Annotated in this window: 51 protein-coding genes (2 of these 51 running past the window's edge); 18 read left to right on the top strand and 33 right to left on the bottom strand. The window is 53.4% G+C overall.

The features are described 5' to 3' along the window. On the top strand, positions 1-950 hold the 3' portion of the coding sequence (locus LX87_RS24540; RefSeq protein WP_111630939.1) for a DEAD/DEAH box helicase. Its footprint begins 916 nt before the window's first position; the window shows 950 of its 1866 coding nt (coding positions 917-1866); its start codon lies off the left edge, out of view; the stop codon is at positions 948-950. A 70-nt stretch (positions 951-1020) separates the two neighbouring features. On the opposite strand, the gene LX87_RS24535 is transcribed toward LX87_RS24540, so the two are convergent. From LX87_RS24535 to apaG, 3 genes are all read right to left on the bottom strand, one after another. Then, the gene (locus tag LX87_RS24535; protein ID WP_111630938.1) at positions 1021-2397 is read right to left on the bottom strand and encodes a monooxygenase; all 1377 of its coding nucleotides are present in this window, start codon (positions 2395-2397) and stop codon (positions 1021-1023) included. A 100-nt stretch (positions 2398-2497) separates the two neighbouring features. After that, complete coding sequence (locus LX87_RS24530) at positions 2498-3271, bottom strand: O-methyltransferase (RefSeq protein ID WP_111630937.1); 774 nt, start codon at positions 3269-3271, stop codon at positions 2498-2500. Positions 3272-3308: 37 nt separating this feature from the next. After that, complete coding sequence (apaG, locus tag LX87_RS24525) at positions 3309-3695, bottom strand: Co2+/Mg2+ efflux facilitator ApaG/CorD (protein WP_111630936.1); 387 nt, start codon at positions 3693-3695, stop codon at positions 3309-3311. Positions 3696-3865: 170 nt separating this feature from the next. Between apaG and ung the strand changes: the two genes are divergently transcribed. Continuing rightward, positions 3866-4531, top strand: a complete 666-nt coding sequence (ung, locus tag LX87_RS24520; protein ID WP_111630935.1) for a uracil-DNA glycosylase — start codon at positions 3866-3868, stop codon at positions 4529-4531. An 87-nt stretch (positions 4532-4618) separates the two neighbouring features. Here ung and lepB read toward each other — a convergent pair whose 3' ends face one another. The 6 genes from lepB to LX87_RS24490 all read right to left on the bottom strand — a co-directional run bounded on the left by lepB (position 4619) and on the right by LX87_RS24490 (position 10371). Beyond that, positions 4619-5755, bottom strand: a complete 1137-nt coding sequence (gene lepB / locus LX87_RS24515) for a signal peptidase I (RefSeq protein WP_111630934.1) — start codon at positions 5753-5755, stop codon at positions 4619-4621. Positions 5756-5857: 102 nt separating this feature from the next. After that, the gene (gene dapB / locus LX87_RS24510) at positions 5858-6586 is read right to left on the bottom strand and encodes a 4-hydroxy-tetrahydrodipicolinate reductase (protein WP_111630933.1); all 729 of its coding nucleotides are present in this window, start codon (positions 6584-6586) and stop codon (positions 5858-5860) included. A gap of 74 nt (positions 6587-6660) precedes the next feature. Further along, complete coding sequence (locus LX87_RS24505; protein ID WP_146624546.1) at positions 6661-7353, bottom strand: DUF5683 domain-containing protein; 693 nt, start codon at positions 7351-7353, stop codon at positions 6661-6663. Between the two features lie 90 nt (positions 7354-7443). Beyond that, positions 7444-8361 carry a ParB/RepB/Spo0J family partition protein gene (locus LX87_RS24500; RefSeq protein WP_111630931.1) on the bottom strand — a complete coding sequence of 306 codons (918 nt, stop codon included), beginning with the start codon at positions 8359-8361 and terminating at the stop codon, positions 7444-7446. A gap of 27 nt (positions 8362-8388) precedes the next feature. Next, on the bottom strand, positions 8389-9177 hold the full coding sequence (locus LX87_RS24495) for a ParA family protein (RefSeq protein ID WP_111630930.1): 789 nt from the start codon (positions 9175-9177) through the stop codon (positions 8389-8391). 171 nt (positions 9178-9348) lie between these two features. Further along, a complete protein-coding gene (locus tag LX87_RS24490; RefSeq protein ID WP_111630929.1) occupies positions 9349-10371 on the bottom strand; it encodes an SPASM domain-containing protein in 1023 nt (340 codons plus the stop codon). Positions 10372-10626: 255 nt separating this feature from the next. Between LX87_RS24490 and LX87_RS24485 the strand changes: the two genes are divergently transcribed. From LX87_RS24485 to LX87_RS24475, 3 genes are all read left to right on the top strand, one after another. Then, positions 10627-10980: a hypothetical protein gene (locus LX87_RS24485; protein ID WP_111630928.1), complete on the top strand. Its 354-nt coding sequence runs from the start codon at positions 10627-10629 to the stop codon at positions 10978-10980. 169 nt (positions 10981-11149) lie between these two features. Next, entirely contained in the window at positions 11150-11689 is a 540-nt protein-coding gene (locus LX87_RS24480) for a ferritin (protein WP_111630927.1), read from the top strand. 186 nt (positions 11690-11875) lie between these two features. Then, positions 11876-12994, top strand: coding sequence for an NAD(P)/FAD-dependent oxidoreductase (locus LX87_RS24475; RefSeq protein ID WP_111630926.1), 1119 nt, complete (start codon positions 11876-11878; stop codon positions 12992-12994). 14 nt (positions 12995-13008) lie between these two features. Here LX87_RS24475 and LX87_RS24470 read toward each other — a convergent pair whose 3' ends face one another. The 9 genes from LX87_RS24470 to LX87_RS24430 all read right to left on the bottom strand — a co-directional run bounded on the left by LX87_RS24470 (position 13009) and on the right by LX87_RS24430 (position 26880). Further along, positions 13009-14490 carry a DUF7133 domain-containing protein gene (locus LX87_RS24470; protein ID WP_229310809.1) on the bottom strand — a complete coding sequence of 494 codons (1482 nt, stop codon included), beginning with the start codon at positions 14488-14490 and terminating at the stop codon, positions 13009-13011. A 2-nt stretch (positions 14491-14492) separates the two neighbouring features. Continuing rightward, complete coding sequence (locus LX87_RS24465; protein ID WP_211325372.1) at positions 14493-15623, bottom strand: plastocyanin/azurin family copper-binding protein; 1131 nt, start codon at positions 15621-15623, stop codon at positions 14493-14495. Continuing rightward, positions 15613-16914, bottom strand: a complete 1302-nt coding sequence (locus LX87_RS24460; protein WP_111630924.1) for an enolase C-terminal domain-like protein — start codon at positions 16912-16914, stop codon at positions 15613-15615. Before LX87_RS24460 ends, LX87_RS24465 begins: the two co-directional genes overlap by 11 nt. Before the next feature lie 53 nt (positions 16915-16967). After that, positions 16968-18041, bottom strand: a complete 1074-nt coding sequence (locus LX87_RS24455) for a dihydrodipicolinate synthase family protein (RefSeq protein WP_111630923.1) — start codon at positions 18039-18041, stop codon at positions 16968-16970. 5 nt (positions 18042-18046) lie between these two features. Next, positions 18047-19063: an NAD-dependent epimerase/dehydratase family protein gene (locus tag LX87_RS24450; protein ID WP_111630922.1), complete on the bottom strand. Its 1017-nt coding sequence runs from the start codon at positions 19061-19063 to the stop codon at positions 18047-18049. A 13-nt stretch (positions 19064-19076) separates the two neighbouring features. Continuing rightward, positions 19077-20327 carry an Nramp family divalent metal transporter gene (locus LX87_RS24445; RefSeq protein WP_111630921.1) on the bottom strand — a complete coding sequence of 417 codons (1251 nt, stop codon included), beginning with the start codon at positions 20325-20327 and terminating at the stop codon, positions 19077-19079. Positions 20328-20413: 86 nt separating this feature from the next. Continuing rightward, entirely contained in the window at positions 20414-21886 is a 1473-nt protein-coding gene (locus tag LX87_RS24440) for a RagB/SusD family nutrient uptake outer membrane protein (RefSeq protein WP_111630920.1), read from the bottom strand. Between the two features lie 19 nt (positions 21887-21905). Next, entirely contained in the window at positions 21906-25013 is a 3108-nt protein-coding gene (locus tag LX87_RS24435; protein WP_229310808.1) for a SusC/RagA family TonB-linked outer membrane protein, read from the bottom strand. 115 nt (positions 25014-25128) lie between these two features. Then, entirely contained in the window at positions 25129-26880 is a 1752-nt protein-coding gene (locus LX87_RS24430; protein ID WP_111631051.1) for a DUF4091 domain-containing protein, read from the bottom strand. A 403-nt stretch (positions 26881-27283) separates the two neighbouring features. Between LX87_RS24430 and LX87_RS24425 the strand changes: the two genes are divergently transcribed. Next, positions 27284-28348, top strand: coding sequence for a LacI family DNA-binding transcriptional regulator (locus LX87_RS24425; protein WP_111630919.1), 1065 nt, complete (start codon positions 27284-27286; stop codon positions 28346-28348). An 81-nt stretch (positions 28349-28429) separates the two neighbouring features. Here LX87_RS24425 and nagB read toward each other — a convergent pair whose 3' ends face one another. The 7 genes from nagB to LX87_RS24390 all read right to left on the bottom strand — a co-directional run bounded on the left by nagB (position 28430) and on the right by LX87_RS24390 (position 38330). Then, a complete protein-coding gene (nagB, locus tag LX87_RS24420; protein WP_111630918.1) occupies positions 28430-30364 on the bottom strand; it encodes a glucosamine-6-phosphate deaminase in 1935 nt (644 codons plus the stop codon). Between the two features lie 112 nt (positions 30365-30476). Beyond that, positions 30477-31328, bottom strand: coding sequence for a sugar phosphate nucleotidyltransferase (locus LX87_RS24415; RefSeq protein WP_111630917.1), 852 nt, complete (start codon positions 31326-31328; stop codon positions 30477-30479). After that, positions 31325-32428: a mevalonate kinase family protein gene (locus LX87_RS24410; protein ID WP_111630916.1), complete on the bottom strand. Its 1104-nt coding sequence runs from the start codon at positions 32426-32428 to the stop codon at positions 31325-31327. Before LX87_RS24410 ends, LX87_RS24415 begins: the two co-directional genes overlap by 4 nt. 459 nt (positions 32429-32887) lie before the next feature. Further along, a complete protein-coding gene (locus LX87_RS24405) occupies positions 32888-34012 on the bottom strand; it encodes an acyltransferase family protein (protein ID WP_111630915.1) in 1125 nt (374 codons plus the stop codon). 448 nt (positions 34013-34460) lie between these two features. Beyond that, a complete protein-coding gene (locus LX87_RS24400) occupies positions 34461-35576 on the bottom strand; it encodes an amidohydrolase family protein (protein ID WP_229310807.1) in 1116 nt (371 codons plus the stop codon). A 36-nt stretch (positions 35577-35612) separates the two neighbouring features. After that, positions 35613-36998 (bottom strand): heparin lyase I family protein, encoded by a 1386-nt coding sequence (locus LX87_RS24395; RefSeq protein ID WP_170139448.1) that lies wholly within the window; start codon positions 36996-36998, stop codon positions 35613-35615. Positions 36999-37259: 261 nt separating this feature from the next. Beyond that, on the bottom strand, positions 37260-38330 hold the full coding sequence (locus LX87_RS24390; protein ID WP_211325371.1) for an amidohydrolase family protein: 1071 nt from the start codon (positions 38328-38330) through the stop codon (positions 37260-37262). 326 nt (positions 38331-38656) lie between these two features. Here LX87_RS24390 and LX87_RS24385 point away from each other — a divergent pair, with 326 nt between their 5' ends. After that, positions 38657-39643 carry a LacI family DNA-binding transcriptional regulator gene (locus LX87_RS24385; protein ID WP_229310806.1) on the top strand — a complete coding sequence of 329 codons (987 nt, stop codon included), beginning with the start codon at positions 38657-38659 and terminating at the stop codon, positions 39641-39643. 22 nt (positions 39644-39665) lie between these two features. Here the strand turns inward: LX87_RS24385 and LX87_RS24380 are convergent, their stop codons facing one another. Next, on the bottom strand, positions 39666-40127 hold the full coding sequence (locus LX87_RS24380) for an Lrp/AsnC family transcriptional regulator (RefSeq protein WP_111630912.1): 462 nt from the start codon (positions 40125-40127) through the stop codon (positions 39666-39668). A gap of 170 nt (positions 40128-40297) precedes the next feature. Between LX87_RS24380 and ald the strand changes: the two genes are divergently transcribed. Further along, positions 40298-41437: an alanine dehydrogenase gene (gene ald, locus LX87_RS24375; RefSeq protein ID WP_111630911.1), complete on the top strand. Its 1140-nt coding sequence runs from the start codon at positions 40298-40300 to the stop codon at positions 41435-41437. A gap of 212 nt (positions 41438-41649) precedes the next feature. Here the strand turns inward: ald and LX87_RS24370 are convergent, their stop codons facing one another. From LX87_RS24370 to LX87_RS24360, 3 genes are read right to left on the bottom strand one after another with little or no spacing between them, the layout of a single operon-like run. Next, complete coding sequence (locus tag LX87_RS24370) at positions 41650-41943, bottom strand: hypothetical protein (protein ID WP_111630910.1); 294 nt, start codon at positions 41941-41943, stop codon at positions 41650-41652. A 4-nt stretch (positions 41944-41947) separates the two neighbouring features. Continuing rightward, complete coding sequence (locus tag LX87_RS24365; RefSeq protein WP_111630909.1) at positions 41948-43369, bottom strand: ATP-dependent DNA helicase; 1422 nt, start codon at positions 43367-43369, stop codon at positions 41948-41950. A gap of 40 nt (positions 43370-43409) precedes the next feature. After that, positions 43410-43799, bottom strand: a complete 390-nt coding sequence (locus tag LX87_RS24360; RefSeq protein WP_111630908.1) for a hypothetical protein — start codon at positions 43797-43799, stop codon at positions 43410-43412. Positions 43800-43995: 196 nt separating this feature from the next. On the opposite strand from LX87_RS24360, the gene LX87_RS24355 reads away from it, so the two are divergent. The 5 genes from LX87_RS24355 to LX87_RS24335 all read left to right on the top strand — a co-directional run bounded on the left by LX87_RS24355 (position 43996) and on the right by LX87_RS24335 (position 47476). Next, positions 43996-44433 carry a CBS domain-containing protein gene (locus LX87_RS24355; protein WP_111630907.1) on the top strand — a complete coding sequence of 146 codons (438 nt, stop codon included), beginning with the start codon at positions 43996-43998 and terminating at the stop codon, positions 44431-44433. A 121-nt stretch (positions 44434-44554) separates the two neighbouring features. Then, complete coding sequence (locus LX87_RS24350) at positions 44555-45043, top strand: NUDIX domain-containing protein (protein WP_111630906.1); 489 nt, start codon at positions 44555-44557, stop codon at positions 45041-45043. 119 nt (positions 45044-45162) lie between these two features. Next, complete coding sequence (locus LX87_RS24345; protein ID WP_170139447.1) at positions 45163-46035, top strand: DUF3822 family protein; 873 nt, start codon at positions 45163-45165, stop codon at positions 46033-46035. Between the two features lie 35 nt (positions 46036-46070). Beyond that, on the top strand, positions 46071-46526 hold the full coding sequence (coaD, locus tag LX87_RS24340; protein ID WP_111630904.1) for a pantetheine-phosphate adenylyltransferase: 456 nt from the start codon (positions 46071-46073) through the stop codon (positions 46524-46526). A 17-nt stretch (positions 46527-46543) separates the two neighbouring features. After that, a complete protein-coding gene (locus LX87_RS24335) occupies positions 46544-47476 on the top strand; it encodes a TraB/GumN family protein (RefSeq protein WP_111630903.1) in 933 nt (310 codons plus the stop codon). Between the two features lie 39 nt (positions 47477-47515). On the opposite strand, the gene LX87_RS24330 is transcribed toward LX87_RS24335, so the two are convergent. Then, positions 47516-48214, bottom strand: a complete 699-nt coding sequence (locus tag LX87_RS24330) for an NUDIX hydrolase (protein WP_111630902.1) — start codon at positions 48212-48214, stop codon at positions 47516-47518. Positions 48215-48359: 145 nt separating this feature from the next. Between LX87_RS24330 and LX87_RS24325 the strand changes: the two genes are divergently transcribed. The 3 genes from LX87_RS24325 to LX87_RS24315 all read left to right on the top strand — a co-directional run bounded on the left by LX87_RS24325 (position 48360) and on the right by LX87_RS24315 (position 51907). Beyond that, complete coding sequence (locus tag LX87_RS24325; RefSeq protein ID WP_111630901.1) at positions 48360-49643, top strand: hemolysin family protein; 1284 nt, start codon at positions 48360-48362, stop codon at positions 49641-49643. A 124-nt stretch (positions 49644-49767) separates the two neighbouring features. Next, complete coding sequence (pyrE, locus tag LX87_RS24320) at positions 49768-50421, top strand: orotate phosphoribosyltransferase (protein WP_229310805.1); 654 nt, start codon at positions 49768-49770, stop codon at positions 50419-50421. 10 nt (positions 50422-50431) lie between these two features. Beyond that, positions 50432-51907 carry a capsule assembly Wzi family protein gene (locus tag LX87_RS24315; RefSeq protein WP_111630900.1) on the top strand — a complete coding sequence of 492 codons (1476 nt, stop codon included), beginning with the start codon at positions 50432-50434 and terminating at the stop codon, positions 51905-51907. Positions 51908-51956: 49 nt separating this feature from the next. Here the strand turns inward: LX87_RS24315 and dprA are convergent, their stop codons facing one another. Beyond that, positions 51957-53063, bottom strand: a complete 1107-nt coding sequence (dprA, locus tag LX87_RS24310) for a DNA-processing protein DprA (protein WP_262511104.1) — start codon at positions 53061-53063, stop codon at positions 51957-51959. A 161-nt stretch (positions 53064-53224) separates the two neighbouring features. After that, positions 53225-53554, bottom strand: coding sequence for a MerR family transcriptional regulator (locus tag LX87_RS24305; protein ID WP_111630899.1), 330 nt, complete (start codon positions 53552-53554; stop codon positions 53225-53227). A 105-nt stretch (positions 53555-53659) separates the two neighbouring features. Here LX87_RS24305 and alaS point away from each other — a divergent pair, with 105 nt between their 5' ends. Continuing rightward, a complete protein-coding gene (gene alaS / locus LX87_RS24300; protein WP_111630898.1) occupies positions 53660-56314 on the top strand; it encodes an alanine--tRNA ligase in 2655 nt (884 codons plus the stop codon). A 78-nt stretch (positions 56315-56392) separates the two neighbouring features. Here the strand turns inward: alaS and LX87_RS24295 are convergent, their stop codons facing one another. Then, positions 56393-56662 carry a hypothetical protein gene (locus LX87_RS24295; RefSeq protein ID WP_111630897.1) on the bottom strand — a complete coding sequence of 90 codons (270 nt, stop codon included), beginning with the start codon at positions 56660-56662 and terminating at the stop codon, positions 56393-56395. 210 nt (positions 56663-56872) lie between these two features. Between LX87_RS24295 and LX87_RS24290 the strand changes: the two genes are divergently transcribed. Beyond that, positions 56873-57671, top strand: partial view of a tetratricopeptide repeat protein gene (locus LX87_RS24290; RefSeq protein ID WP_111630896.1) — the start only. 893 nt of this gene lie beyond the right edge of the window; 799 of the gene's 1692 nt are visible here — the first part of the coding sequence; it begins with the start codon at positions 56873-56875; its stop codon lies beyond the right edge, outside the window.

The raw sequence follows: 57671 nt of genomic DNA, 5'->3' as shown, positions 1-57671 counted from the left end.
CGGGAGTTACCAACATTCTGGTAGCCACCGACGTAGCCGCCCGCGGTATTGACGTTGACAATGTTGACGCCGTTATTAACTACGATATTCCGCTCGACGAAGAATATTACGTACACCGGATTGGCCGGACAGGACGCGCCGGAAAATCGGGTAAAGCGTTCTCACTGGTGGGCCGTGACGAAAAATACCGTTTCCGCGAAATCCAGAACTATACCAAAGTTCGGGTTGAGAAAGGTGTTATTCCTACGTTCGAAGACATCGTTGGTTTGCGTAAAGCCCGGTTTATTGACCAGGTGAAACAAAGCATTGAAACCAGCAACGATCTGAACCTGTACGATGACATGCTGACGGCACTGCAACACGCCGGTTTTACGACGGAACAAATTGTTGCTGCGCTGGTAAAACGGGGCATGGGCATCGAGAAAAACGAATTCTCTGACCAGAATCTGGGCCACGACGATGATCGTCGCGAACGCCGGGAAGGATCAGGCCGTTTCGGCGACCGTGATCGCGGTGGACGCGAAAGTTCCGGTCGATTTGGTGATCGCGGACGCGGTGAGGGCTCAGGCCGTTTCAGCGACCGGGGTACCCGGGGTGAAGCCCGTTTCGGAGACCGCGACCGGGGTGGTCGTTTTGGAAATCGTGACGAAAGCCGCGGTGAAGGCCGTCGGTTTGAGCGGGAAGACCGCGACCGGGCTCCCCGCGAACGTGAAGCGAACATGACCCGTCTGTATGTTAGCGTAGGCCGCCGTGATTTCATCCGTCCGGGCGACATCGTAGGCGCCATTGCCGGCGAAGCCAACATTCCGGGCAGCAGCATCGGTCACATCGACATTTTCGACAAACACACGTACGTTGACGTTCCGCGCGATGTAGCCAACCGGGTGGTGGATGTCATGGAAGGAAATACCATCAAGGGTAAACGGGTTCAAATCGAAATTGCCCGGTAATTCCCTTTATTGATACCAAAAAAGCCGTTCTGTTTCCAGAACGGCTTTTTTTATTTCAGATAAAACCGGATTACTCTTCCAGATAATACCCGAAAACAATGCCCATCTCATCTTCGCTGGTCAGGCCCCATTTCACGTCTTTATCGGTCGTGTTGTTATAGGTAATTTCGGACACAATTGCTTCTCCCTTTGCCAGTTCAATGGGTGTTTTATAGGTCGTAATTTCGGGATGCTCCCAGCTTGTCGAGGTGTAAACCACTTCGCCATCCCTGGCTCCTCCCTTAATTCTGACGACAAATTTTTCACCCAGTTTGTGTGAATGCGAAGTCAGAACCAGAATTTTTATAGGTCGCGACATCGTAAACGTCTTGGAAATGGTCACACGCGTCTTCGCCGGGATGTTCAGGTTGGTATTGGTGAAGTCCATAATTTTCATCACGGTTTTCACCTTCGACTCATCGACGGTATAGAGATTTACGTACGCTTCGCCCGTAATGGGTGTTGCCGTTTTATTGACATAGTGCGAATTCAAATCCAGGGTTGCGTTGGCCGGAACCAGCAAAGCCGTGCCCTCCGGAAACGTAAAATCGGTATAGGGGGCCTGTGAACCAACAAAATAGATATGATTTTGCATGGATAGTGCCGTTTCCAGATTGTATGAATTATCGGGATTGCGCAAATCACGAATTTGATTGATGGTCGGCAGCTTATCATTATCGCGGTACGTATAGGCCAGGAAATGGTGGCTGTTGGGGCGCATCTTGATTTCATACCGGTTCACATACACGGGCTTGGTGTTGCCAATCGACTTCCTGACAAACAACTCCCGTTCAAAATTCGGAACGACCGTAAACGGTTCGAGGTGAATCTGGAATCCGGCCCCAGCCGCCGGGGCTTTCAGGGCTTCAAAGTTTTCGGAGGGCGTACTCGGCGTTTTATCATCCAGCAAGGTCGAATCAACCACACTTCCCGTTTGCGGTGCTCCGGCTTCAATCCAGCGACGAACAAATTCGATCTGTCCAACGGTTAACAACTCCCCGCCCAGCGGCATCGGATTGCCATAATTAGCCCCACTATGGTGGCCGGCGGCAGCATTGAGTTTGTGGTACAGCAGGCTCTCCTGCGACGCAAACGGCTTTACACGCATCAAACCGTTGGCTTTGGCCGTACTGTTGGCAGGCGCAACACCCACCAGATTTTTATAGCCGACTCCCGCGGCCAGTACGAGCCGGTGCTGGCTAAACATGGCATCCGATTCGGAGGAATGACAGCCGGACGTGGCACAGGTAGGCGTTAGAATCCGTCGCTGCAACTGCTCAAAGCTGCTGGCGACCGGCGCAGGTTGCTCGTCGGGCGTATCATCGGATTTCTGGCAGGAAGCTACCAGCAAACCCAGCCCCAGCGCCCCCAGTAAACTCAGGCGGATAGGATGAAAAAAATCTTTCATGAAACAGTGATATGATCGCAGGAACCTTTGTCGGTATACCGGCTAGTATACCAATAACGTGCAGGATGGCCGATCATTTTTAGAATGCACGACAGTTCGTTTAAAACCTTAGGATAAAATCCTGCTTGGGCTGCTGTGGTCGAAAAAACACCAGGCCAATGTAAAAAAGATCAATGGAAACCGTTACAGACGGGTGTGCTTTAATCGTTTCCCAGGCCTGTTCCATTTCATCCGACCAGTGAATATCGTCAAAAATAAAACAGGATTCATGATGAGCCTTTAAAAGACAGGTTTTAAAATACTGTACGGTTGGTTCGTAACGGTGGTTGGCGTCAAAAAACGCAAAATCGATGGCGGGAACGGTTTTCAATCGTTCGGCCAGCGTTTCATCCAGATTACCCGTTACAATTTCGATATTCTGACGGTTTAGCTTCCGGAAGTTGGCTGCGGCCACGGCTGCGGTCTGGGGGCAGCCTTCAAACGTCAGGAGCTGGGCCGTCGGGGCGGCAGCGGCTTCATACAGCGTTGTGATGCCAAGTGAAGTTCCCAGATCAACAATCGTTTTTGAACCAAACCGTTGAATCAACCGGTACATCAAACGACCGAACCGGGCCGGTTTCTGCGAATTTTTGGCAATATCCCGAATGGCGCGCTGGCGGGCGCTATTGATGCGGGAACCGGCTCCAAAGTCTGTAATCTGAATGGTACGGCTCTCGTTCAGCAGTTCCTTTTGCAGCGCACGGATTGGCGCAAAGGCAGGCTCGCGCGGATTATCAGCACGGATGAGGTTGGTATACAGATCAAAAACAAACGGCGAATGCAGGGAATGCGCACCGCGGGCCTTGAGAAGAAAATTAAGATACGCTCGAATCAAACAATGAAAACCGCTCTGGCGGACTTTTACAGAAAAACTAATTCAATCGGAACGGAACAACCATTGTAAATTCGGGAATGTTGACCCGGAATTGCTTCCCGTCAACCACCCGCTCCATCAGGTATGTACCGCCCATTTTGCCCAGGCTCGAACGCAGGTTACAGCCCGAAACGTACTCGTGCGTCTCGCCGGGCTCCAGGATGGGCTGCTGCCCGACCACGCCCGCACCTTCCCCCTCCCGCGCCGAACCATGAGCGTCATAAATGACCCAATGGCGTCGCAGTAACTGGATCGTCGCATTGCTGTTGTTTTCGATCGTGATCCGGTACGTAAAAACAAAATGTGCCTGCGATGGGCTGGAATATTCCGGCTGGTATTCGGTCACAACACTGACCTTGACGCCGTCGGTAACTGCCGATATCATTCGAATAGCCTGTTGTTTGACAACCTTAAAACGAAAATAAAATTTAAGAGTTTATAATTCTAGCAGGGTCCAAAAATAATTTTAGGTTTGCGCAATTTTGTTGCAGGAACCCCCTGTTCAACGCAGTTATTACCATCGTTACCTTAAACCGGTATCCCAACCCCATTTGCATGAAGGTCGTTATTGAACCCTCCTGGCAGCAACGGCTGCACGATGAATTTGAAAAATCGTATTTCCAGAACCTGGTCGAGTTCGTTCGGGTCGAATACAGCACGCAGCGTTGCTACCCGCCGGGTAAACTGATTTTTAATGCGTTCGACAAATGCCCGTTCGACCAGACGAAAGTCGTTATTCTGGGGCAGGACCCCTACCACGGCGAAGGGCAGGCCAATGGTCTGGCGTTTTCGGTCAACGACGGCATAACCAAACCGCCTTCGCTGCTCAATATTTTCAAAGAAATCAAGGACGATCTGGGCTCGCCCATCCCAAAATCCGGTAACCTCGAACGCTGGGCGGTTCAGGGAGTTTTGCTGCTCAATGCAACCCTGACGGTTCGGGCCAGCCAGGCCGGTTCGCACCAGAACAAGGGTTGGGAGACGTTTACGGATGCCGCCATCCAGCACCTGTCCGACGAAAAAGAAAACCTGGTTTTTCTTCTGTGGGGCGCTTACGCACAAAAAAAAGGCGCCATCATCGACGCCAGTAAACATTTGGTTCTCAAAGCGAAACACCCTTCGCCAATGGCCGCTCAACATGGTGGCTGGTTTGGCAACAAACACTTTAGCCAGACAAATGCGTATCTGAAAAGCAAAGGGTTACCCGAAATTGAATGGTAATTAGCCCTCCCCACTTTAATCCGTGCTCCATCGTTGCTTCTTCCAGCGAACAAACCAGGGCACCGACTAAAGTGGGGTGATACCAGGTTAGTCAATAATCCGGAACAGGCGGTTCCAGCGAATTTTGCTCAGGATGCTTTCCGGGTTCGGGTCAATTGACATCCAGATGAAAACCGCTTTTCCGACAATGTGATCGGACGGCACAAAACCCCAATACCGGGAGTCGGCGGAATTGTGCCGGTTGTCGCCCATCATAAAGTAATAATTCTGTTTGAAGGTGTACGAGGTGATGGCCTTGCCGTCAATCTTGATTGATTTCTCGGCAATTTCTACCTTCTCGTTGTCTTCGTATTTTTGAATCACCGGCCCGTAAAGCGCAATGTTCTTTTCGTCCAGCTGGATGGTTACCCCTTCCTTCGGAACGGTAATGGGGCCGTAGTTGTCCACATTCCAGGGAAACAGGGGCGATTGCGGATAAACCGGCTGGTACGGATTCACGGAGCCTTTGGGCGTGTTGATCACCTCAAGGCCCTGCACAAAGTCCTGCTGCTTCAGCAAAGCTGCGGTTTCGGGTGTGGTATGAATCCGGTAACCCGACGCATCGTTGGCGGCAATCGTGTCGCTATACGTCTCCGTGCTTTGCTCGTAATCCGTGATGTCATACCGTTTGAAAACCTTCGCGCTGACAACGGAATTGGTTTTCAGGAAGTATTCCGCTTCTGCTTTCACGGGGTCCGCAAACTCCTTTCCGTTCACAAAAACCTGGCGGTCGCGAAGCTCCAGCACATCGCCCGGCACGCCAATACAGCGTTTGATGTAATTGGTTTTCAGGTCGGTTGGATAGTCTTCGGGAGGATAATTAAAGACTACCACATCGCCCTGCTTGACCGACGAAAAGCCCGGCAGACGGTATTGGGGCAACTGAATCCAGTCCAGATACGATGGAATTTCGGTTCCCCAGATTTTCTGGTGGGTCAGTGGCACCTGCAACGGGGTTTTCGGGGTCCGGGTTCCGTAATGCAGTTTGCTGACAAACAGAAAATCGCCCACCAGCAGGCTTTTCTCCATCGAGGGCGTCGGAATCGTAAACGCTTCCATAAACAGCCACCGGATCAGCGTAGCGGCCACTACCGCAAACACAATGGAATCCAGCCACTCGCGGAACGGCGATTTTTTCCTGGCGCTGTGCCGGGGGGTGGTTTCCTGATTTTTAACGACAGACATACTGTTGAAAATAATGAACAATGAATATTGAATAACGAACCGATTTTCAATCGATTATCTCCTGCTTCTTATGGATCGTCTGCTGTTCGGGATCTGATTAAGTTAGACAGCTACGGTTTCGCCCAGCAGGTCTTCCATGCCGAAAATGCCCTGCCTACCCGCCAGCCATTCGCCAGCAATGACGGCTCCCAGAGCAAACCCCTGCCGGCTGTGGGCCACGTGCTTGATTTCAATGGTATCGACCTCGGAATCGTAACGAACCACGTGCGTTCCCGGCACCGTTCCTTCCCGCAGGGATTCGATGGCGACGGCATCCGGTTGTTCGGCGGTTTCGCTGCTCCAGCGTTTTTTGGTGGGAAGTTCTTCCATAATTCCTTCGGCCAGGGTAATGGCCGTGCCGCTCGGCGCGTCTTTCTTCTCGGTATGGTGTACCTCGGTCATCGAAACCCGGTATGACGGATAGCTTTTCATGAACCGGGCGAGAATCTTATTCAGCCGAAAAAACAGGTTGACGCCGATGCTGTAGTTCGATGCGTAGAAAAAAGCGCCGTTGGTTTCGCGACACAGGGCTTCGATTTCAGTCCGGTGGCCCAGCCAGCCGGTTGTGCCGCAAACGACCGGCCAACCCCGTTTCAGGCAGTCCTGAATGTTGGCAACGGCCGATTCCGGCGAGCTAAATTCAATGGCCACATCCACATCCGACGCCCCAAGCGTATCGAGTTCGGCGCGGTTTTGCAGATCAATCCGGCCTGCAATTTCATGCCCCCGATCCAGTGCAATCTGCTCGATGGTTTTACCCATCTTGCCGTAACCGAGTAAGAGTATTTTCATTCAAATCCTGTTTATGGTCCGGCCTGTATCGGCGGGATTATACATCCCTAAACGCCAGACGAACCAATTCTACTTTATTTTCTGAACTGAAATGCAACCCGCACGCCCGGCACCGGCATCGTTCCTACGGCGGGCATCAGCAGACTGGGCTCCACCTTCAGGGTCAGATCTTCCGAAACATCAAACGTTTTGAGGTGAGCCGTCACGTTGGCTTCGATTACGTTAACGCCCCACAGCAACGCAATGCCGAGGTAATTGTAATCCCGGTACCGCGATACCGCCCGGGCCACCCGCTCCAGCTGAGAGACGCTGATTGGATCGGTGTATCCCGGCACCTTCGCTTCCTGCGGGTTACTAGTATAAGCGATTTTTCCGTATTTCCGGTAGAACCGAAAATCCTCGGCGTACATCTGAGAAAAATAAACCAGCGTTCCAAAACCGGCGTAAATGATGGGTACTTTCCACCAGTGACCGTTGTGAACCTGCCCCAAACCCGGTAAAACAGCCGAAAGGACGGTAGCCTTTTTCGGTATAATCTTACGAATTCTGGCGTTCTGTCTGGCGGTCAGCGGTACGGTATCCAGGGCCACCGATTTTCCCAGCGAATCCAGCAAAACGGGCGCCGACTGGAGATTCACGACCGAATCCCGTACGGGTTGAGCCGGATTCTGGGCGACGGTTTTCCCGCCCAGTGCCAGCAGCAGTACGCCCACCCATACGTATTTTCGCCAGTTCATTTGTTCAAAGAGCCGCTCTCCTGCTTTCATGGATTCTCCGTTGGAATAAACACCTGATTGTCATTCTATAAACGAACAATCGTTCCGGAATAAAACCGCATTTCGGAGAATTAACATTTTTTAGGCTTTATAATTCAGCACTTCCAGAATCCGGTTCATTTCATCCTGCGACGTAAACGGTATTTTGATCTCGCCCTTGTGCTTGTCATCGGCTTTGATGGACACCTTGGTACCAAACAGCGACGACAGTTTGAACTGAAGCCCCCGAATTTCCTGCTTATACGGTGTCGAACGGCGTTCGGGTTCGGCCTGCGGAGCCGCAGAAAGATTCCGGACGGCTTCCTCCACGCGCCGGACCGACCAGTCTTCTTCGATAATTTTGTTGAAGAGCCTGATCTGAATATCCGGATTATCAACGTTGATGATGGCCCGGGCGTGCCCCATTGAAATTTTGGTGTCGCGCAAAGCGGCCTGAATCACCGGGGGCAGTTTCAGCAACCGGATGTAGTTATTGACCGTCGTACGGTTTTTTCCCACCCGGGCGCCCAGTTCTTCCTGTTTCAGACTGCATTCGGTAATGAGCCGCTGGTAGCTCAGGGCAATTTCTATGGAGTTCAGGTTTTCACGCTGAATGTTCTCGATCAGCGCCATTTCCAGCATCTGCTGATCGTTGGCCTGCCGGACAAACGCCGGAACGTTTGTCAAACCGATCAGTTTGGATGCCTGCAACCGCCGTTCCCCGGCAATCAACTGGTATTGGTCGCGCCCCATCTGCCGAACTGTGATAGGCTGGATAATTCCCTGCACGCGAATCGACTCGGCCAGTTCCATCAAGGCTTCTTCATCGAACCGCGTCCGGGGCTGAAACGGATTGGTTTCGATGTGATTGACATTGATTTCAGTCATCGTCGAAATCGACTCATACGGCGACGGCTTGCTCGGTCGGTTTACCTGTTCGCTGTCGTGCAATAAGGCTCCTAATCCTCTGCCCAGACCTATCATTTTTTTCGGATTACTTTTTGCGTTCGTATTATCCATGACTGGCTTGATTCTTTATAAGGGTGCTTACACGGTCTGATCCTGCGGTAACCGGCCATTTTTAGCCAGAATTTCGCGGGCGAGATTAAGATAACTGATGGCACCTTTGCTATCGGCGTCCTGTGCCAGAACCGGCAATCCGAAACTTGGCGATTCGCTCAGCCGTATGTTGCGGGGGATGATGGTGTTGAAAACCATCTGTTGAAAGTGCGCCGTCACTTCGCCAACTACCTGGTTGGATAACCGAACGCGCAGATCGTACATCGTCAGCAGAATGCCTTCGATGGTCAGGGCGGTGTTCAGCCGCGACTGAATGATTTTGATGGTGTTCAGCAGCTTCCCGAGACCTTCCAGGGCGAAATATTCGCACTGCACCGGAATAATCACGGAATCGGCGGCTGTCAGGCTGTTGATGGTAATCAGACCCAGCGAGGGAGAGCAGTCAATGATCACAAAATCGTATTCCTCTTTCACATCATACAGGGCCTCTTTCATCTTCTCCTCCCGGTTTTTGAGATTGATCATCTCAATTTCGGCCCCCACCAGATCGATGTGGGACGGAAGCAGGTCGAGGTTCGGAAAATCCGTCTGGATAACGGCGTCACGCGTGCGGATGTCTTCGATCATGCACTCGTAGATGCTGTTCTCAATTTCTTTCGGATTATACCCTAAACCCGACGTGGAATTGGCCTGCGGGTCGGCATCGACAATCAGTGTTCGGAATTCGAGAGCCGCCAGACTGGCCGCCAGATTGATCGTTGTGGTGGTCTTCCCGACGCCCCCCTTTTGGTTGGCAATAGCTATAACTTTACCCATGGGTTTGTTCGTTGCAGCCCCAAATATCAGGAGATGGTTCTTCTAAAGCAAGGAATGTTTCACGCTTTTTTTACCCATGTTCCACAGGGGGAGTTAAGAGTTAAGAGTTAGGAATTAAGAGTTAAACGCGTTAGCCAACTCTTAACTCTTAACTTTTAACTCTTAACTGGTTCAGGCCCAGACCTGCGTTCCTTCGGTGCAGTTTTTACACATCTCGATTCCGGAGCGCGAGTGAATGAGGGTTTGCCGGAATTGCTGGTAGGGTTCGCTGTCCCACAATTGAGCGAACGTTTGCTGTTTCAGATCGCCCAGCCGGTAGTGGGCGTCTTTGTCGAAGCAGCAGGGCACCACCAGACCGTCCCAGGTAATGACGCAGGAGTGCCACATTTTCCAGCAGTGGCCGTCCAGGGCATTTTTGATGGCGTAGGTTCCGCTGGCGGTTTTTTCGTAACGGGAATATTTGTCAATGGTCGGCATCAGGTCAGAGCCGTGTTCGAAGTCGTAAATCTGGGCGGTTTTCAGCCCGACCTCATCCACGCCCAGTTCCTCCGCCAGTTGGTACACCTCGGCGATCTGGTGTTCGTTGGGCTTCACCACCAGAAACTGAAAGATAACGTGGGGCGTTCTGGATTTGAGTTCCTTCTTCCATTTGATGATGTTTCGGGTTCCCTCCAGCACCTTGTGCAGCTTTCCGCCGACCCGGTATTGTTGGTAAACCTCCTGCGTGGTGCCGTCGATAGAAATAATCAGCCGGTCCAGGCCCGACTCCACGGTTTTGCGGGCGTTGGCGTCGGTCAGGTAATGTGCGTTGGTGGAGGTGGCAGTATAAATGCCTTTCTTCGAGGCATAGCCCACCAGCGTCAGAAAATCCGGGTGCAGATACGGTTCGCCCTGAAAATAAAACGTCAGGTACATGAGCGTGTCCGCAATCTCGTCAATCGTCTTCCTGAAAAGATCGGCGGGCAACATACCGGTCGGGCGGGTAAACGAACGCAAACCGCTCGGACACTCGGGGCAACGCAGGTTACAGGAGGTGGTGGGTTCAAACGAAAGGGCAATGGGCGAACCCCGGTGAACGGCTTTCCCGGTCCACTTCGACTCGTAATAACTCGACAACACTTTCAGCGCATTCCAGGCGCGTTTGGGAGTCAGTTTAGAGAAAAAATTCAGTCCGTCAGCTAGATTACGGTTCATGCGGCACAATCAAGATAGACAACAAATGTAAATGAATAGCAAACGGCTTAAACACGTCCGTCGCGAAATTTAGCAGAAACCCATCCGTTTTTCTCCCGTCTCATCCTTCACCGGCTTTCAGGTCAATACCTTACGTGGGTTGAAAATTTATTTAGAATAGTTCAAATTAATCTTGACATGTCTGCAATCCAATTGTATTTTTACAGCATCAAACGCATTCGAATCCGATTTTCACAGTAATTTTTTGTATCATCCGTGTCGAATACCCACTCCTTAACTGAACTGTTTGCCAACGCCAAGGGCACAACCTATCAATGCGATACAACCAATCGGATCATTATTCAGTTCGGTGAAGCGCGCGTTTCGCTCCGAATTTCCGATTTTCTGACGTTCAAGAAGCGGGTTGATTCGGTGGATATTCACACCATGATCTTTAATACCGACGACGCCTACGATGTGGAGGTGATCGACGCGCCCCGTACCGATTACCTGTTTGTTCTCAACCTCTGCGACCTCATCGCCCTGCGCGATCTGCTGGCCGGAACCCGTTTTGTGCTCGATCTGAATACGCTGCTCCACGAGCGACTGTGCAGCACGCTGGTTTATTAATCGCCCCTGCTTCCAACCGGTTTTCTTTCCTATCTGTCTGAAACTCTAAAAGTAGACTGTTTCCAAATATTCTTTCCCCAAAACTTTTTTCGGTTGAAATCAGTATTCTTGTAACACAATCGGCACATACGGCTGCCCACACGAACAAGAACTAAAACTGATAATACTGATGAAAGACTTAGTTAGAATGAGAACCTCGCTGAAGGAAGAAATTGAGCGGATTCTCAACGAACAGATAAAAATGGAAGCGCATTCATCCGCTATTTACCTGGCGATGGCTGCGTGGTGCGACCGCAACGGTTTCGACTACAGCGCCGGTTACTTCTATAAGCAATCGGAAGAAGAGCGCAAGCACATGCTGAAGATCTTCAACTACGTGTCTGATATGGGCGGCCACGCCATCTCTCCGGAAATCACCAACGTTCCGCAGGATTTCGACGGTTTCCGTGACATCTTTGAACTGGCCCTGCAACAGGAAATCGCTGTTACCAACTCGATCAACCGCATTGTGGGTACGGCCCGCCAGTTGAACGATTTCGCCACCGACCAGTTCATGCAGTGGTTTGTCAATGAGCAGATTGAAGAAGAATACGTTGCCCGCCGGGCCGTCGAACTGTTCGACGTGATTGGCGAAGAAGGCGTTGGTCGGTACATGATCGACAAAGCCATTCCGAAAATCAGCTACGACGGCGGTGCGGAAGCCGAATAACAACAAGGCGTTCTACTCACTATAGCTACCTGGACCCGGATGTACCCCATCCGGGTTTTCTTTTTTAATCGATGCCCCGCCTGATGGATCGGTTTGCAAACTTCCTGACGTTGGAACGGTTTTGTTTATATTCCGTCGATTTAGCTTCGACTTTATCCTTTTCTAACCAGACAGACGGGTTACCGCATGGACGTTATCATCATTGGGGGTGGGCTGGCCGGGCTGGTCAGCGGACTGGAACTGGCGCGGGCGGGCCACGCCGTTACCATCGTTGAGCGGAAAACCTACCCGTTTCACAAAGTCTGTGGCGAATACATCTCCAACGAAGTACGGCCCTATCTCGAATCGCTGGGCGTCGATCTGCGGACGTTGGGGGCCACGCACATGGATCGGTTTCAATTCTCCTCGCCTTCGGGCCGGTTGCTGGAAACGGCGCTGGATCTGGGCGGTTTTGGACTCAGCCGCTATGCGCTCGATCACGCCCTATACCAACTGGCTCAGTCGGCGGGCGTACGGTTTTTATTGGGCAAACAGGTCGAAGCGGTCACGTTTGGGGCGGATCGGTTTACGCTGGAATTAAACGACGGACAGGTACTGAACAGCCGTCTGGTCATTGGCGCTTTTGGCAAACGGTCGAAGATCGATAAGCAGTTGCAGCGGTCATTCATGCAAAAACCGTCGCCCTATCTGGGGGTGAAATACCACATCCGGACCGATGCGCCGGTTGATACCATTGCCCTGCACAACTTCCCGAACGGTTACTGCGGGCTGTCGTCCATCGAAGACGGTAAGTTTTGTCTCTGCTACCTGACCACCCGCGAAAACCTCCGCCCGTTTGGCACCATTCCGGCGATGGAGGAGGCCATTTTATTTCAAAATCCGCACCTCAAACGGGTTTATGAGCGGTCAGAATTTCTGTATGAAAAACCAGAGGTCATCAACGAATTTTCGTTTGCACCCAAGCAGGCCGTCGAGCAGCACATCCTTATGGCGGGCGACTCGGCGGGCCTGATTACGCCCCTCTGCGGCAACGGTATGGCCCTGGCCATTCACAGCGGCAAGCTCGTCAGTGCACTGTGTTCCCGGTATCTATCCGGAAAAATGTCGCGGGCCGAACTGGAACAACGGTATCAGACGGAATGGTCGGCGCGGTTTTCCCGACGGCTTTGGGTGGGCCGGACCGTGCAACGGCTTTTCGGCGACACCTGGCTATCCGAAGCGGCTGTGACGGTTTTTGGCACGTTCAATCCGCTGCTCCGTGGGGTGATCCGGCAGACGCACGGGGCCGTCTTAGCCGTAGATTAGCCAGAATCTAAGCGCTATCGTTTCAACTTGTTGAGCGTGTAGCAAATCAGCTTATTGGCCAGTGGCTCACCGTTCGCGGCCCGGATTTCGCCCAGGGTCAATTCGTAAATCAGCCCCGGTTTCAGCTCGTCCAGCGTCAGGGTGACTTTCCGGCGGTCTTTGGAAATGGTAACGGTTTTGACCGGCACGGCCTGCACGTCGAACTGCGGAGAACCGTAGGTTTTGTGGTATTCGTAGCGATAATGCCGGAACTTGTAATTATCCGGTTGAGTAGCGGCAGCCGGATCAACGGGTTGGGTAAACGTCAGTTCAAAACCGGTCGGCGTCAGGTTCATGGTATACACATCCATCGGCGGTTTTCCGGTAAAGACAATCCGTTGAATGCCCTGCGCACCCGCCCAGCCGTGGTCGTTCTGGCCAGTCCACAGGCTACCGTCTGGCGCAAACGCCAGTCGGTTGTTGCCTTTCCGAAGCCCCTGCCCGTCCAGAAACGGGATGCAGGCTCCCTGCAACTGCCCATCCACTTCCTCCAGCATCACCCGCACAATCCGCTCCTGATTCATCTCGCCGATCAGAAGCTGCCCGGCAAACGGCCCAAATTTTCCGCCAGTCTTATCCAGAACCGGCTGCGTGATGGAATTGGCCATAATCCCGTGCGGAAACAGGACGGCCGCTTTCGTGCGCATGGTTTCCAACTCCGGTAGCGGCATCGTAAACGGATTGCCGCCCCGCCAGTTTTCGTTCCAGACCAGGCTACCCGGGTGTCCGTAAAACCTGCCTTCCTGCACGTGAAAGAGCGGACTCGTACCCACCCAATCCCCCTGATTGTCGGCCACCAGCAGTCGGCCTTTCGCATCAAAAGCCAGCCCGTTCGGAGATCGAAAACCGCTGGCGTAAGGCACCAGCTTGTTATCCGCCGTCAGTTTCATAATCCAGCCCCGGTACGGCACCGGCGAAAACATCTGCTTCGGATGGTCAGTACCCACGGTATCGCGCAGCCCCCGCACTTCGCTTCGCACCCCGCCGTTCGGTGAAGCCGTGTTCAGGCCAATAAACAGATTTCCGTCCTTGTCCCGAATAGGGCCGTAATTGAACTCGTGGTAATTGCCCGAAATACCGAACGCGTCGGTCACTTTTTCGTACAAATCCGCTTTCCCGTCGCCGTCGCGGTCTTTCACACGGGTTAGTTCCGGTCGTTGCATGATGATCAGCTCCGAATTACTGACGACCAGAATGCCCAGCGGTTCGTGCAGCCCTTCGGCAAACAGGCTCCATTGACGGTTTTTTGGATTATAAATCATCACCTCGCCCCGGTGGAACGAAGCGACCAGTCGGCCATCGGGCAAAAACTCAATGGCCCCGGTTTCGGCGCTCAGTCCGTCGGGCATCGGAATCGTCTCAACCCGGTAGGCCGCTTTCGGAGCCGGTTTGGGACCGTTCGGAACGGCGGCTATAAACAGCCAGATGCTTAGGAGAATCAATACGGTTTTTCCCACGATCAGTCGGCTTTTTTCGTCATGGTGATGGTAAACTGGCGGGCTTCGGCGGGTGAAAGTTTCAGCCGACCGGCCTCCCACCGTCCGCCCGACGACTGGTAGACCATGCCGTCAGTTGGCTCGGTGATAAACAAGATGGTCTTTTCAGCTTTCGGTATTTTGAAGGTACGCACCAGACCGGACGCATCCCCCTTCGCCTGAATCCGTTCATAAACGTCCACCCCATCGACGGTATAATGAAATTCCGGATAGCGGTCGATCAACTGATACCCTTTGAAATCAACCGCCGGGGTTTGTTTGTCCGCGCCGATCTGGATTGGATAAGCGGTTTTGTCCCGAAAGAAAACCGTCCCGACCAGTTTGGCCTCGGTGTCGCCTTTGCCCGGCCAGAGCTTCGTCTGGTCCAGAAAACCGCCCTCCCAGGCGTAGCGCAGGCGGCAGGTTCCGGCGTCCCAGCAGTACGAAACGTCATGGGGCAGACTGACCGCAATGGCTGCCGGACTGGCATCGGGCATGAAAATCCGGTAGAGAAACGGTGGTTCGGGCTGGTAAGGATGAAACCGTTGGGGCGCGTGCTGCGCGTGACCGGCCTGCGCGGTGGTTTCCGCCGTCCGACGGGTTTCGGGAACGGCTTTATCTTCTTTCAAAGGCGGTAACACACCGTCGGTGACGTACATCGCGCCGTACATAACAAAACCATGTCCCGGAAACGTGCAGACGTACGGATAAACGCCGGTTTCCTTCGGCGCGGTGAACGAAAGGGTCCCGGTTTCTTCCGGCACCACGACCGGGATGGCCCACAAAATGGCCGCCGATTTCGGGATGTAATTAACGGCGGGACCTTTTTCGCCCAACTGCAAAGCCGCGTTGACCACTTCTTCCCGCTTGCCGGGTTGGGTAATGACCAGATTGTGCGCCATGTCGTCGGTATTATCCAGCGTGATGCGGACCGTTGCGCCGGGTTTTACGCGAAACCGTACCACATCAAATTGCAAACCGTGAATGGCTTTCAGCGCCACCGTGACCGTCGAATCCACAGCGGCTCTGGCTCCGCCCGCGATAACGAATACCAACAAAAGCGCCAGCATCCCTCCCAGCGGTCTGGATGATCTGAGAACGGTTTTAGCAGGCATACGTGAACAGGGATTCGTAGTGATTGGAAGGCGTCAGAATGCCCCCGCTGCGGTGGTAAAAATCGTTATCCAGTTCAAAAACGCCGTTTTTAGCCGTTGTCCAGGGAGCGCCAGCCACCGGGTGGTAGCCTTTCAGGGTGTTCCAATGCAGGTAGTTCATGTCGCCGTTGGTTTCCAGCAGTCCCATACCGATGCCGGGAAACGGGGCCAGTCGGGCGGCCAGGTTTTTGTGCCAGTCGATCAGAATCGGGTTGACCGTCAAATCGGCGCACAGGCAGGGCACTCCGCGTTCGTGCGCCAGCTTCGCCACTTTCAGTGACAGGCTCAGCGTTTTGGCGATTCCTTTCAGCACCAGCGCCCCGTACCCCTGGTCGAGCCGACGCCGGGCGCTGGCTTCATCGTGAACGCTCTCGTCACCCGCCACCGGAATGCCGATGTCCGACACCTCCTCGTCGTTTTCTTCCCGCAGCGGTTCTTCGATCAGGATAATCTGATCCAGCGCACCAATGGATTTCGCATGATCCAGGTAGCGCAGCAGGGTTTCTTTCCGTTCGTACCGGGCATTAGCGTCGAGCGTGTATACGATTTTTCCGCTGGCGGTTTGGTCGGTGGGCGCGTCGCCGATGGCACGGTGAATTTCGGTCAGCCGCTCCATGTCCTTCTGCACCATCTCCTCCTGCGAACCCGGATACCCGGTTTTGATTTTCATCACGAAATACCCCTGCCGGACGGCCTGCCGCAGTTCCTCCACGGGCATTCCGTAGGGCACCTGATACATGATAGCCACCTTATTGTTGCGGTGCGATAAAGCCGGTCGGTACGGTTCCGGAATCAGATCGTCGAATTGGGTCAAACCGTTTTCGGCCGCGTACAGCAGCCAGGCGGCATTGTCAACGCTGATCAGGGCGTTGTAAATGAAGTTAGGGTTCAGGTCGGGTTTGCCCGTGATGCGAATGCCTTCCCGAATTACTTCCGGTAAAATAGCATCCAGTAACTGGACGGGGGTTTCAAACGGCGTCTGCCTGACCAGTTGCAAGGTCCGCTCGACCAGCGCATACATCAGCGCATTGCCGCCCGCTTCCGAGTAGGCCGCAAACAGATCGGCATCGCCGTACAGCACGCTTTGGGTAGCCAGACCGACGGTGTGGTGGCCGGTTTCGGACTGGAGCCGGGAAACGGTTTGCCACAACTCCGTCAGGTAGCCGCCCTTAAAACCAATCGGTCGAATAAGCTTTTCCCGTTCAAATGTAGAATCGGTCTTCGTGACACGAATGGTGTTCCGAATTGCCATATTGTTAACAATGACCCCGCGAAAATTTCCGCGGGGTCCGTAAAAATCAGTTTTTAAGAAAAAGACAAGGTGAGGTTGGTGCTACTCAGGTGCTCCCGGACAAATTCATCGTCGTTCAGGTGCGGGTACATGGCGTACACCCGGTTGATTTCTTCCCTCTGGCCGGGCGACAAATCCTCCGCCGGGTTCAGGCACCAGGTTCCTTCTAGTAGGCCCTGCCGACGCAGGACCTCGTGCAGACCGGCAATGCAGCCGTGAAAATTGTGGCTCGGATCGAAAAAGGCCGCGTTGCTGTCGGTCACTTCCACGTTCCGCGTCAGCAGTTCGGCCAGCCCTTCGTTGCTGTTGTTCAGGCAGGCTTTGATCTCGGCCAGCAGTTCAACGGCTTTTTTCGTCCACACCGCCCAATGCCCCAGCAGACCGCCTACGAAGCCTTTTTCAACGGTTTTTCCATCGACGGTAAACCGATACGTCGTCAGCAGATCGACCACAATGTTGTCATCGTTGCCGGTGTAGAGTGCAATTTCGTCCCGGCGGCTGGAATGGCACACGGCCCGCACCACATCCAGCGTCTGGTAGCGGTTGAAGCTGGCGACCTTAATGGCCTGAATATTGGGAATTTCGGCAAACGCTTTCCAGAAGTCGTAGCTAAAAATGCGGCCACCCACCGACGGTTGCAGGTAAAAACCGAAAACCGGAATCACTTCGGCCACTGCCCGCACCCGGTCCAGAATGGCCTCTTCGGTCCAGCCCTGTAAACCGCCCATGCTCAGTAAGCCCAAATCATAACCGTATTTCAAGGCTAGTCTGGCTTCGTTGACGGCCTGTTCGGTCGGGCCAACAATCCCGGCCACTTTGATAAACGGGCGATCCAGTTGGGCGCGCTCAATCTCGTCGGCGGCTGTTTTCAACACCGTTTCGTAGAGGTTGATTTTCGGGTCGCGGATTTCGAACTGGGTCGTATGCACGCCCACAGCTACCCCACCGGCTCCGCTGGCGATGTAGTACCGGGTTAAACCACGCTGGCGGGCTTCGTCAAACTGCCGGTCGGCATTCAGGGCCAGCGGGTGAGCCGGAATGACGGTGCCCGCGTGCAGTAACTCATGTATTTCGGGTCGTAAAGTCATCGTGGTTAGAATTTGCCGTTGCGGGTCTGGAAATGAGTCGGTTTATTGAGCAGCGTACCGCCCCCCTGCAACCAGGCCGCGGTCAGTTCCATCATCTGCCGCAGCGTGACGCGCGGGTAACCAAACAGGCGGAAAGCCTCCGACGCGTTGCTCAACAACGCCGTCGGTTGCGCTTCACCGACAAACTTCGGCTCTTTGCCCAACAGCTTGCCGTACTCCTGCGCCACCCACTGGATCGACACGGTTTCAGGACCGGTTACGTTCAGGATTTTGGCCGGAACATCGCAGTGCCGCAGCGCCCGGATGGCAATTTCGTTAGCATCGCCCTGCCAGATCACATTGGCATTGCCCATCGTCAGATCAATCGGTTTTTCATTTAGCACCGACTTGGCAACTTCGAGCAATACGCCGTACCGCAGATCAATGGCGTAATTGAGCCGGTAGATCAGGGTTGGCGTGTTGTTTTTCTCGGCAAAATACTGGAACACCCGCTCCCGGCCCAGACACGACTGACCGTATTCGCCCACCGGTTCGGGCGTCATGGATTCGGTGGCCCCGCCCGATGTAACCGGCGTAAACGGATAGACGTTACCCGTCGAGAAGGCCACAATCCGCGAGTTCCGGTATTTCTCGGCCACGCGTCCGGGCAGATAGGCGTTCATCGCCCAGGTGAAGGCTTCCTTGCCGGTGGTGCCAAACTTGGTGCCCGCCAGATACAGGACGTTAGCCACGTCGGGCAGGGCAGCTAAATCAGATTCGTTGAGTAAATCAGCGGAGATTGTTTCGATGCCGTCGGCTTCGAGTTCGCCCTGCGTCTGTTTGTCGGAAAAGCGGGAAACCCCGATGACACGCTTCTGAATACCGGCCTGGTCGATGGCCTGTTTCGCCAGTCGGGCCATGCTGGGACCCATTTTGCCGCCAATGCCCAGGATGAGGATGTCGCCGTCGAGTTCGTATAAGTCGGAAATCAGAGCCGCCGACGGTTTGATAAGCTCCTGCTCCAATGCCTGTAAATCGTTCATAAACTTACTTCTGTTACTTGAAAAACAATTGATTAACGTTGCTCAGGGCCAGCCCAAAGATGACCAGCAGGCCCAAAGCCCCGATAATTTTAACGAATGTTGAGTTGGTATAGCGCCCCATAATGGCGGAGTCGTTGCCAATGGCGTACATGGCCACCCCAATAAAAGGCACCACCAGAATGGTAATGCTCTGGGCGAAAATGATCAGTTCGAGCGGCAGTTTGCCAAAGATGATGGCAATCGACGCGCCAATCACCATCACCAGCGCAATCAGGTATTTAACCACCTTGGAACCGAGCTGATTACCAAAGCCCAGTGCTTCGCCCAGCAGCGTACCGCCTACGGTGGCATTGCCCACCAGTGACGAAAACGACGCGCCGAACAAACCAATCAGGAACAGGGCCGATGCGTACGGACCAAAAATGGGTTCGAGGGCCTTGCCCATGTCGGAGGCCGAGGCCACTTTCAGACCCTTGGGGTGCAAAACCGCTGCGGCACAGATCAACACCGTGGCACTCATCAGGCCCATCAGCGTCATACCGGTTACGGTATCGACAGGCTGACTTCGCACGGCCGGATTAACCCGGACCCGCTCCTGCACCAGATAGGATTGATAAAACGCGCCCACAATCGAAAAGCTGGAAGCTGTAAAGGCAATGATCAGACCCAGCGATCCGGTCGGCATGGACGGCACAAACCCCGTCACGACTTCTGAATAATCCGGCCCGGCGAAGCCCAGCGTGATCATAAAAGCGACCACCATAACGCCAATCAGGAAGATCATGAGCTTTTCGAGCACTTTGTAGAACGTCCTGAAAAACAGCAATCCAATGCCCAGGATGGTGAACAGGGCAATCCACAGATTGACGGGCGTATGGGTCGATTCGGCAATGGAAATACCGACCCCGATGGAGTTACCCGCCTGAAACGAAGTGGCCACCAGAAACACGCCAATGCCCACGGCCAGCGCGGCCCCATTGCCCCACTTCTGGCGGATGGTAGCCAGCAGCGACTGATTGGTGGCCAGTCCGATGCGGGTGGACATCGTTGTAAAAACCGTCATAAAAAAGATGGCCATGACAATGATCCAGAGCAGCGAATAACCGTATTCGGCACCCATCTTGGAGGTAATCGTCATTTTGCTGGGGCCAAACACCAGCGCAGCCGTGATGATGCTGGGACCCAGCGAAGACAGCCAGCCCCGAAACGTGCGAGCCGGTTTAGCCGTGTCGTCGGCCTGCGAATGAGCCACTTTTGATTGCATATAAGACGTTCGTTTACAATTATTCTCTATTCCAGGATGCTTAACGGCCGCTCCAACAGAGTCGAAGCGGCCATTCCCAACGTATATTAATAGCCATCGTTCTGCGTCAATACACCGGGGGCCGACTGATCAATCTGCCGCTGCGGCACCGGAAACGCTTTCATGTACGCTTGCGGAGTCAACTGCACCGTTACCGGCGATTTGGTGGCATAATTGAACAACCGTTCTTCTTTCGTCAATACCGTCGTCAACCGGCCGGTACGCACCAGGTCAAACCAGCGTTCGTTTTCGTAGGCAAACTCCAGCTGACGTTCGAGCAGCAGTTTATCCACGAAGGCTTCCCGGTTCGGAATGGCGGCCAGTGTATAGTTCTGCGTCGCATTGCCGAATGCCCGCGCCCGCACCTTGTTTAACTCGGCGAGTGCGGCATCCGGCTGTCCGAGTTCGTAAAGCGTTTCGGCTTTCAGCAACAGCACATCGGCGTAGCGCAGCACCGGCAGATCAAGCCCCGATAAACCAAAAGTATGTTTGACGGCATATTTACTGATATACGGATACCACATGGGCGTGTCGGTCGGCTTGGTGGGCGGCACCCAGAACTCCGTCACGGTTGATGCGTAGCGGGTGTCGCCTGCCTTGTAATTCTTCATCAGGCTCCACGACGGCAGCGCAATTTCGGAACCACGATTAACGATATCAATCGCTCCGGCATTGGGAATAAAAGCCGTTGACAAGCTATGACCGTTCGTTCCGTCGATGTACTTCATTGCCAGGATGATCTCGGCATTGTCTTCACTTTCCAGTTTCCACAGCGACGCAAAGCTGGGCACCAGGCTGTAGTTAAACGTCGCCGTCTGATCCAGATAGGTTTTGGCGTTGTTCCAGTCTTTGCGGTACACGTACACCTTACCCAGCAAGGCGGTTGCGGCTCCTTTGCTGGCCCGGCCCCGCGCCATGGCGTTTTGCACCGGCAGTTTGCTGATCGCGTCTTTCAGGTCTTCCACAATCAGGTTGTAGATTTCTTCCTCCGAAGCGCGCGGCAGTTTGCTGGCGTCTTCGATGGAAATCAGGCTCGTCACGTTCGGAACCCCGCCGAAAAGCCGTACCAGATCGAAGTAGAACAGCGCCCGCATAAACTTCGCTTCACCGATAAACTGGTCTTTCTGTGTGCCTGCATAATCCATCGGCTTATCGATGTTGGCCAGCACGGAGTTGGCGCGGAAAATACCGTTATAGGTAACTTCCCAGAAGTCAGCCACAATCGGGTTGTCGGCATTAACGGCCAGCAGGTCCAGTTCCGGCGCACCGGCCACCGAGGTATTGGCCGACATATAGAGGTTGTCGGCGGGTACTTCCATCAGCAGGTAATCCGACGGTTTGCGGCTTTGCAGGCGGTTGTAAACGCCCAGCACGGCCAGGTCCATGTCCTTGGCAGTCTGGTAATAATTGGCCGAAGTCAGCACGGATTCGGGCGTGGGATTGAGCAGGCTATCGTGGCAGCCCGACAACGCCAGCGTCAAGGCCAATAAACCTGCCGTGTATATTTTGTTTACGTTCATGTCTTTTCGGGAAATTCGGTTAGAAACTCAGATTGATACCAAACGTCACGACCCGGTTCACCGGCTCCGACCCCGAGTTGTAGCCCGGACGGCTGCCTACCCCGGCAATCTCCCCGGCCGTGTAGCCTTCGGGATTGTAGCCGTGGAAGCTCTTGCTGGTGACAAAAATCAGGTTGCTACCCGACGCGTACACCCGGCAGCTTCCCAGCCGCAGCTTCTGCACCAGCGTACCCGGCAACGTATAGCCCAGGTTGATGTTCCGAACGGCCAGAAACGAACCGTCTTCGATGTACACGTCCGACGCTCCCTGGAAATTCAACTGGCTCAGGGCGCTGGCGGGCGTTTTGCCGTCGCCGGGCTCCTGCTCCGACCACCACTGGTTTTCGACCAGCGACCGGCGCATGGCTCCGAGAACGTTGCCCTGATAGTACTGGTTTTCGAAGTTGTAAATTTTGGCACCCAGCGATGCCTGCATGGCGATGCTCAAGTCGAAGGCTTTCCAGCCGAAATTGTTGACCATACCCAGGAACAGCTTCGGCTGGAAGTTGCCCAGAATCACCTTGTCGTGCGAGTCGATTTTACCATCTTTGTTCAGGTCTTCGTAGATCGGGTTACCCGGTTTCGACCCCGCCAGCACCGGCGTATTTTTCACCTGCTCGGCGTTTTGCAGGACCCCGATGGCCCGATAGCCGTAGTACGAGAACATCGGCTCCCCGACGCGCAGAATCCAGCTCATCCCGAAGGCATCCGTCGTGATCCGCTCCTGCACCCCGCCCAGGTCCACCACTTTGTTGCGGTTGCGGGCCAGGTTAAACGAGGTCTGCCATTTCAGCTCACCGGTCAGGTTTTTCGACTGGATTTCCAGCTCAATCCCTTTGTTGCTGATGTCGCCGACGTTGGAAATCGAACTGGTAAAGCCGGTGATGCCCGGAATCGAGACATTATACAGCAGATCCGTGGTACGTTTGTCGTAGTAATCTACCGTAATGTTCAGGCGGTTTTTCAGGATGCCCAGTTCCAGACCGAAATCGTAGCCGTTCGTTTTTTCCCAGCTCAGGCGGCTGTTTCCAAACGAGGTTTGTGCCTGTCCTTTCGTCAGAGCTCCACCGGGCGCGTACAGTACGCTGCTGATACGGCCCAGGTAATCGAAATCGCCGATGTTGAAGTTTCCGGTAGCGCCGTAGCTGGCCCGTAGCTTCAGTTCGTCGATCACCGGAATGTTTTTCATGAACTCTTCCTGAGAGACGCGCCAGGCCACCGATGCCGAGGGGAAGTAGCCCCATTTGTTGGCCGGTCCGAAGCGCGAACTGCCGTCGGCCCGGATCGACGCCGACAGGAGGTATTTTTCTTTATACCCGTAATTAATCCGGCTGAAGTACGAAACCAGCCCCCACTCCGACTTGGTAGTTCCGGTCGATGCCGGGTCGATGATGGCGTTATTCAGCGTCTGGATGATGTCGTTGTTGAACGAACCGGATACGGCGGCCATGTAAGCGTTGCGCGAGGTATTGCGCTGGTAAGACGCCCCCAGCAACGCACTGAAATCGTGACTCGTACCGAAGGTTTTAGTGTAATTCAGCGTATTTTCGTTGATCAGGTTGATGCTCCGCGAATCGCTGGCCGTACCGCTGCTGATACCGTTGTTGGTGGCAAAACTGGCCTGAAACCGCTCGCTGGTGTTGTACGCAATGTTGGTTCCGACCGATGAGCGCAGCCGCAGCCCTTCCACCAGGTCCAGCGCAATAAAGGCTTCGCCCACGTTGTTCAGCGAATAACCGTTGATCACCGTACCGTCGAGAATGGCCATCGGATTCGCCTGCGATGTTACGTTTTGTCCCCAGTAATCCCTCGCTTTCGGATACGTACCGTCGGGGCGCCGAATACCGACAAAGTTCGGATACTTCACCAGACTGACCATGTCCGTCGGGGCGCTCCGGCGGGTGGCATAACTCGGGTTAAACAGGAAGCCCAGGCTGACCACCGGGTTGATTTTCACGTCCAGATTGGTCCGCAGACTGTACTGCTTGTAGTCGGTATTCTTAACGGTTCCCTGCTCGTTCAGCACCACACCTGAGACGTAGTATTTCACGTTTTCGGTGCCCCCACCGACTGAGAGGTTGTAGCTCTGAATGGGTGCGACCTGCGTAACGGCATCCTGCCAGATCGTGTTGCCGCTCCGGCGAACCGTGTCGCTCACCTGATACTGCCCCGGACGACGCGGGTCGCCCCAGGCCGGAATGGACGTATCGCCCCCAATCCAGGCGTATTCGCGGTTCTGGTAGCGCACGGCATAGTTGTAATAGTCATCTACCGGCAGCCAGTCGTTGTGCAGCCGGGCTTTCGACATACCGTAGTACGCGTTGAAGTTGAATTTCGGTTTGCCGGTTTTACCCCGTTTGGTGGTCACGATAATCACACCGCCCGCAGCCCGCGAACCGTAGATGGCCGCCGATGACGCATCTTTCAGGACTTCAATCGACTCGACATCGTTCATGTTGATCTGGCCCAGACTACCGCCCGGAAAACCGTCGATCACCACCAGCGGCTCGTTTCCGGCATCAATGGAACCCGACCCGCGAATCCGGATCAGCGGGGCCGACCCCGGCGAACTGCGCGTCTGCGAAACGTTCACCCCCGCCAGACGACCCACCAGCGCCGTTTCGGCCCGGCCCGCCGGGATTTCGTTTAGAATCTTGTTTTCAATTTTGGAGACAGCCGCCGTTACGGAGCTTTTCTTGACGGTTCCGTACCCCACCACGACCACTTCCTCGAGGGCTTTGGCATCATCGTTCAGGGCCACATTGACCACGCCCGGGCCGGTAAAGGCCACTTCTTTGGTCACCGTCCCGACCGACGAAAACACCAGCGTACCGGCGGTTTCGGGCACTTTCAGAAAATAATTGCCGTTGGCATCCGTCGAGGTTCCTAGTGAACTGCCTTTCAGGATGATCGTAACACCGGGCAGGGTTTCGCCTTTTTCGGAGGTTACTTTCCCCGTAATCTGCCAGTCCAGCACCTGGGTAGCGGCCCTGCGAACCGAGGGCGACGAAGCGGCCAGGCTTACCAGGGGACTACACCCCAGCAGCACCAGGACGCAGAGCATCCGCGGCCAATTGTGCGTAAACATTCTCATACCGTTACTTAGTTGTTTATGTTCGAATCAGAAATACTTGGGAAAAGCGCGGCCCGGAATACGGGTTTTGGCCCGTATCAGAAGAATTAAAGTGGTGGTTCGTATGGTATTAAAAAGAGTTGAGCAGTGCTTTGGCCGGTTGCAGGTGGGTTGCCGCCGGGGTGTTGGCCAGCGCCGAAACCTCAAACGTGTTCAGAGCCTTTTCCAACTGCTGCGCCTTGTCGGTTTGCCCCTTCGCCCGAAACTCGTCTTTCAGAATCCGGATTTTCTCGTAATCCTGAATGCCTTCGATCAGCCGCTCAAACCGGATTGATGTGCGCGGACCCGGATACACGATGTACGTATCTCCGGCGGGCCAGGTCCGAAACCGTGAGTCACGCAGGGGGTCTTTCACCCAGCAGTTGTACGCCCAGCGCAGATACCCGTCGTAGCCCTTGCTGGCGGCATGCCAGCTAATCCAGGCAGCTTCGGCCGGGGGCGAAAACGTGAAGGTGTTCGGATACCGTTCGGTGCAGCAGGTGTAGTAAGTGGTGTTAAAACCGGCCTGCCGTCGGCGCTGCATCGTGGCTTTGTCTACCGTCTGATTCGTCGCCACGCAGTAGTCGATCAGGTCCTGCTCCAGTTCGGGGTGGTACAGCCCCGCCAGCGACAACCGGAAATCCTTGTCCACGCTTTTGATCAGGGCCAGCGCCTGCTGCATGGCTGCCATCGGCCGCTCGTCCATCGCAATGGTCGTTTTTTCAAACCAGCCTTTCGCTTTCAGGTGTCTGGCAAAGTCGGTGAGCATGGGCCGCCAGTGGGCCTCGTATTCCGGCGTACCGGTTTTGGCAACGATAAACGTGTCTTTTCGGGCGGCTTCGTCGTAGTAACTGAATTTCAGATTCCACGGAATCATGCTGTAGCAGTTGATAAACCGGTCAACCCCCAGTTCCATCATGTACGTCACCCACTGGTCGAAAATGGTGTAATCGTACGCCCAGGTTCCGTCTTTCTTTTTGGTCCACTGCACCATCGAACCGTACACGTCTTCGGTCTGACTGCGCCAAGGGTCGTTGATAATCGTGGCCGTAATCGACTTCTGCCCCGCATCGGCCAGCATTTTCATGTACGGCCGCATCAGATCCCAATGTTCTTTCGACCAGACTTTTACACTATGAACGCGTGCTACGGAATACGGATTTTGCCACAAATCCAGATGAAACTTCCAGTCTTTCGGCGCAGGCAACGAGCGGTTTTGTACGTCGATGGAATAGGTTAGAACGGTTGGTTTAGCCCCCGAGCTAGCCACGGATAAGGTCCCGGTGTACAGCCCGGCGGGCGTGGTTGGCGGCACCGATACACTGAGCCAGACGGGTTGCGTCGTGTGCTTCGGTACGTCCAGCACCTTCACCAGATCAATGGGGTCGGCCACCAGCGACGAATCGTATTTGCCGGGCGGGCGTTCGTCGCAACCGTCGCCAGTGGGCGACAGGCCATCGGTCATGACATACCGGACAAAACCGGCGGACACGCTTCCGGCAGGAATTTTATGACCTTTCGCATCGTTCAGATCGGACCAGCTTAGACCCACATTCGACAGCGGTGTAGCACTCCAGATAACGGCCTGTGTGTGGACTTTCTCACCTTTCCAGGCCTGCGCTTTCCAACTTTTTTGCAACGTTTTCGAATCGGGAGCGGTGTGTTTGGCGTACCGGACATCGGCCGTTGCAAAGCTGACGTTCTGACCGGTTTTTACGGCCGTCCAACTGGCCGAATTGACGGGTTTGGGGTCGGGAAGCTCCTGATACCGCCCCAGATCAACCGACTGAGCCCAACAGCCGACTATGGGCGACAAAAAAAGAAGCGTCAGCCATTTTTTCATAAAAAACAGGTCATGGTTTAAGGTCAGGATGCCGGTACACATCCTGTTGGTATTTAGGACACTAAAGCCATACAGGAAATTCCCCAGCCACGTCCGGGTTGACCCGACGGCTTCATTGAATGCTGAAAATTCCCTGATGGACGATCAATCATCGAATGCAATTTTTACCGCAATCCGGCCATTCTGCAATCATCCGATTTTCTTTATCAAAGTAAACCCCTGAGCAAATAGAAAGCAAGCCTTTCTATAAAAATGTTTACGTACACAATGTGAATGTGTACGTAAACACAAATAAATTTGGCTTCTTAATTAGTTTACCAATACTTTTCTCTTTCTCACCATATCAGCACCTTCAATAAAAAGGATTCTGGATTGTACATTTGTTAAATCAGAGGAGAACGAAATGAGTAAAATTGTCCGAATGAAAGACATCGCAGCCATGGCAAATGTCTCGATGGGAACCGTCGACCGGGTCATTCATAACCGGGGCCGGGTGTCGGCGGATGCGCAGAAAAAAGTAATGGACGTGCTCGAGCAGATCAATTACAAACCGAATCTGATTGCTCGTACCCTGAGTTCTTCCAGAAACTACCGCGTAGCCGCTCTGTTACCGGATGCCGAATTAGATCCTTTCTGGCGCAGTTCCATTCAGGGCATCCAGCAGGCGCATTCGGAACATAGCCAGTTCGGAATAACGATTTCGTACCACTTTTTCGACCCGTATTCGGGCGATTCGTTCCGGCAGCAGGCCCACGACGCACTCGAATCCGGCCCGGACGGTATTCTGCTGGCCCCCACGTTGCGGCAGGAGGCCCTGGACTTTGCCGGAATTTGCCGGGAGCAGCAAATTCCGCTCGTGTGCTTCAATACGTATATTCATGAACTGGCACCGCTGGCGTTTATCGGTCAGGATCTGCACCAAAGCGGTCGACTGGCGGCCGAACTGATGACCATGATCGCTGCGCCGGGTACCATTCTGGTTACGCACATCGGCGAACAGGTGCAGAACTCGGCCCATATCGGGGCAAAAGAAACCGGTTTCCGGGAATTTGTGCGCGAAAAGGGTTCCAGTCATTTCGAGGTCAATACCGTTCAGTTGGAAAGCCCAAGCCGTTCAGGTTTTAAAGCGTCACTGGCACAGGCGCTGGAAACGCATCCGCATACAAAAGGGATTTATGTCACCACGTCCAAAGCCTACGAAATCGCCCGGTCGCTGGAGGAACTGGGCAAAACCGACATCCGCCTGATTGGATACGACCTGATTGACGAAAATCTAACGCACCTGCGCAACGGCACCATCAATCTGCTGATCAACCAGAATTCCGACCGCCAGGGTTTTCTGGGTATTTCGTACCTGACCGATCATCTGGTTTTTCAGAAACCAATTCCCACCCTGCAATACCTTCCGCTCAGCATCGTCACCCGCGAAAATCTGAACTCCTATATAACGAGTCAGGAGGTGAATTAAAGAGTGAAAGGGCGAACGAGTGAAAGAGCGAAGGTGGCTCCGCTGCCTATTTCCCGCTTCACTCTCCCACCCTTTCACTCTTTAGAATCGCCAGCGAACGAAGGCTTCCATGGCTTCGTATTCGGCCAGCCCCAACTGGTTGTAAAGACCTGCCGTGGTACGGTTGCGGTCCTCGGCGCGTTGCCAGAACTCCCGCGAATCGCTGCCCTGGAACACCACCCCGTCCTTTTGTGACTGGTGTTTGAAAATCCCGAACCGTTTGCGCATCACCTGATCCGGCGACATCGGAACGGCCATCTCGATCAGGTCAATGTCCCACTCGTCCCAGGCCCCTTTGTAAAGCCAGACCCAGCACTGCTGCATAAACGGCTCGTCTTTCAACCGGCGAACGGCTTCGAACACGGCATCCAGACAAACCTTGTGCGTTCCGTGCGGATCGGCCAGATCGCCAGCCGCGTAAATCTGGTGCGGCTGCACGTTGTCAATGATTCCGGCCACAATCCGGTAGTCGGCTTCGGCCAGCGGTTTCTTCTGCACCAGACCCGTTTCGTAGAACGGCATATTCAGAAAATGAACCTGCTCCGGCGGAATACCCACAAACCGGCAGGTGGCTTTGGCTTCACCCCGCCGAATCAGCCCTTTGACGCGCCGGACAAAATCAGAATCCTTCTCGGAAGCCTTTTTGTTTTTCAGAAAATGGTGTGAATACAGCAGAATATCAGCTACTTCCTCGGACTCAATACCGAACTCGCGGTTGAAATCGGCCACAAATTCGATGAATCGGTGAGCTTCGTCGTCGGCCACGGCGATGTTGCCGGACGTCTGGTAAGCCACGTGAACCTCATGCCCCTGATCGACCAGCCGCTGAAACGTGCCGCCCATCGAAATGATGTCATCGTCGGGGTGCGGGCTGAAAATCAGGACGCGTTTGCGGGCGGGGTTGGCTCGTTCGGGCCGGTTTGTATCGTCGGCATGGGGCTTGCCGCCCGGCCAGCCGGTGATGGTTTGTTGCAGGCTGTTGAAAACCGTGATGTTGATGTCGTAAGCCTGACCGTGCAGGGCCAGCAAATCGCTCAACCCGTGCTCATTATAGTCCTGACTGGTCAGTTTCAGAATGGGTTTGTCGAGCGTCAGCGCCAGGTAGGTCACGGCTTTTTTGGTCATCTGGGGTGTCCACTCGACGGCATCAACCAGCCACGGCGTTTTTTGCCGGGTCAGGCTGGCGGCACAGGATTCGTCCAGGACAAACTGCACGTTGGGATGCCCCTGCAAATACGACGCCGGAAGCGTTTCGGTCACCGGACCTTCGACGGCCTGCTTCACGATGGCGGCTTTGTGTTCTCCCCAGGCCAGCAACACCACCCGTTTTGCCTGCATGATTACCCTGACACCCAAGGTGATGGCTTTGCGCGGTACATTTGCCAAGCCGCCAAATTCGGTAGCGGCATCGTTGCGGGTGGTCTGGTCCAGCGTAATCAGTCGGGTGCGGGAATTGACGTGCGACCCGGGTTCGTTAAAACCGATGTGCCCGTTTCGGCCAATGCCTAACAACTGAAAATCCAGCCCGCCCAGATCGTTGATGTGCTGTTCGTACTGCTGGCAAAAGTGGTGAACTTCCTGAAACGGCAGCGTTCCGTCGGGAATGTGGCACTTGGCCGGGTCGATGTCGATGTGATCGAACAGTTGCTCCCGCATAAACCGGTGGTAGCTCTGCAATGCATCCGGCCCCAGCGAATGGTATTCGTCGAGGTTAAACGTGATGACGTTCCGAAAACTAAGTCCCTCCTGCCGGTGCATCCGGATCAGTTCGGCATACACTTTCTTGGGGGATGAACCCGTCGCCAGCCCCAGCACTGCCGGGCGACCTTCGCTTTGTTTCTGGCGGATAATCCGGGCCATTTCTTCCGCTACCGCCCGGGAAGCCGCATCCGCCGAACCGTAAATGGCCGTCGGAACCTTCTCGAACGACAGGATTTCGGGCCGCTGCCCAGCCTGTTGCGTGAATTCAGAGATCATAGGAAAAAGTCAAAGAGTGAAAGAGCGAAAGGGTGAATGGAGAGAGTGAATGAGTGAGATAAGCAGCGGAGCCACCTTCGCTCTTTCACTCGTTCGCCCTTTCACTCTTTATTTAAAAGTTGGCCAAATAAGCCTGTACAATGACAATATCGTGTTTACTGGTCAGATCAGGGACCACCTCCGCCAACGGTACGGTCCCAACACTTCCGGGTTGTTCCTGCGCCAACAGGCTGACGGTGGTGGGTAATTCTTTTTCGTTCCGAACGGGATGGAAAGGCGTTTTCTCCAGGTACGGAATCAACTGGGCGGCCTCAAAAACGAAGCAATTCATGCTCACGCCCAGACGCCCCTGCGTTTGCAGCAGCGCGGCCGCCTGCTCCTCCGACGGCTTTTCAATGATGTCGAGTAGATACCCGGACGGATCGGTTTTCATCAGGGCAAAGGCTTTGATGCGTTCTTCCGGGAAGCCCAGCGCATCGCGGTCGTAGCTGATCAGGGCGTTGGGGTAATCACAATGCCAGAGCAGGATCAACGCCTTGACGGAGTAGAGATTATCGCTGTTGCAGACGATAAACCGCCCCTGCTGCCAGTCGGGATGCTGTTGCAGCGACTGCAAGACCGCGTCGGAGGTTCCTGCCGGGCGCGTCCGGTCGGGGGCAATGCGCTGCCGGGCAAACAAAACCGTCAGCGTGCCCAAATCCCCCTGCGCCTGCCGGTTTTCGTAGTACGACTGCGTCACCGCATCCTCCGGGTGCAGCAGCAACATCACCTCTTCCATACCGGCTTCCTGCGCGTTGATAATCTGGTAGTCGAGCAGGGATTTGCCTTCGCGTCCCACGCTGATCATGCCTTTGGTGAGCGTATTGGCCTGTTCCACCAGCTTATCGTCAATCGCCAGGTCTTCAGCGGCTTTTTTCATACGGGACGACATGCCACCCGCCAGAATTAACAATCTCTTTTTCATACGTTTACGGATATGGGTTTTGAATTCACGGTTGCCTGGGTACCGGTATCTACCTGAATGATGTACGGTTTTCCACCGGCTCGCTCAATGGCTTCGGCTACGGCTTCGGGATTTTCGGGTGCGTAGGCAAACATGCAGCCCCCGCCCCCGGAACCGTTGATTTTGGCCCCGTAGGCTCCGGCTTTCAGCGCTTCGTCGATCATCCGGTTGATTTTGGGCGTCGAAACCCGCTTATGATCGCGCAGATTGGCCTGATGAATGGTGAGCAGTTGGCCCAGCCGCCGGTGGTTGATGGTGGCCGTCCGGAACATCTGGAGAGCCTCGCGTAATACATCCCGGTCGGACAGATTGCTTTTCAGCAGGCTAAATTCCGCATCGTTCAGCAAGCCGGTGTACTGCCGGGCGGCTTCCTGCGGCACGGTATGAAGCGAAAAGCCGGCGTCGTGCAGCTTGATTTTCCGGATGGCTTCCAGCATCCCGTATTTGACGTGTTTCAGAATGCCGATGGTATCTTTCGGTTCGAGCGAATCGCCCAGCACAAACGTTCCCAGATGGGGTCGAAAGGTTTCCAGTTTGATCATCGGCTGCGATTCCAGGTACATCACTTCGCCCACGGCGGTGGCAAAATGGTCCATCATACCGCCCGGTTCGCCAAATTCCAGCACTTCGGCCCGGTAGGCCAGTTCCCCGATTTCCGACTGCGTCACCCCGTTTTGCGAATTTTGGCTATTCAGTAACCAGTTGATCCAGGCCACCAGCAGCGCCGACGAACTCGACGTTCCGGAGTTGATAGGAATTGTTCCGTGAATGGTTACCTCCATACCGTTGGGAAACGACAAACCGTTGCGGGTCAGCAGGTTCAGGGCACTTTTGAAGTAATCGCGGGAATGCTGGTACGGAATGACTGGCGCTAATTCAAACTGTTCGCGGCCATTGATATCGGGCATATGGATAATCACCTGACGGTCCGACCGCAAACGTCCGGTCACCTGCACCCGCCGGGAAATGGCAGCCGCAATGACCGGCAGTCCTAGATAGTCCTGATGTTCGCCAAACAGGCAGATACGGCCAGGGGCAGAAGTAGTAATTTCGAAAGACATAGGGGATTTTCGTTAGACGTTACCTGGAAAGCCCGGACAAAACTAGCCGGGTGGGTGTTGAAAGAACAGGCTTATTTTTGGTTATAGTCCGGTTTTCTGCAACGCAACCGATTGCGCAGGGCACACAATCGGTTGCGCAACTTTTGGTTTCGGAACAATTTTCAGCGTGTACCCGAGACATGAACGCTCCAACGGCCTTATGAGCCAACCTAAACGGCGGCCCGGCTGCCTGCGGTTCCCCACCCGTAAACGTCATGGAACAGATTTAGGCTGACAACCAAAAATGCGGAGTGTCTTACCCTAATTTATAACCATAAAAGGGGAAATGAATTGCATTTATTTCCCCGCATTCCACACCAGTATTACGCGTATAAAACTAATGCTTCGGCGGCCCGAAGCATGATAACAGGAACTCTTTTGTGGTGATTCCCGGAGATTTAACAAGAACTATTTCTGTATTCAAAAAAGGCGCTTTGTCAAATACCTGCGTACAGGCTCATCATATAGTTTTAAACATCCGTAAGCCAATACAATAGAACCAATAACAAGCGCTATAGCACCGGGCAACGATTGCTCGAATGTGAGGTTTTCATTTTTAACCCAGGCGTAATACCAATAAATAAAAGGGTAATGGACCATGTATAGAGGATACGAAATATCCCCTAAAAATTTGCATAACCGGGTCGTGGTTTGGCCGGTTGTTTTTCCAGAAGCGCCCAGATAAACCAGTACAGGAAAGACAATAGCAACGCAGATGGTGTCGTATAAACCGTTCATCCACAAATTTTCGCTACCGCCGATTCTTGGTATGGCTGATACAATAACAATAGTCAGGCTACCGATCCAGAAAGCTCCTTTTACCGGGACAGGTTTGAATACCCTAGCGAGCAGCAACCCGACCGGGAAAGCGAATAACAGACGCAAAGAACCACCAAGCATATTATCTCCTGTTATAGAAAAACCAACGCAGATATCGCCATAGGGCCCCCAAATGGCAAATGATGCTAATCCAACACCGGCCAGTAATACGACGATTGAAAGCGATTTGGTCGAAAGTTTACGGAGAAAAAATGCATAGAGGATATTGCCAATATATTCAAATAATAAAGACCAGCTCGGACCATTTAGCGGAAACATTTCACCGACGCCCCGAATTTCAAAACCGGGGGCTGCCGGAATCAGAAAGGCATTTATACCTGTCGCTACCAATAGCATCGGCACCGATACTTTTGAAACGTCCCAGGCAGAGCAACCTTGAAAGTAAAATATACTGGCGCCGACAATAGCGCCGATAACGACCATAGGATGCAAGCGAATAAATCTTCGTTTGAGGAAATCTTTTATGGTCATTGTTTTCCAGCGGTCGTCGTACGCATAGCCGACAACAAATCCGGACAGGATAAAGAAGAAATCAACAGCCAAATAGCCGTGATTGATATTTTGATCTAAATGACTGGTTGCAAAGGCTTCAAATAAGTGAAAACAGACAACGGTTAATGCCGCTACTCCACGTAATCCGTCAAGAATAGTATAATGCGGTTTTGTATCCGCGAATGCAGCAGCAGAGAGTTTGTTTGTTGACATTGATATTATAGTTGTTATAAATCGGTAGAGAACGTATTTGGGAATTGAAAAGGACTGACCGCCGTGTCATCTTCAATCGCCCGGCAAGACCTTCTGCAATGACCAAACAGTGGGGACCACTCACCGCTCCAACGGCCTGGTGACGTCTAATGGGCCGCAATTACGCCATTTTTAGCCATCCAACGCAAGTGTAAACGATCTGAGACGTATCGTTAACACCATTTTATGGCTCTTCCTGCGTACGGTTGTAATCGGGGACCCGGTATAATGGGTCGGTGAGCGGGCTCTAGCTGGTCACTAATTAAATCCTTATTACAGCGTATTGCAGAACCCGTCAACCCTGGTTCTGCAATACGCTCTGAAGTCCGGCGACACGGTAAACTAACTACCGGTATAGACTATACGGTCTCGAAAAATAGTTGCCTGCTCCGCCATTAGCGTAGTGTACTCACTGAAGTTTGGCTACTCCCGGAATCCAGCGCTCGGCGTTTTTCCGGTAAATTTTATCAATGACCGACCGGGGCAGTTTTACGCCTTTAAATTCGCCGACCACGTGCCGGTGCGTCATCACCTGATCGGTGGTCAGAAACGTCCAGTCGCTGACCCAGGTATCGTGCAGTTCGCGGTTCAGGGCCTCGTTGCTGTCGTAGACACCCTCCCAGTTGCCCCGGTCGGTGGCGTAGAGAATCCGGTCCTGGTACCTGATCAGAAAATCGCGAACCTTCTGCCAGTCGGTGGTGGCCTGGTGCTGGAGGTACATGATCCGGGATGCCATATCGACCGCCAGATTGGGGTATTTATCCAGCCGCTTCGCGATCTCGTCCACGCTCCACTCCAGGCTCGCCAGGTGCGCCCCGATCACGATCAGGTTCGGGTGCTTTTCAATCATGTGATCGCGGGCGGCCATGTGCTTCTCGTACGACGGATATTCCGGATGCAGATACATATGATGCTGCGGATTGCGGGTAAAATACAGCTTGGCCGACCCAACGGTCATGTCCGAAACCGGCAGCCAGCAATTTTTGGGTTCGCCCTGATGACTGATCAGTGGGATTTTATTTTTCGCCATGAAGTCAAAAACCGGGTCGAAGCGCGGGTCGTCGATCATCACGAAGGAGCCGTCTTTGTCCCGCAATTCCATACCAATTCCTTTCCAGACCTTCACGGCCAACGCCCCCTTCGCAAATGAATCCCTCAGATCGGCGATGGTTTTCTGCTGCCAGTCGGGGTCGTTCCAGTTGCTGACGGTAAAGGTTGTCGCAAAGGCCACCCGCCTGGGAAATTGTTTGACATGGGCCAGGGCGAGGTTTCGCTGTTCAAGGTAGGTTTTGCCATCTACGTTCACCGTAAACAGGCTGAAATTATCCCGCACCGCCTGCCGAATAAAAGTCGTGTCTGCCGAGCTCAGGTGGATGTGCGCGTCGATTTTGCTTACTTTTGAGAAGTCATCCCGTGCATAAAAACCGTCCGCCGGTTCGGGCCGGATGGTTGCTCCAACGGCCAATACGCCCGCTACAGACAGTAAACTCATGCGGTACCGCAACCCTTGCCCTGTCTTTTTCATAATGATTGTGTTTTGTAAACAAAAACCGTTCTGAAATTAGTTAAATGTGGCCTTTACTGCACTGAACGACGTACCCCTGCTCCAGTTGTCCTGATACAACACGTTGATGTTTCCGCCCTGCTCCACGGATGGCGTATCCTGCCGGTACAAACCGTGCTGAATGTAAGTCCCGGTGGTGTAGCCGTCCACGCCGTTCAGGTTAAACGGAATTTTATAATCCGACTCCAGCTGGTTGACATTGGACGTCCATTGCAGCGTTGGAATATTCTTCAGTGACAGGACTTTTTTGAACGTGCTTTCCGACTTCAGTTTATGCCAGACTTCCAGAATCCCGGTGGTATCGGGGCGGAATTTAACCCGCACAATGAAATCATTCCACTGCCCTTTGTGCAGATCGTTCAGGATGGTGTACGTTTTTTCAAACTCCGTCGGATAGGCATTAACGATATTGCCAGAACTGACTTCTACGCGCACGCTGTTTGCCCGGGCGCTGAAGGCCACCGGCGGGGAAATGGACGTATGAGCGTGCCACTGCATGAAAATGCCCCACTGCTTCGGCTCGGTCCAGTCGTCCGGAAAGAGCGTCGACCAGCCGTAGTAGTATTCATCGTTTAAGGTTTCCCGCCTGTAATTCCACAACGTCGCTTCGGCCCGTTCTCCGCTCGTAAAGCTCCCGTTGGCCTTCTGAACCTTATCGCCCGGCCGGACCGTAAACCGGGCTGCGTGCGAGCCCTGCCGCACTGGTGAGCTGACCACCGCAAACTGATCGGCCACACTGCGCGCCGAAATACCGTCCCACTGGCTGGCGTCGCCGGTATCCCAGTTGCCCAGCACGTCGATGGTTCCGGCCACGTAGGGCGGTTCGCCCGTTCCACCGGTTTCGTCGGGCATTTCCACGGTTGGCCCCCAGCCCCAGACTTCAATTTCGGTATAACTGTTCCAGTTGCTCTGGCTGTTACCGTGTCCGGTGATCCTGACGTATTTTCCCTCCAGATCGGTAAAATCAAATTTTTGCAGATCCGTATTGCCGGGGGCGCTGGTCTTACCGACGAGCACCGTCGTCCAGACCAGGCTATCGAGCGAAACCGCCACGTCGAAACTTGACGTCCGGGTAGCGCTACCCGCCGTATGAAATCCCATCTGGATATAGTCAATTTTCCCCGGCTGGCCAAGGTCCAGGGTAATATACTGCGGATTGCCCTCGCCGGACCAGCGGGTCGACAGACTGCCGTCCACCACGTTGTCCTTGATGTTTCCGCCGTCGACGGCTGCGGGGGTACTGACGTTGACAGCCGGTATCTTAAACCGTCCGGCGGGTCCATCCGGCATCATGTTGTGATCAGCCAGTTTCAAACACGAGGTCAATTGCAACGCCAGTGGCATGGAGATCAGCAGAAACGCCGACCAGGGAGAAGTTTTCATAACGGTTTTATTTGACGGATTTATACTGGAATTAAAAAATACGCTTGCTGGTCGACGGAATGGGCAGGCCGTGGATAAGATAGGGTGGCCTTCGACCCGCGCCCGGGCCATCTGACCGGTGCTGAATACCGTCGTCAAAACCGTTGATGGGCAGGCCGGGTAACGCCCTTTTTTAGAGCGCACGACGGATCGGGCAATCATCGGATTGTCGGGAAAAAGCAGTAAAGCCGTGCGCTTCGGGCAAAAAGGCTACAGAACCGTTTAGCGCTTCTTCTGATACAGGAGCTTTTCGGCGTTTTCGGAGTACACCTTCTTCAATACCGCATCGCTCAGGTCGAAACCGTGCAGCGGCCAGTGGTAATTGTACTGTTCGATTTCGTAAAAATGCTCGTCGGCGGTTTGCAGAATCCGGAATGTAGTCTGGTACATGTGGTCGGTGATGGCCATATCGGTGCCGTATAGCAGCCGGTCCTGATACCGTTCGTAAAACGCCTTCATATAGCGCGGAATCGTAGCCGTCTCGGCGTAACGGGCCGAGATGTCGGCATACAGGTTCGGGTATTTGTCGAGCATCCGGCCCAGAATCGTCAGGTCGTAGTCGCAGTTGGCCAGATGGCATGCAATAAACGTGGTGCCGGGGTTATCGCGCACCGCATTTTCGAGCGTTTTGATCATCTGCTCGTGGTTCAGAATATCGGGCTGGTTGAGGTAGACGTGCCATTTGGCGGCATTGATCAACCCGTCGTTGGTCGAATCCACTTTCTGGTACATCCAGTACGATTCGGCCACGTGGATGTTGATGGGCATACCGAGTTCTCCGCAGCGCTTCAGCAGCGGTTTCATGCGCGGATCGTCGATGTGCATCCCGTAGGCTTTGGTCGGGCGGTCGTAAAACAGTCCCAGGCCCTTGTCACCCACTTCACCGATGCCCTTCGCGCCCATTTTCTGGCAACGCTCCAGTTCTTTGATGGCGTGGTCGGTCCATTTCGGGTCTTTGTCGTATCCCGTAAAATCAAACCCGCACCAGAGGTCAAACCGGTCGGGATAGGCTTTGTATTTTGCCACCAGCGAGTCAAACCGGGCGCCGGTCGACATCGTAAGAACAATAGTTTTTTTGATGCCGTACTGATCCATCGTCTTCACCCAGCGAGCCAGATCGCCCCCTGAACTCACCAGAAAATCATGCGAATGCACGTCAATCACCGGAAATTTGGCTTTGGTGACGGTGGTTTTCGGAATCCGGTAAATCGACTGCGGCCGGTAATCCATTAAACGAAGATCCTCGACGCCCTGCCCCACCACAGACAGGGTATTCAGAAACAGCCATACCATCAGACCGTTTACGAAAAAACAGCCTGTGCGTCTTTGAGTTCGAGGTAAAATCATCGTTACTAAAATAAAAGGGTTGCGGGTTATGTTCAGGAAAGCCATCCGGGTGATAAACAGTATACTGCGCGGCACAAATAAGCCAAAACAAAATTATACTTATTACAAAATGATCAAAACTTTATATTGCCCGTCACCGTGTAGAGTACGTAAACAATCGATTGTATAACGCTACACAATCGGTTGCGTAGTTTTTAGCCGAATCCGGCAGATTCCTTATTTTTAGGACCAAATTGACAGAAGCATCTAGAAGAATGGTTAATCCCACCACCATGAAAGAGATTGCCAGGCAACTGGGCGTTACAGTATCCACGGTATCGCGGGCTTTGCAAAATCATCCCAGCATCGGACTTCGTACGCGGGAACGGGTGCATGAACTGGCCAAACGACTGGATTATGTTCCCAACCCCACGGCCATCAACCTGAAACGCCGACGGACGCACAACATCGGCGTGGTGCTGCCGTTTCTGACCGAACAGTTTTTCTCGACGGCCATCTCGGCCATTGAGGATGTAGCCATCAGCAAAGGCTACAGCGTGGTGGTGATGCAATCCCGCAATGATTACGAACGGGAGCGGCTGGTGGTGGGTAATCTGGTCAAACACGGGGTAGACGGCATCATTGTTTCGCTGGCTTCGGAAACCCAGAACAACAGCCACTTTCTGGAGGTCAACAAACACGGTATTCCCATTGTGTTTTTCGACCGGGTTGCCCGAAATCTGCCCAATAGCTGCGTGTATGTCGATGTCACGGCGGGGGCCATCGAGGCCGTTGAGTTTCTGCTTTCACTCGGTCTTTCGCGGATTGCCCTGCTGAACGGCCCCGGCACGCTCCAGGCCACCGACGAACGGCTGAAAGGCTACGTCACCGTGATGAACCGGCACGGCATTCCGATCAACCGGGCGTATGTCCGCAGCGTGAATCTGAGCAAGGAGGACACCGCAAAAAAAATGGGCGAACTCCTCGACCTGCCCGAGCCTCCGCAGGCCGTACTGGCTTTTAACGATTATGTGGCGCTGGACGCCATGCAGGTCTGCCGGCAGCGGGGTCTGGCAATCAACCAGGATATTTACTTCGGGAGTTTTTCCAACCTTCCGTTCTGCTCCTACCTCGAACACCCGCCCATTGCCTCCATCGAGCAGTTTCCGCACGAAATGGGAACCAAAGCCATTCAATTGCTGATTGCGGGCATTGAAAATCCCGAGCATTTTACGCGGGAGGAAGTCGTTATTCCCCACAAGCTGATCGTCCGCCAATAACGTCTCTGGACCGTTGCCTCTTTTAAACTGGTATGACCGTCGTGTTTTTTACTTCCGACATCACAAAAAAGCTACTGATGTTCAGAATGCCGGGAATGACCGAAAGCCGTTCCTGATAAAACCGGTTGTAGGCTTCCATATCGCGGACGACAATTTTCAGCAGGTAGTCAAATGTACCCGACACCAGGTTGCATTCCATCACTTCCGGCAGTTGCGCGATGGTTTGATCAAACACTACAAACGTTTCGCGGGTTTGCTTATCAAGCGTCACGTGGCAGAATACCATTAGCAGATTGCCCAGCTTTTTTTTGTTCAGCAGAGTAACGTATTTTTCAATGATTCCCTCCCGCTCGAGCCGTTTGATGCGCTCGTGCACGGGCGATTTGGAGAGATTAATCTTCTGGCCAATCTCCTGAATGGTGAGTTGGGCATTTTCCTGTAAAAGGGAGATGATTTGCCGATCAATGGCGTCTACGGAAGTCATGACGGAATTTTTTCTTTACAAAGTCGTTACGGACGGGGACTACCAAACTTTTTCCTTCTATACTACGGAAAATAAACACTCTTTCCTAAAATGAGTTAAAGAATCAGAAATCTGTTTGGTGATTGATACCTTTGTGCCGTCATATTCATCAACTACAATCCCGTAGTACCATGGTTATCGGTGTTCCCAAGGAAATAAAAAATAATGAAAACCGGGTTGCGCTCACGCCAGCCGGAGTTGCCGAGTTTCGCAAGCACGGTCATACGGTATACGTTCAGGTGAATGCCGGTGTGGAAAGCGGGTTTGAAGATGAAGAATATATTGAAGCCGGTGCCATCATGCTGCCAACCATTGAGGAGGTGTACGGCATTGCGGAGATGATTATCAAGGTGAAAGAGCCGATTGCTTCCGAATATGAACTGATTAAGGAAGATCAACTGCTGTTTACCTACTTTCACTTTGCGTCTTCGGAAGAACTGACGCACGCCATGATTGAGCGCAAGGCGGTTTGTCTGGCGTACGAAACCGTTGAAAAAGCGGATCGCAGCCTGCCACTGCTGATTCCGATGTCGGAAGTAGCGGGCCGGATGGCCGTGCAGGAAGGTGCCAAATACCTGGAAAAACCGCAGAAAGGACGCGGTATTCTGCTGGGCGGGGTTCCGGGCGTTAAACCGGCCCGCGTGCTGATTCTGGGCGGTGGTATTGTTGGTACGCAGGCGGCTAAAATGGCGGCTGGTCTGGGTGCTCACGTCACGATCATGGACATTAGCCTGCCGCGGCTGCGGTATCTGTCGGATATCATGCCCGAAAACGTCGATACGCTGATGTCGAACGAATACAACATCCGCGAAGCCATTAAACAATCGGATCTGATTATCGGCGCGGTGCTGATTCCGGGAGCCAAAGCGCCCCACCTCATCACCCGCGATATGCTGAAACTGATGCGGGCCGGAACGGTATTGGTCGATGTGGCGGTTGATCAGGGCGGTTGCATTGAAACCTGTACGCCCACCACCCACGAAAATCCAACTTACGTGATCGACGACGTGGTGCACTACTGCGTGGCCAATATGCCGGGAGCCGTTCCCTATACATCAACCGTGGCCCTGACCAACGCGACGCTTTCGTATGCGCTGCAACTGGCCAACAAAGGCTGGCAGAAAGCCTGTCAGGAAAACGAGGAACTGAAACGGGGCCTTAACGTGGTGGACGGCAAGGTGGTTTACAAGGGCGTGGCCGAAGCGTTCGGCCTGCCGCTGGAAGACGTAAATCAATTGCTGCGTCGCGAAGAGGCAGAAATTAGGGCTTAATTGACTCGATTACACTTCATCAACTTAATAGGTCTTACTTCATCAACATTTTTTTAAGGGTTTAGGAATAAAAACAACAAAGACGCGGCCGGTATGAGTCGCGTCTTTTTTTATGAATTACATCCGGTAAAAAGCAGCCCTGAACAAAACGCCGGAACGCTTTCCATCGGATGACTAAAACCGGGTTCCGCCGTCATACGTCGAAAAGATCCTTACTTTTTCAGGAACGTTTTCGTCAGTTCCTGCCATTCTTCCTCCAGCGTTCCAGTAAAGACCGCTGCCCCAGCCCGGCGGTACCAATAGCCCGCATTCCACTCGTCGCCTTCCTTACGGTGCAAATACGCGTGCAGCCGGTCGTAGTCGCGGGTTCCTTCGCGGCTCTGGGCAATGTTGTGGGCCTGTTCCCAGTCGCCCCTGCCGTCGTGCCACAGGGCTTCAGCTACCGGATGCAGGCCAAACGGAGGCCGGGGTCCGGTTAAACTGTCCGTAAATTCCTGTACCGTCATGGTTTTATTCGAAAAACTGTGGCATAAAATTCATCAGAAACGCTTCGTCGGTCGCCCGCGTAATGGCCGTGTAAAGCCACCGGACAAAGTCCTGATTGACCTGCCCGTCCGGTAGATACCCCTGATCGACAAATACCGCGGGCCACTGCCCCCCTTGTGCCTTGTGGCAGGTCAGGGCGTAGGCAAACTTCACCTGTAGGGCATTCAGGTACGGGTCGCGCCGAATGGCTTCGTTCCGCTCCTTTTTGGTTTTGATATAAAAGTAATCTTTCTGAACGCTTTCGTACAACTGACGGTTTTCGTCCCGCCCCAGCGACGGCTGCGGAGAGTACAGCGTATCCAGAATGATTTTGCTTTCAAACTCAGGTTGATCTTCCAGATCGACCAGCCGCAGCGTGACGGTGGCAAACTTCAGGCCGTGGACTTCTTCGCGTTTGCGGATTTTCAGTACCTCCACAAAATCGCCGTTCGCCAGAAAACCCGCGGGCGAGTCATCGTCCAGCACCGAATAATTGTTTTTGACAATCATCAGCATATCGCCCGCGTCGAGTTCTTCCTCGCACTGGTTGATCGCCCGACGGATATACTGATTGTACTGCACGGCCATCTTGTTCGACCGTGTGATGATGATGGTATTCTCCCGGCCGTATTTGTCGTAACAATACCGAATACCGTCTTCCAGCCGTTCGCCGGTCATTTTATAAATATCCCGGTATTTCCGGACGTTCAGGCTGATGCGCGGCTGGGATTCCTGCAACACATCCCGCAGGTTGGTCGCGTTCAGCAGAATGCCCGAGTGTTCGTCCTGCCGCATGACCTCCAGCAGTTCCTGCTCCACCACCACCATATCAAAATGCCGTTCCAGATAGCCTTTGTCCAGCGCCGGGCTCACTTCCTTGCCCACGGGCGGCAACTGGGCCACGTCGCCCACCAGCATCAGGCGGTTTCCGGGGTTTTCGAAAACAAAATCGACCAGATCGGCCAGCAAACCGTTCATGCCGATTTCGGCGTCGTCGCTGATCATCGAGGCTTCATCGACAATAAAAACCGTGTCTTCGTGGTAATTTTTCTGCCGCTGAAAAACGAGGTGGCCCGAATTGGCGTCGGCAATCTGACGGTAAATTTTCCGGTGAATGGTCTGGGCCATGCGCTTCGAGTAGTTGGCCATCACCTTGGCCGCCCGGCCCGTCGGCGCCAGCAGAACCGATTTGAAGCCAAACTTGGGCAGCACTTTGATCAGCGTACTGATGAGGGTGGTTTTTCCGGTACCGGCGTACCCTTTCAGCAAAAAGCAATCACGGTAATGTTCGTATTCCGAGCGGACGATAAACTGGTTCATCTGCTCAAAGAAATGCTGCTGCCCGGGGGTGGGCTTGAAAGGGAAGCGTTTCGCCAGCAACTGCGCCGGCGTGAGAGTTTCATTCATTGGACGAATATACGGAAAAACACCCGTTTTTTCAACGGATTCAGAGTCGGCGATAGGGAAACTTACAGCCCTGATCGTCTTCAAACGTAACCATTTCGTTTTTGATAACAAACCGGTACGTCCTTGAAATCTCCTGCGCATTCGAAATTTTCACAATCTGCCGATCGACTTCGTACGTTCCGGTATCCCAAACCTGCGGCACCGACGTTTCTTCGGACTGCGTTTGGTAAATACCGTTTGCGGTAAACTCGATCACGTTCGGATAGACGGCACTACAGGGTGCCGGACTGACTTTCTGCCACGCACCAATCAACTCACTGCCCGCTGTCTGCGCATCGTGGACCGGTGGCCGGCGGCACGATACAAACAGGCTGGCGACAATGAATAAACCTAGCAGGGCTCTGGCGACGTAGGAAGCGGCTTTTTTCATCGGACGTTGTTTTTCCAAACTTATCAGAACGCACCATTAAAAACAAACCGGGACCTCTTCCCGCAACCAACGGCCAGTATTAAACTATTCAAAGAATTTACAACCATCAGGCTATTGATACACAAAACAAACTTGCTTTTAGCCTATTATTTTTCTACTTTGAATCGATTCCGTTCAACCAAACCTTCAATCAATCATGAACATCCGTCAGATTCTGCAAGGAAAAACCATCAACACCATTTATTCCGTCACATCCGACTCAACGGTATACGAAGCGCTGGAAACCATGGCTTCTAAAAACATCGGTGCGGTGCTGGTGATCGACGGTGGCAGGCTGTCCGGGATTTTCTCCGAACGCGACTACGCCCGCAAGGGGATTTTGCAGGGACGGGCCTCAAAGGATACGCTGATTCGGGACGTGATGACTTCCAGCCTAATAACCATATCCAGCCAGCACCGGCTCGAAGATGCGATGGTTATCATGTCAGACAAACACATCCGCCACCTGCCCGTGGTCGACGAAGACCGGCTCATCGGTATCATCTCCATCAACGACGTCGTTAGCGCCATCATCCGTGACCAGAAAGCCCACATCGATTCGCTGGAAAACTACATTTCGGGAAGCCCTTATTGAGTGAAGAAGAAGGCGTAAAGCGTGACGAGTTGGCGGGTATACGCTTTTAACTCATCATTCTTCACGCATCACTCTTAACTCTTGCTTATATTTGCGGTGCAAAAATGACCAGATACCAACATTGGATATTGCACGCGAAGAAGTAAAGCGGCTCTACGGCAATCGGTTGCGGCTGCGGGTTTGTGGCCTCTGCCTGATCGACGAAAAACTGCTGATGGTGCGCCACCGGGGCATTGGTCCCACCGACACCTTCTGGTGTCCGCCGGGCGGTGGGCCACAATTTGGCGAAACCGCCTACGAAGCCCTCATCCGGGAGTTTCACGAAGAAACCGGCCTCGACATTGAAGTGGGGGAACTGCAATTTGTCAACGAGTTTATGCAGGAACCCCTGCACGCGATGGAACTGTTTTTTGACGTTCGGATTGTGGGGGGCCAGCTCCGCCAGGGCTTCGATCCAGAAATGTCGGCTGATAGTCAAATTATTACCGAGGTTCGGTTGATGACGTTTGAAGAGATTAAACGTTACCCCGAGAGCGAAGTGCATCGGATGTTTCAGCAATGCCGGTCGATGGAAGATGTTTTCCATTTAAAAGGATATTTGAAACAATAGCGGAAGCCTGTTCGGTATTTTTGTAGTTTTAACAGGGGAACGGCTTTTCTGAGCAAAACCGGCTCTTCACTGTATTCATTTTATTTTTACGATTTGTGCATACCGATACTTTAGCCGCTGTGACCCCTACCGTCGCCATTCGGGAAGATTCCTTTGACGTTACGCAGACCGATTCGTTTCAGCTCTGTCTGGAAATGAGCAAAGAACGTTTCCGGTTTTGTGTCATCGAACCCGGAACCCACCGATGTTTCTGGCTGGAGGATTACACGTTTCCGACGCTCCTGACCGAAAACCCGTTATTGCCTTCCTTACAGGCGATTTATCAGAATCACCCGGTTCTTCAGTCGGCTTCCTGGAAAACGATTACCATTGCGGTCAATTCACCGTCGTTTACCCTGATTCCTTCTCCCCTGTTCCGGAAAGAATATGCCGCCCAGTATTTGCAACTGATGCGGGGCAATCCGCTTTCGCTTTCGGAACACGCGCTGGCGTATGTTCACCGAAAAGAAGAGTTTTATGCGGTGTTCAGCATCGACAACGCCCTGACCGACTGGCTGGCGGCCACCTACCCGCTTCAGCAAACGACGGTCATTCACCAGTCGAGCGCCCTGATTCAGGCAACCTCGCTGAAGGATTCGGTACTGGACTCGTCCCACAAACTGTCGTTAAACTTTGAGGCTGAAACCGTTACGGTTATTTTTCGAAAAGGCGGGCAATTTATGTTCTGCAACCGATTTGCCTACAAAAATTCGACTGATCTGGTGTATTACATCCTGTATGTGGTCAACGAGCTAAAAACCGACCCGAAGGAATTGAAACTGGTTTTGTTTGGTGAAATCACCCCGTTCGCGGAAATTTACACGGTGCTGGAACAATTCTTTCCGCAAATCCAGTTTGGCACCCACCCCTCGGAACTGAACCTGACAGCCGCTTTCGAGGACACACCCGACCACCGTTATTTCAGCCTGTTTGGCACTGCCCTCATTGACTGACAAAAGGCCGCGCCATTTTCCTATCCCAAACTTTTATGAAACGTATTGCGCTCTTTCCCGGCTCGTTCGACCCGTTTACAAAAGGCCACGAAGACATTGTTTTGCGCGGGCTGAAGTTGTTCGATGAAGTTGTGATCGGTATTGGCCGCAACGCCAATAAACAACGGTATTTTCCGCTGGAAGTAATGGCCGAACTGATCGAAAAAACGTTTGCGGATTATCCGTCCGTAAGAGTGGTCAGCTACGACGATCTGACGGCCAACGTAGCGCGGGAGCTGGGCGCCCGGTTTCTGCTGCGGGGACTGCGCAACACCACGGATTTTGAGTACGAGAACAGCATTTCGCAGGTCAACCGGTATGTGTACGAAGACGTTGAAACGGTCTTTCTGATTACCTCACCCCCCCTCGCCCCCATCAGTTCCAGCATCATCCGGGAACTGCACCGATACGGCAAAAACATTGATGAATTTGTGCCCTACCGGATTTCGTAAGCGATACCGTTTAAAGCATGAAATTCGATTCGTCTTTTCATTTCTTGCTGCTAACATTTCTGCTGCTTTCTCACTACGCAGTTGGACAGAAACGAACGAAAATTACCCCTTCGAACCCGCCCACTATTCTGTGGAAAATTACAGGAAAAGACTGCAAACAACCCTCCTATCTCCTGGGAACATTTCATCTTGCCGATGCCGAATGGCTGTATGAATATCCGGAAATAAAAAAAGTAATTGACAGCACAGAATTCATTTTGACGGAAGCGTTTACAACGGAGCGTACCGAAACGCCCTTTGCAAAAACCGGAAGCCAATTAAAAGCCTTATCGCTGCTCACCCCGGAGCAATACCGCACACTGGATTCTTTTTTTGTGGCCAGAGTAGGCGAAGGAATTGTGGGTAATCCTGATGCTGAAACTATGACCGTTGCCGAAATGAGGAATGCCATCCTAACCACCTTGGCGACTCAATCGAAGGAAGCAAATGGTATCACTAAATTCATGGATCTGGACTTGTTCAGGCTTTACGAGAAACTGGGCCGAAAAGGTGACCGGCTGGACCGTGTTACACCCACAGAATTTGATTCAACGAACATTGATCAGGCAAAACAGTACCTGGCACGTTCATTAAAATACCTGGAGAACAGTGACAAACCTGACTGGAATATCTATCAGATGACAGGAGTCGATGAAACCGTTGCCCACTATAAAAAAATGGAATTTGATTATAAGCTCAACGAGCGGGCGGTCAACGTTCAGACTTCAACTGATTTTGATTTCATCCCGGTGGAACAGCGCAACAAAAACTGGATGAGTAAAATCATCGCTGCCATTTCGACCAAACCCTGCCTGATAGCAGTGGGGCTCGGTCACCTTTACTACCGGACAGGGGTGATCATGTTGCTACGTGACCGCGGCTACCAGGTGGAGCCAGTGATATTTCAGTAGGACTATAGATGAACGGTATTCATCCTTCCTGACGGCTCCTTACCCGTTTACCTGTTCGTTGACGGAGTCGATTACAAAGCGGATCGAACTGAACGAGTTGGTCATGGCCAGCGCGGTTTTCTTGGCATCCATCCACTCGATGCGGTCGATATCTTCGTCGGTCTGGGGCGTCATCTGCGAATCGTCGAGGCAGGCCATCTGGTACCATTTCGTCCGTTTCAGGATGCGGCTTCCGTTGAGCGTATAGGTGTGCCAGGTGGTGCAAATCCGGTGTTCCAGGGCGGCTTTCACGCCGGTTTCCTCCTCAACCTCCCGCACAGCCGCCACCCGCGACGACTCGCCGTCGTCGAGTTTTCCTTTGGGTAAATCCCACTTGCCGCGCCGGAAAATCAGCAGCATCTTATCCCCTTTAAACACCACGCCCCCGGCCGCTTTCACGACTTTAAACAAACTCTTGAATTTTTCCTCCACGGCTTTTTTCTCCACAGCCACCAGCGTCACGGAGTTCAACTCACTGACGTTGTAGTTGTTAAGTAAGCTGACCAGTTTCTCCACCGTGCCGGGCGTTGCATTCAGCACCAGCAAATGGCCCTTCAGAGCGTTCAGTTTCAAACCATCGAGACGGGCGTCGATGATCAGGTCATACTCCAGCTGGTTGGCTGCTGCCTCATCCTGCAGTCTGGTGGCCTGCTTGGCACCCTTCAAATGAATGGGTCGATCGTCAATAAAAATGGTCATGAGGTAGTTAAACAACTGAGTGAATAATTCCGTCGAACCGTCGACGTACCGGTTTTAGTATATTCGTAAACAAATTTAGATAAACCATTCATCTTTGAAGAGAAACTAAAACTACTATTTTTGCAAGACGCCAACTTTTCCCCGTGTGGAACTTGCAATAATACTCTTTTTAGTCATTCTCAACGGTGTTTTCTCCCTTTCGGAGATTGCGCTGGTTTCCTCCCGAAAAGCCCGACTCGAAACCGACGCCCGCAACGGCGACAAACGGGCCGAAGAAGCCCTGAAACTGGCTGAATCCCCCAACCGTTTTCTGGCAACCGTCCAGATTGGCATCACCCTGATCGGTATCCTGACCGGTATTTTTAGTGGCGACAGCCTGACGGGTCAGATTTCGGCCTTCGTTGCCCAGTTTCCGCTCCTGCAACCATACGCCAACAGCATTGCCGTGACGCTGACCGTTGTGCTGATTACCTACCTCTCGCTGGTGCTCGGCGAGCTGGTTCCCAAACGCATCGGTCTGTCGAATCCGGAAGGAATTGCCAAGTTCATGGTACGGCCCATGAACGTGCTTTCCAAATTGACCGCTCCGTTCATCAGCCTGCTGGCCTTTTCGAGCGACCTCATCATCAAGATTCTTAACATCAAACCAAATGCCAGTGCGGTCACGGAAGAAGAAATAAAAAGTTTAATTCAGGAAGGAACCTCCGGCGGGGTGATTGAAGAAATTGAGCAGGAGATTGTTCAGAACGTTTTTCAGCTCGGCGACCGGCGGATTACCTCCCTGATGACCAACCGCCAGGAAATGGTTTTTCTGGACGTAGAAGCCACCGTGGAAGAAAACCGGCAGTCGATCATCGAACACCGGCACTCGCATTATCCGCTCTGCCAAGGCAGCGTCGATGAAATGATCGGCTTGATTAACAGCAAGGATTTTCTGGGCAAAGACCTGGACGATCAGCTCACCCGACTGGAAGAAATCAAGCGCGACATTCTGTATATCCCGGAAAGCAACATGGCCTACCAGGTGCTCGAACGGTTTCGGGAGAAGCGGCAGTACGTGGGCATCATTGTCGATGAATACGGCGGGGTGCTGGGCATGGTGACGCTCAACGACATCGTGGATGCGCTGGTGGGCGACATTTCGGATACCAACGAATTCGAGTTTGAGATTGTCGACCGGGGCAACGGCAGTTACCTGATCGATGCCCAGATACCGTTTGACGATTTTCTTGATTATTTCGACATTGTGCTGCAAAACCGGCGCGAACTTACGGGTTTCGATACGTTGGGCGGTTTTGCCTTGCAGATTATCAAAGACATACCCAAAACCGGCGAAACGTTCTCGTGGCAGGATTATCAGTTTGAAATTGTGGATATGGACAAAAGCCGTATCGACAAAATTCTGGTAACCAAACGAGCAGAAGAATAAACTCTAAACTGATGAAGGATTGACAGGGAACGGATTGTCCGCGAGTTGGCGGTCCAGAACCGTTTCACGCATCCTTCCATTACGCGCGGGCGGCCACGCGCCCTGAATTCATCATTTAAAAAACATGGTTGCAGAACAAGTCAAAGAATACATGGTTGCAGAACAAGTTGCCCGGTTGTTGTTAGAAGTGAAGGCGGTTCGGTTGCGTCCGGAAGAACCGTTTACCTGGAGTTCGGGCTGGAAATCACCCATTTATTGTGATAACCGGATCACCCTTTCCCACCCGGAAGTACGGTCTTATATCCGCTCGGAACTGGCCAACGCCATTCAAAAACAATTTCCCGGCGTCGACGCCATCGCGGGCGTTGCCACCGCCGGAATTGCCCAGGGCGCTCTGGTAGCCGACGCCCTCAATCTGCCGTTTCTGTACGTGCGGCCCGAACCTAAAAAACACGGGATGGGCAACCAGATCGAAGGCCGTCTGGAAGCCGGACAACGCGTGGTTGTGCTGGAGGACCTGATTTCGACCGGTGGCAGTTCGCTGAAAGTGGTGGATGTGCTGCGGCAATCCGGCGCCGAGGTGCTGGGCATGGCGGCCATTTTTACCTACGGTTTCCCGGTGGCAGCGCAGAATTTTGCCGACAAAGCCGTGCAACTGGTGTGCCTGAGCGATTACGAAACGCTGGTAGAACAGGCTCGAAAACTGGACTACATTGCGGCTGACGCCATGAGTTCGCTGGCCGCATGGCGCCAAAACCCGGCGGAATGGAACCAATAGCCGCAAGCCGATGAAACGGCTTTGCATCCTGGTCGTCGGATGGCTGGGAATGGCTCCCGGCTGGGCACAAACGGCGGCAACGTCATGGCCCTTTAAGGCAGAGCTGGAACTGGGCAGTATGGCTTCCTCGTCCGACCGGCTCCCTTTCTGGCTCCGGACCAACCAGTACGGTATGGTTCCCCTTCAGGTGCCGTTTGCCACGCTGCGGGGCGGTATCCGGCGGGATTACCGGACGGATTCAACCACGACCCATCCGCGCCGGTTTGACTGGGGTGCAGGAGCTTACGCTGTGGCCAATGTTGGGGAAACGAGGCAGGGACTGCTGCCCGAACTGTACGTAAAAGTCCGGTACGGCCAGCTTGAACTCTGGGCGGGCCGCCATCGCGAACTGTACGGCATTGGCGACTCGACGCTCAGTTCCGGTTTTGTGATCTGGTCGGGAAACGCGCTGCCGATTCCGAAGGTGCAACTGCAAACGCCGGACTTCGTACCGATTGGCGGCTTTCTAAAAAAAACCGTGGCCTTTCGGGTGGGCTACGCGCACGGCTGGTTCAATGCGCCCTACATCAAAGGGGCCCTTTTTCATCAGAAGTATATTTATGGCCGGTTCGGAAAACCGCACTGGCCTTTTAAGCTGTACGCCGGACTCAATCATCAGGTGCAATGGGGCGGCCACGCCGATTACCTGATCGGCAGTCCGTTTGCGGTTTACGGCCATTTGCCGTCCTCCTTCCAGGATTATATTTCCCTCGTGCTGGGACGGTATCCCAAAGACCTGGTGAACAACCAGCAAACCACATTTGACGGCGAAAACCGCGTTGGCAACCACATCGGTTCCATTGATTACGCCCTGGAGTGGATCACCCCCCGCCTGAATACGCTGCTCTATTACCAGCATCTGTACGAGGATGCCAGCGGGGTAGTCCTGATCAATTTTCCGGATGGTTTGTGGGGCATTCGTGTGCGTAACCGGGCCGTCGGACCATCCCACCGTTTTCGCTGGAAATCAGCCGTCGTGGAATGGCTCACAACCACCAACCAGAGCGGCCCGGTATTTGACCAGACCGCCCAGTTTCAAGGCTCCGACAATTATTTTAACCACGGCCAATACCGTGAAGGCTGGTCGTATTTTGGCCGAACCATCGGCACGCCTTTCATAGCCCCACGCGCCGATTATACCCCCAGGGTTCGCGAATACGTCGGGGGCGGATTTTTTCCCAATAACCGCATCCATGTCTGGTATCTTGGCATGGAAGCCGCTGCCAGTCAGGTCCAGTTCAGCGCCCGGGCGTCGTTCAGCCGGAATTACGGTTCCTTCAACGAGCCGTATGCTCCGCCGTTCGAGCAGTTCTCGGCCCTCCTCTCCGCCCAGTGTTCCCTTCCCCGCCTGACCAATACCGCATTATCCATGAGCATTGCCTATGACCAGGGCGGTCTTTATCCGAAGCAGACCGGCGGTTTTTTGTCGATTAAAAGAAGCTGGTAGACAGTACCAACAGACTTAAACAGGAGCGTCCGCCGGTTGGCAGTATAGATTAATTCATCTGAAATTTCTTACCCGGCAGGCTCCGGACAATCCCCTTGAACTCCAGGTTCAGCAGCAGGGACGATAGTTTGCCGATCGGAATCTGACTGCGCCAACTGAGTTCGTCGATGTGCCAATCCGCCTGTTGCCGGAAAAGAGCCAGCACCTGACTTTCCTCTTCGGTAAATTCCAGTGTCAGCAACGGTTTTTCTGCCGGTGCGGTTTTACCCGCGGCCTGATCCCAGTTCAGGGCTTCAATAATATCATCCGGTTTGGTATAAATCTGGGCTTTGTTTTCCCGAATCAATTTGTTACACCCCTGCGAGAACGTCTGATTCAGATGCCCCGGTACGGCAAACACCTCCCGGTGGTAATTGTTGGCGTATTCGGCGGTGATCAGGGCTCCCCCTTTGGCCGCAGCTTCCACAATGATAACCCCATCGCTCAGCCCCGCAATAATCCGGTTACGGGCCGGAAACAAGCGGGCGTCGGGCTTCACACCCGGCCGGTTTTCGGTTAGCAGGCCACCCAACAGTAGCATTTCCTGGGCCGTTTTCGTGTGCAGATGCGGATAAATAATATCAACGCCACTGGCCATGACACCAATGGTCGGCAAACCGTTTGCCAGACTGGCGCGGTGGGCCATGATGTCAATCCCATACGCTAATCCACTGATGATAAGAGGACTGTAAGGACGTAAATTCTGAATCAGTTCTTCGGTAATCCGGCGACCATACTCCGTTGCCTGACGGGTTCCTACGATGCCGATGGTACGGGCCGCGTTCAGATCGGCGGCTCCCTGCCAGTACAGCATGGGTGGAGCGTCATACAGCGTTTTGAGCCGGGCCGGATACCGTTTGTCTGTGTAGAAAAGTTGCTGAACGCCCAGTTTTTCGCACCGCTGCTGCACCTGTTCGGTTTCCCGCAACACATCCGGATGCAAAATCGCCCGGGCCGTTACCTCCCCGATTCCGGGTATTTTGATAAGTCGGGCCGCCGATGACCGGAACACTTCTGACGCTGAGCCGCAATAACTCATTAGCTGACGAATCAGAACACCGCCCACACCGGGCACCGACGTTAAAGCCGACTGATAGAATAATTCAGGGAAATTCACTCGGTAAGCAACTGGTTTCTATCAAGACGCAGGCCCGGTGCCGGAGTAACGGAGAAGACTGTAGAAAATTTGTAAACGCCCGCTTTTGCGCAGGCAGTGTTGGTGTAGCGAACTCGTTTTTTCCCGATGAGCCGGTGTGCGGATGGAACCGCAATAACCTTCTATTCGTCCAGTTGATCCCGCGTTTCGACCAGAAATTTGCGAATTTCCCGTAAACGGCTGAGCATCTGCTTGATTTCGGTCTGGCGCGACGAACGGCTTTTGAGGTGCTGACGGGCCCCTTCCAGTGTAAGTTTTTTTTCTTCCACCAGGTCCAGAATTTCCCGCAGGTGCTCAATATCCTCCCGGGTATAAATTCGGTCGCCAGCGCGGTTCTTGCGGGGTTTGAGGGAGGGAAACTCCTTCTCGTAAAACCGCAGTTTCGAAATATTCACCCCCAGCATGTCGGCCACTTCCCGAATGCCGTAATACCGTTTGGTTAGCTCCTCCATAGAACAAACTTCCGATCTGCCCGGAAGAAACACAAGTTTTCCGTAAATTTGCGAAACAATTCAATCCGTCGTCGTCCGATTGGTACAGACGGCCCCAAAGGTACCATGACTTCTTCCGAAATTCGCCAGCATTTTTTAGACTTCTTTCGCAGCAAAGAGCACCTGATTGTGCCCTCAGCCCCCCTGGTCGCCAAAAACGACCCCACGCTGATGTTCAACAACTCGGGGATGGCTCAATTTAAAGATTTTTTTCTGGGCAACGGAACCCCTCCGGCCCGGCGCGTAGCCGATACACAGAAGTGTCTGCGGGTTTCGGGCAAGCACAACGACCTTGAAGATGTGGGCTTTGACACCTACCACCACACGATGTTCGAGATGCTCGGCAACTGGTCGTTTGGTGATTATTTCAAGAAAGAAGCCATCTCCTGGGCCTGGGAGCTGCTGACGGACGTATATAAACTGCCGAAAGACCGTCTTTACGTTTCGGTTTTTCAGGGCGATGAGAAAGATAACGTTCCCTTCGATCAGGAAGCCTGGGATTTGTGGAAACCCATCGTAGGCGAAGACCGCATCATTTTGGGTAACAAAAAAGATAACTTCTGGGAAATGGGCGATACGGGTCCGTGCGGTCCGTGCTCGGAAATTCACGTCGATCTGCGCCCACAGGCCGATGTGGATCAGAAACCCGGCAAGGAACTGGTGAACGCCGATCACCCGCAGGTGGTCGAGATCTGGAACCTTGTGTTCATGCAGTTCAACCGCAAGGCCGACGGGTCGCTCGAACCGCTGCCCGCCCGGCACGTCGATACCGGTATGGGTTTCGAACGGCTTTGCATGGCTATTCAGAGCAAACTCTCCAACTACGATACCGACGTGTTTACGAACACAATTCGGGTGATTGAAGAACTGTCGGGCAAGACCTATACCGGTTCGCAGCGCGAGTATCCCGACGTGGCCATGCGCGTGATTGCCGACCACATCCGGGCGGTTTCGTTTGCTATTGCCGACGGGTTGATTCCGTCGAACGCGCGGGCGGGCTACGTTATCCGTCGGATTCTGCGCCGGGCGGTTCGCTACGGGTATTCGTACCTCGGTTTTACGGAACCGTTCCTGACCAAACTCGTGCCAACGCTGGCGATGCAGTTTGCCGATGTATTTCCGGAACTAAACGCCCAGCGCGATTTTGTGGCCACGGTCATTCGGGAGGAAGAAGCGGCTTTCCTGCGGACGCTGGAAAACGGCCTGAAACTGCTGGATAAAATAACGGTGGAGCTGACCGAAAAAGGCCAGAAAACCATCGACGGCGAAACGGTTTTTGAACTGAACGACACCTTCGGCTTCCCGGTTGACCTGACGGCGTTGATTGCGCGCGAAAAAGGATTTTCGATTGACGAAGCCGGTTTCCAGAAAGCCCTTCAGCAACAGAAAGAACGGTCACGGAAAGATGCATCGTCCTCCACCGGCGACTGGACCGAACTCAACGACATCGACGGGGTTGAATTTCTGGGATACGATCAGGTCGAAGCCGAAGCACGCGTGGCCCGCTACCGGAAGGTACAAAATAAGCAGGGCACGCAGTACCAGATCGTGCTGGACCGGACGCCGTTCTACGCCGAATCCGGGGGTCAGATTGGCGATACCGGTGTGCTGGAAGTACGGGTTGGTAACGAAAAGGTGCTGGTGCGGATTGCCGATACAAAGAAAGAAAACGACCTGATTATCCATATTTCCAACGACAAGGACCTGGAGGATGTGCTGGATAACCATTCGGGCGTACTAGCCAAAGTGGATGCCGACCGGCGCACCGCCATTTCTGATAACCACTCGGCTACGCACCTGCTCCACGCGGCTCTGCGGGAAGTACTGGGCAAACACGTGGCACAGAAAGGCTCGTACGTCGGCCCGGATGCCCTGCGGTTTGACTTCTCGCACTTTAGTAAAGTTACAGACGAACAACTCGCTGAAATTGAAACCATTGTCAACCAGAAAATCCGCGAGAACATTCCGTTGGACGAACGGCGGAACGTGCCCATCGAGGAAGCCAAGAACCTCGGTGCAATGGCGCTGTTCGGGGAGAAATACGGTGATTTTGTGCGCGTGATTACGTTTGACCCCGGTTACTCGGTTGAGCTTTGCGGAGGAACCCACGTTCCGGCGACGGGCCAGATTGGTCTTTTCAAATTTACGTCGGAAGGCTCGGTCTCAACGGGTGTGCGCCGGATTGAAGCCGTTACCGCCGAAAAAGCCCTAGCCCTCCTGAACGAACAACAGGCTACACTCGATCAGTTAAAAGAATTGCTGAAAGCGCCGAAAGACGTGCTGAAAGCCGTACAGAATTTACTGGACGAACGCAGCCAACTGCAAAAAAAGATTGAGGTGCTGGAAGCTGAAAAACTACAGCAGGTCAAATCAGAATTATTGACGAAAGTGTCCGCCAGCAACGGCCATTCGGTGCTGGTTGAGCGGGTTGAGGTTCCATCAGCCGACGCCCTGAAACAACTGGCGTATGACCTGAAAGCGAAAGTTGATAAACTCGCTTTGGTTTTAGGCTCTGATATCAACGGCAAACCGCAACTGGCCGTGATGTTGCCCGAGGAACTGATCCAGGATAAAAACCTCCACGCCGGAAACCTGGTGAAAGAACTGGCGAAAGAAATCCGGGGCGGTGGCGGTGGACAACCGTTCTTTGCCACGGCGGGCGGCTCCGATGCCAGCGGCCTCGACCGGGCACTGGCAAAAGGCCGGGAGTTGTTGCAGTAAAGTTTGTTTTGTCATCCAGCCGACCGGAAGAGTCGCTGGCCCTTGTACGGTGAGGCTTCCGGTCGGATGGGTGACAGACTATGCGTTCTTTTTATCCAGATCACCCTCCTGGCTATCCGTCCCCATGACCGTTCCCAGGTAGGAATGCTGCCAGTCTTCGACCTGTCCGGGCGTTTTCAATTCCTCGATCTCAACCACCCGGTGTTTCAGGTGCGGATATTGCGCATCCAGGTCCTCTACAATCAGGTCCGCTTCGGGTGCTTCGGCCTGTTTCATCGGGATGGTGGTGGGGGTTTCAACGCCGAGTTCGTCAACTCCAACGGCGCGTACAATGAACATCTTTTCCATACAGGTTGTGGTTTTCTTTCTATAACTCGTCTGGCGCGTAAAAGTTGCCGGTTGCCGTCGATGGGATTCAATGGAAAGTGATTTACGCAACGGTTAACAGCTTCAAGCATAAATCATTACCTTTATGTCCCACGGACTTTCCTCATGGAGGACATCCGACGGATTACAGTCCAACAGGAGCGTCCGCTGGTCCATCCGTTCCCTACAATTATGAACCGAATCCACGTCCATACACTCCTTCCGACCCTGTTGATGGCCTTGCTGATTGGCAGACTAACCTTAATCAACCAGCAATCCGTGACCGAACCGGCTCCAGCCGCGCCGGAACTTCCCTACGCCCCTATCTGCGGATTTACGCACGTTGGCGGCATTCCCAGTTCGTTGCTGACTCAAACCGTCGCCCTGCGGTCCAACATAGGACAATTCCCAACACCAACGTCTACTAAAAGTCCTAAAGCCCAGCAGTATTTCGAGCAGGGCATGGCTTACCTGCACGGTTATTCGCTGGTCGAAGCGGCCCGGTCCTTTCATGAAGCGCTGAAATATGATTCCACCTTCGTGATGGCTCACGTTAGCCTGAGCCGCCTGTATATCCAACTGGAAGACAACAAAGCCGCCCTGAAGGCCGCCGAAACCGCCCAATCATTAGTAAACTACGCATCCGCCCGCGAAAAAGCGCACATCGAGCTACGGTTTGCGCAGTTGAAAGCGGTTGATTCGCTCAGTAACCAGAAATTGCTGAACGAGTACCGCAACAAAGTAAACGCAGCCGTCAAAAAATTCCCGACCGACCTGGAATTGTGGCTATTATCCGGCAACTCGTACGAAAAATTTGCGACCGGACGCGGACAGGGCAGTTCAACGGCCAGCATTGCCATTTACGAAAAAGTACTCCAGATGGCCCCAAACCATCCATCGGCTCACCACTTCCTGATCCACGCGTATGAGGGCATGAGCGATTACGGCAAGGCCCTCGAACACGGCAAAGCCTACGCCCGGCTGGCTCCTA

Source organism: Larkinella arboricola (assembly GCF_003259745.1).
In the GTDB taxonomy this organism is placed as follows: Bacteria; Bacteroidota; Bacteroidia; order Cytophagales; family Spirosomataceae; genus Larkinella; species Larkinella arboricola.
This window is presented reverse-complemented; position numbering and strand designations above follow the sequence as displayed.

Excerpts from the sequence above, each read along its gene's own strand:
- LX87_RS24535 (WP_111630938.1), bottom strand. The coding sequence starts at position 2,397 with ATGAAAGATTTTTTTCATCCTATCCGCCTGAGTTTACTGGGGGCGCTG.
- apaG (WP_111630936.1), bottom strand. The coding sequence starts at position 3,695 with ATGATATCGGCAGTTACCGACGGCGTCAAGGTCAGTGTTGTGACCGAA.
- ung (WP_111630935.1), top strand. The coding sequence starts at position 3,866 with ATGAAGGTCGTTATTGAACCCTCCTGGCAGCAACGGCTGCACGATGAA.
- lepB (WP_111630934.1), bottom strand. The coding sequence starts at position 5,755 with ATGTCTGTCGTTAAAAATCAGGAAACCACCCCCCGGCACAGCGCCAGG.
- dapB (WP_111630933.1), bottom strand. The coding sequence starts at position 6,586 with ATGAAAATACTCTTACTCGGTTACGGCAAGATGGGTAAAACCATCGAG.
- LX87_RS24505 (WP_146624546.1), bottom strand. The coding sequence starts at position 7,353 with ATGAAAGCAGGAGAGCGGCTCTTTGAACAAATGAACTGGCGAAAATAC.
- LX87_RS24500 (WP_111630931.1), bottom strand. The coding sequence starts at position 8,361 with ATGGATAATACGAACGCAAAAAGTAATCCGAAAAAAATGATAGGTCTG.
- LX87_RS24495 (WP_111630930.1), bottom strand. The coding sequence starts at position 9,177 with ATGGGTAAAGTTATAGCTATTGCCAACCAAAAGGGGGGCGTCGGGAAG.
- LX87_RS24490 (WP_111630929.1), bottom strand. The coding sequence starts at position 10,371 with ATGAACCGTAATCTAGCTGACGGACTGAATTTTTTCTCTAAACTGACT.
- LX87_RS24480 (WP_111630927.1), top strand. The coding sequence starts at position 11,150 with ATGAAAGACTTAGTTAGAATGAGAACCTCGCTGAAGGAAGAAATTGAG.
- LX87_RS24475 (WP_111630926.1), top strand. The coding sequence starts at position 11,876 with ATGGACGTTATCATCATTGGGGGTGGGCTGGCCGGGCTGGTCAGCGGA.
- LX87_RS24465 (WP_211325372.1), bottom strand. The coding sequence starts at position 15,623 with ATGCCTGCTAAAACCGTTCTCAGATCATCCAGACCGCTGGGAGGGATG.
- LX87_RS24460 (WP_111630924.1), bottom strand. The coding sequence starts at position 16,914 with ATGGCAATTCGGAACACCATTCGTGTCACGAAGACCGATTCTACATTT.
- LX87_RS24455 (WP_111630923.1), bottom strand. The coding sequence starts at position 18,041 with ATGACTTTACGACCCGAAATACATGAGTTACTGCACGCGGGCACCGTC.
- LX87_RS24450 (WP_111630922.1), bottom strand. The coding sequence starts at position 19,063 with ATGAACGATTTACAGGCATTGGAGCAGGAGCTTATCAAACCGTCGGCG.
- LX87_RS24445 (WP_111630921.1), bottom strand. The coding sequence starts at position 20,327 with ATGCAATCAAAAGTGGCTCATTCGCAGGCCGACGACACGGCTAAACCG.
- LX87_RS24440 (WP_111630920.1), bottom strand. The coding sequence starts at position 21,886 with ATGAACGTAAACAAAATATACACGGCAGGTTTATTGGCCTTGACGCTG.
- LX87_RS24435 (WP_229310808.1), bottom strand. The coding sequence starts at position 25,013 with ATGTTTACGCACAATTGGCCGCGGATGCTCTGCGTCCTGGTGCTGCTG.
- LX87_RS24430 (WP_111631051.1), bottom strand. The coding sequence starts at position 26,880 with ATGAAAAAATGGCTGACGCTTCTTTTTTTGTCGCCCATAGTCGGCTGT.
- LX87_RS24425 (WP_111630919.1), top strand. The coding sequence starts at position 27,284 with ATGAGTAAAATTGTCCGAATGAAAGACATCGCAGCCATGGCAAATGTC.
- nagB (WP_111630918.1), bottom strand. The coding sequence starts at position 30,364 with ATGATCTCTGAATTCACGCAACAGGCTGGGCAGCGGCCCGAAATCCTG.
- LX87_RS24415 (WP_111630917.1), bottom strand. The coding sequence starts at position 31,328 with ATGAAAAAGAGATTGTTAATTCTGGCGGGTGGCATGTCGTCCCGTATG.
- LX87_RS24410 (WP_111630916.1), bottom strand. The coding sequence starts at position 32,428 with ATGTCTTTCGAAATTACTACTTCTGCCCCTGGCCGTATCTGCCTGTTT.
- LX87_RS24405 (WP_111630915.1), bottom strand. The coding sequence starts at position 34,012 with ATGTCAACAAACAAACTCTCTGCTGCTGCATTCGCGGATACAAAACCG.
- LX87_RS24400 (WP_229310807.1), bottom strand. The coding sequence starts at position 35,576 with ATGAAAAAGACAGGGCAAGGGTTGCGGTACCGCATGAGTTTACTGTCT.
- LX87_RS24395 (WP_170139448.1), bottom strand. The coding sequence starts at position 36,998 with ATGAAAACTTCTCCCTGGTCGGCGTTTCTGCTGATCTCCATGCCACTG.
- LX87_RS24390 (WP_211325371.1), bottom strand. The coding sequence starts at position 38,330 with ATGGTATGGCTGTTTCTGAATACCCTGTCTGTGGTGGGGCAGGGCGTC.
- LX87_RS24385 (WP_229310806.1), top strand. The coding sequence starts at position 38,657 with ATGAAAGAGATTGCCAGGCAACTGGGCGTTACAGTATCCACGGTATCG.
- LX87_RS24380 (WP_111630912.1), bottom strand. The coding sequence starts at position 40,127 with ATGACTTCCGTAGACGCCATTGATCGGCAAATCATCTCCCTTTTACAG.
- ald (WP_111630911.1), top strand. The coding sequence starts at position 40,298 with ATGGTTATCGGTGTTCCCAAGGAAATAAAAAATAATGAAAACCGGGTT.
- LX87_RS24370 (WP_111630910.1), bottom strand. The coding sequence starts at position 41,943 with ATGACGGTACAGGAATTTACGGACAGTTTAACCGGACCCCGGCCTCCG.
- LX87_RS24365 (WP_111630909.1), bottom strand. The coding sequence starts at position 43,369 with ATGAATGAAACTCTCACGCCGGCGCAGTTGCTGGCGAAACGCTTCCCT.
- LX87_RS24360 (WP_111630908.1), bottom strand. The coding sequence starts at position 43,799 with ATGAAAAAAGCCGCTTCCTACGTCGCCAGAGCCCTGCTAGGTTTATTC.
- LX87_RS24355 (WP_111630907.1), top strand. The coding sequence starts at position 43,996 with ATGAACATCCGTCAGATTCTGCAAGGAAAAACCATCAACACCATTTAT.
- coaD (WP_111630904.1), top strand. The coding sequence starts at position 46,071 with ATGAAACGTATTGCGCTCTTTCCCGGCTCGTTCGACCCGTTTACAAAA.
- LX87_RS24335 (WP_111630903.1), top strand. The coding sequence starts at position 46,544 with ATGAAATTCGATTCGTCTTTTCATTTCTTGCTGCTAACATTTCTGCTG.
- LX87_RS24330 (WP_111630902.1), bottom strand. The coding sequence starts at position 48,214 with ATGACCATTTTTATTGACGATCGACCCATTCATTTGAAGGGTGCCAAG.
- pyrE (WP_229310805.1), top strand. The coding sequence starts at position 49,768 with ATGGTTGCAGAACAAGTCAAAGAATACATGGTTGCAGAACAAGTTGCC.
- LX87_RS24315 (WP_111630900.1), top strand. The coding sequence starts at position 50,432 with ATGAAACGGCTTTGCATCCTGGTCGTCGGATGGCTGGGAATGGCTCCC.
- LX87_RS24305 (WP_111630899.1), bottom strand. The coding sequence starts at position 53,554 with ATGGAGGAGCTAACCAAACGGTATTACGGCATTCGGGAAGTGGCCGAC.
- alaS (WP_111630898.1), top strand. The coding sequence starts at position 53,660 with ATGACTTCTTCCGAAATTCGCCAGCATTTTTTAGACTTCTTTCGCAGC.
- LX87_RS24295 (WP_111630897.1), bottom strand. The coding sequence starts at position 56,662 with ATGGAAAAGATGTTCATTGTACGCGCCGTTGGAGTTGACGAACTCGGC.